Source organism: Citrobacter sp. CK198 (assembly GCF_030333295.1).
Taxonomy (GTDB): Bacteria; Pseudomonadota; Gammaproteobacteria; order Enterobacterales; family Enterobacteriaceae; genus Citrobacter_B; species Citrobacter_B koseri.
This window is the reverse complement of record NZ_JAOWGE010000030.1, coordinates 626,246-682,838: the sequence shown is the minus strand read 5'-3', so window position 1 is coordinate 682,838 and position 56,593 is coordinate 626,246. Positions and strand designations below refer to the sequence as shown.

57 protein-coding genes and 3 tRNA genes (2 of these 60 cut by a window edge) are annotated in these 56,593 nt (G+C 53.3%); 24 read left to right on the top strand and 36 right to left on the bottom strand.

Going from position 1 to position 56,593, the window contains the following annotated elements:
* Positions 1-852, bottom strand: partial view of an AMP nucleosidase gene (locus OGY62_RS12300; protein ID WP_286459979.1) — the 5' portion only. Its footprint begins 603 nt before the window's first position; the window shows 852 of its 1,455 coding nt (coding positions 1-852); it begins with the start codon at positions 850-852; its stop codon lies beyond the left edge, outside the window.
* Positions 853-969: 117 nt separating this feature from the next.
* A complete protein-coding gene (shiA, locus tag OGY62_RS12295; RefSeq protein WP_286459978.1) occupies positions 970-2,286 on the bottom strand; it encodes a shikimate transporter in 1,317 nt (438 codons plus the stop codon).
* A 229-nt stretch (positions 2,287-2,515) separates the two neighbouring features.
* Between shiA and OGY62_RS12290 the strand changes: the two genes are divergently transcribed.
* The 3 genes from OGY62_RS12290 to OGY62_RS12280 are packed head-to-tail and all read left to right on the top strand — an operon-like array spanning position 2,516 to position 5,332.
* Positions 2,516-3,349, top strand: coding sequence for an ABC transporter ATP-binding protein (locus OGY62_RS12290; RefSeq protein WP_286459976.1), 834 nt, complete (start codon positions 2,516-2,518; stop codon positions 3,347-3,349).
* Positions 3,350-3,368: 19 nt separating this feature from the next.
* Positions 3,369-4,325 (top strand): ABC transporter substrate-binding protein, encoded by a 957-nt coding sequence (locus OGY62_RS12285; protein WP_286459974.1) that lies wholly within the window; start codon positions 3,369-3,371, stop codon positions 4,323-4,325.
* Positions 4,322-5,332 carry a FecCD family ABC transporter permease gene (locus OGY62_RS12280; protein ID WP_286459973.1) on the top strand — a complete coding sequence of 337 codons (1,011 nt, stop codon included), beginning with the start codon at positions 4,322-4,324 and terminating at the stop codon, positions 5,330-5,332. Before OGY62_RS12285 ends, OGY62_RS12280 begins: the two co-directional genes overlap by 4 nt.
* A gap of 98 nt (positions 5,333-5,430) precedes the next feature.
* Here the strand turns inward: OGY62_RS12280 and OGY62_RS12275 are convergent.
* Positions 5,431-5,506 (bottom strand) — tRNA-Asn (locus OGY62_RS12275).
* A gap of 327 nt (positions 5,507-5,833) precedes the next feature.
* Here OGY62_RS12275 and nac point away from each other — a divergent pair.
* Both nac and cbl read left to right on the top strand, forming a co-directional pair.
* Complete coding sequence (nac, locus tag OGY62_RS12270) at positions 5,834-6,751, top strand: nitrogen assimilation transcriptional regulator NAC (protein ID WP_047462844.1); 918 nt, start codon at positions 5,834-5,836, stop codon at positions 6,749-6,751.
* 101 nt (positions 6,752-6,852) lie between these two features.
* On the top strand, positions 6,853-7,803 hold the full coding sequence (gene cbl / locus OGY62_RS12265) for an HTH-type transcriptional regulator Cbl (RefSeq protein ID WP_024130225.1): 951 nt from the start codon (positions 6,853-6,855) through the stop codon (positions 7,801-7,803).
* Between the two features lie 37 nt (positions 7,804-7,840).
* On the opposite strand, the gene OGY62_RS12260 is transcribed toward cbl, so the two are convergent.
* A tRNA-Asn gene (locus OGY62_RS12260) sits at positions 7,841-7,916 on the bottom strand.
* Positions 7,917-8,016: 100 nt separating this feature from the next.
* A complete protein-coding gene (gene mtfA, locus OGY62_RS12255; RefSeq protein WP_012131863.1) occupies positions 8,017-8,814 on the bottom strand; it encodes a DgsA anti-repressor MtfA in 798 nt (265 codons plus the stop codon).
* 93 nt (positions 8,815-8,907) lie between these two features.
* Here mtfA and OGY62_RS12250 point away from each other — a divergent pair.
* From OGY62_RS12250 to OGY62_RS12225, 6 genes are all read left to right on the top strand, one after another.
* A tRNA-Ser gene (locus tag OGY62_RS12250) sits at positions 8,908-8,997 on the top strand.
* A 609-nt stretch (positions 8,998-9,606) separates the two neighbouring features.
* On the top strand, positions 9,607-10,215 hold the full coding sequence (locus tag OGY62_RS12245) for a fimbrial protein (RefSeq protein ID WP_153257679.1): 609 nt from the start codon (positions 9,607-9,609) through the stop codon (positions 10,213-10,215).
* Positions 10,216-10,311: 96 nt separating this feature from the next.
* Positions 10,312-11,013 (top strand): fimbrial biogenesis chaperone, encoded by a 702-nt coding sequence (locus OGY62_RS12240; protein ID WP_012131866.1) that lies wholly within the window; start codon positions 10,312-10,314, stop codon positions 11,011-11,013.
* An 11-nt stretch (positions 11,014-11,024) separates the two neighbouring features.
* Positions 11,025-13,511, top strand: a complete 2,487-nt coding sequence (locus tag OGY62_RS12235; RefSeq protein WP_200073664.1) for a fimbria/pilus outer membrane usher protein — start codon at positions 11,025-11,027, stop codon at positions 13,509-13,511.
* Entirely contained in the window at positions 13,502-14,497 is a 996-nt protein-coding gene (locus tag OGY62_RS12230; protein ID WP_114848159.1) for a fimbrial protein, read from the top strand. The genes OGY62_RS12235 and OGY62_RS12230 overlap by 10 nt, the downstream gene beginning before the upstream one ends.
* Positions 14,498-14,511: 14 nt before the next feature.
* Positions 14,512-15,162 carry a fimbrial protein gene (locus OGY62_RS12225; protein WP_052194470.1) on the top strand — a complete coding sequence of 217 codons (651 nt, stop codon included), beginning with the start codon at positions 14,512-14,514 and terminating at the stop codon, positions 15,160-15,162.
* Between the two features lie 59 nt (positions 15,163-15,221).
* Here the strand turns inward: OGY62_RS12225 and mrkJ are convergent, their stop codons facing one another.
* From mrkJ to iucA, 8 genes are all read right to left on the bottom strand, one after another.
* Positions 15,222-15,938 carry a cyclic-di-GMP phosphodiesterase MrkJ gene (gene mrkJ, locus OGY62_RS12220; protein ID WP_286459969.1) on the bottom strand — a complete coding sequence of 239 codons (717 nt, stop codon included), beginning with the start codon at positions 15,936-15,938 and terminating at the stop codon, positions 15,222-15,224.
* A gap of 143 nt (positions 15,939-16,081) precedes the next feature.
* The gene (locus tag OGY62_RS12215) at positions 16,082-16,666 is read right to left on the bottom strand and encodes a helix-turn-helix domain-containing protein (protein ID WP_024130227.1); all 585 of its coding nucleotides are present in this window, start codon (positions 16,664-16,666) and stop codon (positions 16,082-16,084) included.
* A gap of 15 nt (positions 16,667-16,681) precedes the next feature.
* A complete protein-coding gene (locus tag OGY62_RS12210) occupies positions 16,682-17,395 on the bottom strand; it encodes a flagellar brake protein (RefSeq protein WP_214318784.1) in 714 nt (237 codons plus the stop codon).
* A 176-nt stretch (positions 17,396-17,571) separates the two neighbouring features.
* Positions 17,572-19,773 (bottom strand): ferric aerobactin receptor IutA, encoded by a 2,202-nt coding sequence (gene iutA, locus OGY62_RS12205; protein ID WP_115609205.1) that lies wholly within the window; start codon positions 19,771-19,773, stop codon positions 17,572-17,574.
* A 25-nt stretch (positions 19,774-19,798) separates the two neighbouring features.
* Positions 19,799-21,133: an NADPH-dependent L-lysine N(6)-monooxygenase gene (gene iucD / locus OGY62_RS12200; protein ID WP_275147081.1), complete on the bottom strand. Its 1,335-nt coding sequence runs from the start codon at positions 21,131-21,133 to the stop codon at positions 19,799-19,801.
* Between the two features lie 3 nt (positions 21,134-21,136).
* Positions 21,137-22,870, bottom strand: coding sequence for an NIS family aerobactin synthetase IucC (iucC, locus tag OGY62_RS12195; RefSeq protein WP_286459965.1), 1,734 nt, complete (start codon positions 22,868-22,870; stop codon positions 21,137-21,139).
* On the bottom strand, positions 22,870-23,802 hold the full coding sequence (iucB, locus tag OGY62_RS12190; protein ID WP_286459962.1) for a N(6)-hydroxylysine O-acetyltransferase: 933 nt from the start codon (positions 23,800-23,802) through the stop codon (positions 22,870-22,872). Before iucB ends, iucC begins: the two co-directional genes overlap by 1 nt.
* Positions 23,803-25,527: an aerobactin synthase IucA gene (gene iucA, locus OGY62_RS12185; protein WP_286459961.1), complete on the bottom strand. Its 1,725-nt coding sequence runs from the start codon at positions 25,525-25,527 to the stop codon at positions 23,803-23,805.
* Positions 25,528-25,659: 132 nt separating this feature from the next.
* On the opposite strand from iucA, the gene OGY62_RS12180 reads away from it, so the two are divergent.
* A complete protein-coding gene (locus OGY62_RS12180) occupies positions 25,660-26,871 on the top strand; it encodes an MFS transporter (protein ID WP_012131880.1) in 1,212 nt (403 codons plus the stop codon).
* A 15-nt stretch (positions 26,872-26,886) separates the two neighbouring features.
* A complete protein-coding gene (locus OGY62_RS12175) occupies positions 26,887-27,783 on the top strand; it encodes a siderophore-interacting protein (RefSeq protein WP_286459959.1) in 897 nt (298 codons plus the stop codon).
* A 64-nt stretch (positions 27,784-27,847) separates the two neighbouring features.
* On the opposite strand, the gene ompC is transcribed toward OGY62_RS12175, so the two are convergent.
* A complete protein-coding gene (gene ompC, locus OGY62_RS12170; protein WP_286459957.1) occupies positions 27,848-29,026 on the bottom strand; it encodes a porin OmpC in 1,179 nt (392 codons plus the stop codon).
* A gap of 408 nt (positions 29,027-29,434) precedes the next feature.
* On the opposite strand from ompC, the gene OGY62_RS12165 reads away from it, so the two are divergent.
* The 3 genes from OGY62_RS12165 (at position 29,435) to OGY62_RS12155 (ending at position 32,087) form a co-directional block, all read left to right on the top strand.
* Entirely contained in the window at positions 29,435-30,130 is a 696-nt protein-coding gene (locus OGY62_RS12165) for a phosphohydrolase (protein ID WP_115614224.1), read from the top strand.
* Between the two features lie 72 nt (positions 30,131-30,202).
* Complete coding sequence (locus OGY62_RS12160) at positions 30,203-31,636, top strand: DNA cytosine methyltransferase (RefSeq protein WP_071258789.1); 1,434 nt, start codon at positions 30,203-30,205, stop codon at positions 31,634-31,636.
* The gene (locus tag OGY62_RS12155; RefSeq protein ID WP_071258786.1) at positions 31,617-32,087 is read left to right on the top strand and encodes a very short patch repair endonuclease; all 471 of its coding nucleotides are present in this window, start codon (positions 31,617-31,619) and stop codon (positions 32,085-32,087) included. The genes OGY62_RS12160 and OGY62_RS12155 overlap by 20 nt, the downstream gene beginning before the upstream one ends.
* Here the strand turns inward: OGY62_RS12155 and yedA are convergent.
* A complete protein-coding gene (yedA, locus tag OGY62_RS12150; RefSeq protein ID WP_286459955.1) occupies positions 32,072-32,995 on the bottom strand; it encodes a drug/metabolite exporter YedA in 924 nt (307 codons plus the stop codon). The two genes, OGY62_RS12155 and yedA, sit on opposite strands and share 16 nt — an antisense overlap.
* Positions 32,996-33,172: 177 nt before the next feature.
* On the opposite strand from yedA, the gene OGY62_RS12145 reads away from it, so the two are divergent.
* From OGY62_RS12145 to dgcQ, 3 genes are all read left to right on the top strand, one after another.
* On the top strand, positions 33,173-34,084 hold the full coding sequence (locus OGY62_RS12145; protein WP_071259069.1) for a DUF808 domain-containing protein: 912 nt from the start codon (positions 33,173-33,175) through the stop codon (positions 34,082-34,084).
* Positions 34,085-34,162: 78 nt separating this feature from the next.
* A complete protein-coding gene (locus OGY62_RS12140; RefSeq protein ID WP_024130230.1) occupies positions 34,163-34,345 on the top strand; it encodes a YodC family protein in 183 nt (60 codons plus the stop codon).
* Positions 34,346-34,443: 98 nt separating this feature from the next.
* Positions 34,444-36,159: a cellulose biosynthesis regulator diguanylate cyclase DgcQ gene (gene dgcQ, locus OGY62_RS12135; RefSeq protein WP_286459953.1), complete on the top strand. Its 1,716-nt coding sequence runs from the start codon at positions 34,444-34,446 to the stop codon at positions 36,157-36,159.
* 170 nt (positions 36,160-36,329) lie between these two features.
* On the opposite strand, the gene yodD is transcribed toward dgcQ, so the two are convergent.
* Positions 36,330-36,557: a YodD family peroxide/acid resistance protein gene (gene yodD, locus OGY62_RS12130; RefSeq protein ID WP_024130232.1), complete on the bottom strand. Its 228-nt coding sequence runs from the start codon at positions 36,555-36,557 to the stop codon at positions 36,330-36,332.
* 130 nt (positions 36,558-36,687) lie between these two features.
* Between yodD and dsrB the strand changes: the two genes are divergently transcribed.
* Positions 36,688-36,876, top strand: a complete 189-nt coding sequence (gene dsrB, locus OGY62_RS12125; RefSeq protein WP_012131894.1) for a protein DsrB — start codon at positions 36,688-36,690, stop codon at positions 36,874-36,876.
* 55 nt (positions 36,877-36,931) lie between these two features.
* On the opposite strand, the gene rcsA is transcribed toward dsrB, so the two are convergent.
* The 14 genes from rcsA to fliF form a co-directional block, all read right to left on the bottom strand.
* Positions 36,932-37,555 carry a transcriptional regulator RcsA gene (gene rcsA, locus OGY62_RS12120; protein ID WP_047462896.1) on the bottom strand — a complete coding sequence of 208 codons (624 nt, stop codon included), beginning with the start codon at positions 37,553-37,555 and terminating at the stop codon, positions 36,932-36,934.
* A gap of 280 nt (positions 37,556-37,835) precedes the next feature.
* Positions 37,836-38,630: a flagellar biosynthetic protein FliR gene (gene fliR / locus OGY62_RS12115; protein WP_012131896.1), complete on the bottom strand. Its 795-nt coding sequence runs from the start codon at positions 38,628-38,630 to the stop codon at positions 37,836-37,838.
* A 6-nt stretch (positions 38,631-38,636) separates the two neighbouring features.
* Entirely contained in the window at positions 38,637-38,906 is a 270-nt protein-coding gene (gene fliQ / locus OGY62_RS12110; RefSeq protein ID WP_012131897.1) for a flagellar biosynthesis protein FliQ, read from the bottom strand.
* Positions 38,907-38,915: 9 nt separating this feature from the next.
* Positions 38,916-39,653: a flagellar type III secretion system pore protein FliP gene (fliP, locus tag OGY62_RS12105; protein WP_012131898.1), complete on the bottom strand. Its 738-nt coding sequence runs from the start codon at positions 39,651-39,653 to the stop codon at positions 38,916-38,918.
* Complete coding sequence (gene fliO, locus OGY62_RS12100) at positions 39,653-40,027, bottom strand: flagellar biosynthetic protein FliO (protein WP_012131899.1); 375 nt, start codon at positions 40,025-40,027, stop codon at positions 39,653-39,655. The genes fliP and fliO overlap by 1 nt, the downstream gene beginning before the upstream one ends.
* Before the next feature lie 2 nt (positions 40,028-40,029).
* Complete coding sequence (gene fliN, locus OGY62_RS12095) at positions 40,030-40,443, bottom strand: flagellar motor switch protein FliN (protein WP_012131900.1); 414 nt, start codon at positions 40,441-40,443, stop codon at positions 40,030-40,032.
* Positions 40,440-41,444 carry a flagellar motor switch protein FliM gene (gene fliM / locus OGY62_RS12090; RefSeq protein ID WP_012131901.1) on the bottom strand — a complete coding sequence of 335 codons (1,005 nt, stop codon included), beginning with the start codon at positions 41,442-41,444 and terminating at the stop codon, positions 40,440-40,442. Before fliM ends, fliN begins: the two co-directional genes overlap by 4 nt.
* A 4-nt stretch (positions 41,445-41,448) precedes the next feature.
* Complete coding sequence (gene fliL / locus OGY62_RS12085) at positions 41,449-41,916, bottom strand: flagellar basal body-associated protein FliL (protein ID WP_047462901.1); 468 nt, start codon at positions 41,914-41,916, stop codon at positions 41,449-41,451.
* 104 nt (positions 41,917-42,020) lie between these two features.
* Positions 42,021-43,235 (bottom strand): flagellar hook length control protein FliK, encoded by a 1,215-nt coding sequence (gene fliK, locus OGY62_RS12080; protein WP_058669299.1) that lies wholly within the window; start codon positions 43,233-43,235, stop codon positions 42,021-42,023.
* A complete protein-coding gene (gene fliJ / locus OGY62_RS12075; RefSeq protein ID WP_012131904.1) occupies positions 43,232-43,675 on the bottom strand; it encodes a flagellar export protein FliJ in 444 nt (147 codons plus the stop codon). The genes fliK and fliJ overlap by 4 nt, the downstream gene beginning before the upstream one ends.
* Before the next feature lie 21 nt (positions 43,676-43,696).
* Positions 43,697-45,067, bottom strand: a complete 1,371-nt coding sequence (fliI, locus tag OGY62_RS12070; RefSeq protein WP_012131905.1) for a flagellar protein export ATPase FliI — start codon at positions 45,065-45,067, stop codon at positions 43,697-43,699.
* Positions 45,067-45,771: a flagellar assembly protein FliH gene (gene fliH, locus OGY62_RS12065; protein WP_071258771.1), complete on the bottom strand. Its 705-nt coding sequence runs from the start codon at positions 45,769-45,771 to the stop codon at positions 45,067-45,069. Before fliH ends, fliI begins: the two co-directional genes overlap by 1 nt.
* On the bottom strand, positions 45,764-46,762 hold the full coding sequence (gene fliG / locus OGY62_RS12060) for a flagellar motor switch protein FliG (protein ID WP_012131907.1): 999 nt from the start codon (positions 46,760-46,762) through the stop codon (positions 45,764-45,766). The genes fliH and fliG overlap by 8 nt, the downstream gene beginning before the upstream one ends.
* On the bottom strand, positions 46,752-48,428 hold the full coding sequence (gene fliF, locus OGY62_RS12055) for a flagellar basal-body MS-ring/collar protein FliF (protein WP_286459952.1): 1,677 nt from the start codon (positions 48,426-48,428) through the stop codon (positions 46,752-46,754). Before fliF ends, fliG begins: the two co-directional genes overlap by 11 nt.
* A 216-nt stretch (positions 48,429-48,644) precedes the next feature.
* Here fliF and fliE point away from each other — a divergent pair, with 216 nt between their 5' ends.
* A complete protein-coding gene (fliE, locus tag OGY62_RS12050) occupies positions 48,645-48,959 on the top strand; it encodes a flagellar hook-basal body complex protein FliE (RefSeq protein WP_012131910.1) in 315 nt (104 codons plus the stop codon).
* Positions 48,960-49,022: 63 nt separating this feature from the next.
* On the opposite strand, the gene yedF is transcribed toward fliE, so the two are convergent.
* Positions 49,023-49,256, bottom strand: coding sequence for a sulfurtransferase-like selenium metabolism protein YedF (yedF, locus tag OGY62_RS12045; protein ID WP_000790504.1), 234 nt, complete (start codon positions 49,254-49,256; stop codon positions 49,023-49,025).
* Complete coding sequence (gene yedE / locus OGY62_RS12040) at positions 49,253-50,458, bottom strand: selenium metabolism membrane protein YedE/FdhT (protein WP_115614228.1); 1,206 nt, start codon at positions 50,456-50,458, stop codon at positions 49,253-49,255. Before yedE ends, yedF begins: the two co-directional genes overlap by 4 nt.
* A 186-nt stretch (positions 50,459-50,644) precedes the next feature.
* Here yedE and yedD point away from each other — a divergent pair, with 186 nt between their 5' ends.
* The gene (gene yedD, locus OGY62_RS12035) at positions 50,645-51,058 is read left to right on the top strand and encodes a lipoprotein YedD (protein WP_047463076.1); all 414 of its coding nucleotides are present in this window, start codon (positions 50,645-50,647) and stop codon (positions 51,056-51,058) included.
* Between the two features lie 81 nt (positions 51,059-51,139).
* On the opposite strand, the gene amyA is transcribed toward yedD, so the two are convergent.
* The 4 genes from amyA to fliD form a co-directional block, all read right to left on the bottom strand.
* The gene (gene amyA / locus OGY62_RS12030; RefSeq protein WP_286459949.1) at positions 51,140-52,627 is read right to left on the bottom strand and encodes an alpha-amylase; all 1,488 of its coding nucleotides are present in this window, start codon (positions 52,625-52,627) and stop codon (positions 51,140-51,142) included.
* A 67-nt stretch (positions 52,628-52,694) separates the two neighbouring features.
* Entirely contained in the window at positions 52,695-53,057 is a 363-nt protein-coding gene (fliT, locus tag OGY62_RS12025) for a flagella biosynthesis regulatory protein FliT (RefSeq protein ID WP_286459947.1), read from the bottom strand.
* Entirely contained in the window at positions 53,057-53,467 is a 411-nt protein-coding gene (gene fliS / locus OGY62_RS12020; protein ID WP_115625631.1) for a flagellar export chaperone FliS, read from the bottom strand. Before fliS ends, fliT begins: the two co-directional genes overlap by 1 nt.
* Positions 53,468-53,476: 9 nt before the next feature.
* Complete coding sequence (gene fliD / locus OGY62_RS12015; protein WP_286449267.1) at positions 53,477-54,907, bottom strand: flagellar filament capping protein FliD; 1,431 nt, start codon at positions 54,905-54,907, stop codon at positions 53,477-53,479.
* A 336-nt stretch (positions 54,908-55,243) separates the two neighbouring features.
* Here fliD and OGY62_RS12010 point away from each other — a divergent pair, with 336 nt between their 5' ends.
* Positions 55,244-56,068, top strand: a complete 825-nt coding sequence (locus tag OGY62_RS12010) for a flagellin N-terminal helical domain-containing protein (RefSeq protein WP_275155644.1) — start codon at positions 55,244-55,246, stop codon at positions 56,066-56,068.
* A gap of 63 nt (positions 56,069-56,131) precedes the next feature.
* On the top strand, positions 56,132-56,593 hold the beginning of the coding sequence (gene fliB, locus OGY62_RS12005) for a flagellin lysine-N-methylase (protein ID WP_286459944.1). It continues 744 nt past the right edge of the window; 462 of the gene's 1,206 nt are visible here — the first part of the coding sequence; it begins with the start codon at positions 56,132-56,134; the stop codon falls past the right edge of the window.

The window sequence follows — 56,593 nt, the reverse complement described above, 5'->3', positions numbered from 1 at the left end:
GTTTGACGGCCCGACGCCAATATTCACCAGCGTAATCCCCTGGCCGTCAGCCGTAATCAGGTGCCAGGCTGGCATCTGGTGTTTTTTCCACGCCAGGTCGGAGATGGCTTCTTCGGGAGCCTCGGTTTCTGCGGTGATCCAGATCCCGCCAGCACAGGAAAGTGCGATATAGGGACTGTCCGGGTCCAGAATCTGGCTGCATCCCCAGCGCACAAATTCGTCTACATAGCGGGTGTAGTTGGTAAACAGAACAAAGGGCTGAAAATGTTCAACCGGCGTCCCCGTGTAGTGGCGCAGTCGCGCCAGCGAGAAATCGACACGGCGCGCGTCGAAGTGAGAAAGCGGATAAAACTCACCGGGGTGGAACAAACCGTCTGCGGTCTCGTCGCCAATCTGCGCCAGTTCAGTGGTGGGGAAAAAGCGCGTCAATCCGGCGCTCATGGAGCGGTCAAGCGACAGCTCGGAACCGTCAATGACATAAGGATACGGAATTTCATGATGGGACGGTTCAACCGCGATATGCGCGCCATAATCCTGATACAGCAGCGTTAATTGCTCTTCAAGGTAAGGGCGAAACAGCGCAGGACGGGTGATGGTTGTGGTGTAGCAGCCAGCATGGGTAAATCGGCCATAGGCGCGGGTCTTGGGGGGATTCGTCGCATTGCCGCTCCAGGAGACGGAAAGCGATGGGTAAACAAAAAGGCCATTATTTCGGGCTGTAATGTCTGGAAGTTCCCCGTTTTCAACATACTTGCCAATTGCGTTACGCAGAGCCTGAACCGATTGCTCGTAGAGTTCGTCCAGTTTATCCAGCGCCTGAGACGGGGTCAGGCCGGCGCCCTTATTATTCATGTCTGTCTCCTTGTTCCACAGGTGTACTGCTCTCCCGATAGTATGTCACAGGAATGTGAAACAAAAGTCAGACATTGCGTAAGAACAGACGGAGGCCAGACGGCCCCCGTACAGGGATTAGACGTGTGGTTTATTTTTCATCAACAGCGCCGTAACGGCAGAGATCAGGCAGCCTGCCAGCAGGTAAATGGCAACGCTGTGCCAGTTCCCATCGGAGAAGGTGACCAGTGCGGCGGCGATAAAGGGAGTGAACCCGCCGCCCACGACGCTGGCGACCTGGTAACCGACTCCGGCACCGCTGTAGCGATAACCTGCACCGAACATGCCGGTAAACATCGGCTGCTGTACGCAGACCACCATATCATGAGCAATATTGGCCAGCATGATGGAGAAGAACACAATCCAGAAGATTGACTGGGCTTCAAGCGCCATAAAAAACGGGAATGCGCTGAGCGTACCGATTAAGGCACCTGTAATATAGACGCGCCGACGACCGAAGCGGTCCGCAAGCCAGGCAAAGCAGGGGATCGTCAGGCAGCTTAGTCCCCCCACCAGCAGACCGATATTCAGAAAAAGCTCACGCGGAAGGCCCAGATTTTGGGTGGAGTAGTTCAGGGCGAACGCGGTGACGATATACATCGTCAGCAGCTCGCACAGGCGCAGGCCGATGATTTTCAGAAATGCGCCAGGGTGACGGCTCAACGCCTCCATGACCGGCAAGCGTTTTTTCGCCGGTGGTGTTTCCTGTTTTTGCTGTTCAAATTCGGCGGACTCTTCCATGCCATTGCGCACCCATAAGGCGCCAAGCACCAGAATAATGCTAAACAAGAATGGGATGCGCCAGCCCCAACTCAGAAACTGTTCATCGGTCGTCAGCGTGCTGATCAGCGAGACCAGACCGGTCGAGAGCAGCAGCCCTACGCCATAACCCACCTGAACGCCGCTGCTGTAAAACGCTTTTTTGTTCTCCGGCGCGCTTTCAACCGACAGCAATGCCGCGCCACCCCATTCGCCACCGACGGCAAAACCCTGAACAGCCCGTAATATCACCAGTAATACCGGCGCCCACCAGCCTATAGTGGCGAAAGAAGGGAGGATGCCAATCAGTGCGGTAGCGATACCCATCATCCATACGGTCAGCATCAGCATACGCTTGCGGCCCAGACGATCGCCGAAGTGGCCGAAGATCACACCCCCCAGCGGGCGAAACAGAAAGCCAACGCCGAAGGTGGCAAACGCCGCGAGTGTGCCCATCGCCGGGCTGATTTGCGGGAAGAATTCACGATTAAACACCAGGGCTGCGGTGATGCCATAGAGCAGAAAATCGTACCAGTCGACGACTGCGCCAGCGAAGCTTCCTAATGCGGCGCGGCGCGCGCGATTAAGCGAAGGCGTCTCATCCTGGGGACGCGTGGAGATGAGGGTGGAATCCATAGTTATCCTGTCTGTGCTGTTTTTTTAGTTATTAGTATGGAGAAATGATGACTCATATTGCTGCCGACATATTAACGGCCTTTATGAGACTACCGCGACAGACGGAAAGAGAAAATGATTTTATCCGTCACGCGCAGACAAGATGAAAAATAGTACGGAGCCCCGGTTGAAATCGCCTTGTATCTCAGGGTTGTTAACGTCAATTGTTATGATATAACATATCCAATTAATGATTCAATCATGGAAGAGGTTAAGTATTGTGCAATTCGTCGCATCCAGTGATAACCCGGCGAGTGCTCTAAGCGTCAATATTGCGTCGCTACAGCGACCCGGAGGCGGAGAACTGCTTTGTGCAATTCGCTTTGAGGTTGAGGAAGGGAAATGCCTGGCTGTTATTGGGCCTAACGGCAGCGGTAAAACGTCTTTACTGAGGGCAATAAGTCAGGAACTCCCCCTTCAGAAGGGCGATATTCAACTACTGGGCCGGTCTGTTTCGGCGCTGTCGCGGCAGCAGCGGGCAAAGCAGATCGCCGTTCTGGCGCAAAATGATACGCCCGATCTGAGGCTGGCTCTTGAGGATTATGTGGCGCTGGGGCGTATCCCGCACGCCCAGGATGCACTACGCGACAGGCATGATGCCATCGTGACGAAGGCCATTAAAGAGACGGGATTACTGGCGTTGCGAAAGCGGTCGCTGTCTGCGCTTTCTGGCGGAGAAAGGCAGCGGGCGGCGCTGGCGCGGGTGTTAGCTCAGATGCCGAGCCTGGTGCTGCTTGATGAGCCAACCAACCATCTGGATCCCTCCGGTCGGGTGGAACTGCTTTCGTTGGTGAAAAACAAGGGGATAACGGTGGTGGCGGTATTGCACGATCTGTCGCTGATTGAATCTTTTGCTGACCGCGTTCTTCTTCTGTCGCAGGGAAGAATGGTGCTCTGCGACACACCGGAGCGTGTGCTGGTGTCTGAAAACCTTTATCCCGTTTTTGGGTTGACCTGCTTTACCGTACCACACCCTGATACGGGGAAAGCGCTGCGTATTTTTGAAGTTCCTGGCTATGCATAATAAATATCTGAGGATTGTGATGAAAAAATTGCTTGCAGGCATGGTTGCTATTTTGTCGGTATCGGCAGTAGAGGCTGCGGATTTTCCTGTCACCATAGAGAGTTGTGGAACACCCGTGACGTTCACGGAAGCGCCAAAGCGAGCGATTATTAATGACCTTAATATGTCTGAAATGGCGTTCGCTCTGAATTTACAGGATCGTATCGTCGGTCTGACCGGTATCAGCGGGTGGTACAAAATGACGCCGGAATTTAAAAAAGCAATGGGGTCGATCCCTGAACTGGCACCGAAATATCCCTCTCTGGAAACATTGCTGGCGGTTAATCCAGATTTCTTTTTCGCAGGCTGGAATTATGGCATGAAAGTAGGGGGGGAAGTGACGCCTTCTTCACTCAATAAATATGGCATCAAGACTTTTGTTCTGAGCGAAAGTTGCGTCTTTACTGCCGCGCATAAGCGTAAAGCCAGTATGGATCTACTTTATAATGACGTACTGACGCTGGGGAAGATTTTTGGTAAGCAAGATGACGCTCGGGCGCTGGTTAATCGCTGGAAAAAGACGCTGGAGGCGCTGCCCAAACCGCCGAAAGGAACCCGACCATTAAGCGTGTTTGTTTATGATTCGGGAGAGGATAAACCTTTTACCAGCGGGAAATACGCGATGCCTGACGCCATTATCGAAGCGGCTGGTGGTAAAAATGCGATGGAGGCGCTGGATATCAGTTGGGGCACAACTTCCTGGGAAAGTGTGGCTGCCACTGAGCCGGACTTTATCATTCTGCTGGATTATCAAACGGGAAGTGGGGCTGATGAGCTTCGTCACTTCCTGGAAAATCACCCGTTGATGAAACTCACGCCAGCGGTGAAACACCAACGTTATCTGAAGCTGCAATATGCTGAACTGACGCCAGGCCCTGCGAATGTCAAAGCAGTAGAAAAACTGGCTCGGGCCATGTATCAGACGGCTGCACAATGAGTTTCACTTCGTACCGTTACCACTGGGCGATGTGGAGCGCGGTGGTGGTACTGGCAGGATTAATGTTACTCAGTATTGCCAAAGGCGCTGTTTCGTTATCGCTGTTGCAGGTGCTGGGGGCGATAGGGATTGCAGATGTGCCGGTATCGGATATGGTCAGCAGAATTGTGATTGACTTACGCGTGCCGAGGACGCTGCTCTCTGTACTTACAGGGGCAGGGCTGGCGATAGTGGGCGCATTGTTGCAGACCACCACACGTAATGATCTTGCCGATCCGTTTTTATTCGGGTTGTCATCGGGCGCATCGGCGGGCGCGGTACTGGTCATTACCCGATTCGGCAATCAGCTTGGCACGCTGACGCTCCCCGTATCGGCATTTGTTGGTGGGATCTGCTCCGCTATGGCAGTGATGTTACTGTTCCACTTCAAAAAGCAACGCGGGGCTGAGCAGTTAATTATCAGTGGGCTTGCTATCTCCTTTCTGTTTGGCGCGTTAACCAGCTATTTCATTTTTTCTGGCGATCAACGTGCCGCCAGTTCCGTGCTGTTCTGGTCACTGGGCGGCCTGGGATTAGCCAGTTGGGGCAATCTGCCTTTCGCCTTACTGAGCCTGATATTACTGAGCGCTTTTATTCTGCTGCGATGGCGTGCGCTGGATGGCATGCTGGCCGGTGAGCAGACGGCGTTATCGCTGGGGATTAACGTCAGCCGCCTGCGGATGGAAATTTTCCTGTGCTGCGCGCTGGCGACCTCTTTCTTAGTGGCACTGACGGGAGTGATCGGCTTTGTTGGGCTGATGGTGCCACATCTGTGTCGGTACTTTTCTGGCGTTAAGCATCTGCTGTTGCTGCCTCTTTGTGGTGTCTGGGGAGCAGTGCTGTTGTGCGGCGGCGATATTGTCAGCCGAACGTTGCTGACCTCGCAGGAACTGCCTGTCGGCATTATTACGGCGGGTATTGGCGGTTTGTTTATTATTGTGTTGCTCGCCAGAACGTCGTCAATATGACGGCCAGAAACGGTAAGCGGCTGGAACGTATACCTGATTGTGGTTGTTCGGAGTACAGAAAAGCAAAAAGCCCGCTAAAAAGCGGGCTTCTCTAAATCTGGCTCCTCTGACTGGACTCGAACCAGTGACATACGGATTAACAGTCCGCCGTTCTACCGACTGAACTACAGAGGAATCGTGTGAACGGGGCGCATATTAACGACGCCCACGAGCATTGTCAAAGGGTGAAATGCGATTGCGCGTTCATTTGCTGACAAAATCAACAAAGCGATGATCTTTCATTCTGCCGCTATTTTGCGCCATTCTGGTGCAAACGTACCTCTTATGGGGCAGATCGGAAACTGTTGTTAACGTTAAAAACGTTGTCTTGTAATCACATTCTCTTATTTGACAGCAGGTTAGCATAAAAATTAGCGTCGGCCAGAAACTGGCAAGCCTTTTGCAAAATCCTCCATAACATGACAGCCAGTATCATGACTGGTATTCCTGACAGGAGGCAAAATGAACTTCAGACGACTGAAATACTTTGTGAAAATCGTCGACATCGGTAGCCTGACGCAGGCCGCGGAAGTATTACACATTGCGCAACCCGCACTCAGCCAGCAGGTCGCTACGCTGGAAGGGGAACTGGATCAGCAATTGTTGATTCGGACAAAGCGCGGCGTGACGCCGACTGAAGCAGGAAAAATCCTGTATACCCATGCGCGAACGATTTTGCGTCAGTGTGAACAGGCACAGCTGGCGGTTAATAACGTCGGGCAAACGCTGAGGGGGCAGGTGTCTATTGGTCTGGCGCCGGGAACGGCTGCCTCGTCGGTGACGATGCCGCTGCTACAGGCCGTGCGGGCGGAATTGCCAGAGGTGTTGGTCTACCTGCATGAAAACAGCGGGGTGGTACTGAATGATAAATTACTCAGTGGCCAACTTGATATGGCGGTTCTTTACGAGCGTTCTCCGGTGGCCGGTATTACCAGCCAGCCGCTGCTGAAAGAAGATCTTTTTCTGGTGGGAACCCGGGATTGCCCTGGGCCGAGCGTGGATTTAACGGCGGTTGCGGAGATGAATCTTTTCCTTCCTCGCGACTATAGCGCCGTTCGTTCGCGCGTGGATGAGGCCTTTTCCTTACGCCGATTGACCGCAAAAGTGATTGGTGAAATCGAATCCATCGCGACATTAACAGCGGCTATCGCCAGTGGGATGGGGGTGACGGTGTTACCGGAGTCGGCAGCCCGATCGTTAAGCGGCGCGGCAAATGGCTGGATGGCGCGTATCACCACGCCGTCGATGAGTTTACCGCTGTCGCTGAATATGTCGGCGAGGGGGAGTCTGACGCCGCAGGCACAGGCAGTGAAAGAGATCCTGATGTCGCTGGTGAGCCGCCCTATGCTGGAAAACCGTGAGCTTCTGCTGGTGAGCTAAGCGTTATTCCATCGCGGTATAAGATGCAGGTTTTTATTATTTGTTATGCCGGGCTTCAGACTTTAACAATAGCGTCATGTCTGATGTCTTCGGAGCGAAGCGTGAATTTCCAGCAACTTAAAATCATCCGCGAGGCGGCCCGTCAGGATTACAACCTGACTGAAGTCGCCAATATGCTTTATACCTCTCAGTCGGGAGTGAGTCGGCATATTCGCGAGCTTGAAGATGAGCTCGGTATTGAAATTTTTATCCGGCGCGGCAAGCGCCTGCTCGGGATGACAGAACCGGGTAAGGCGCTGCTGGTCATTGCCGAGCGCATCCTGAATGAGGCCAGCAATGTTCGCAGACTGGCCGACCTGTTCACCAATGATACATCTGGCGTACTGACCATTGCCACGACGCACACCCAGGCGCGATATAGTTTACCGGAAGTGATCAAAGCCTTTCGCGAGATTTTCCCGGAAGTCCGACTGGAGCTTATTCAGGGCACGCCGCAGGAGATAGAGGGGCTGTTGCAAAACGGTGGCGCGGATATCGGCATTGCCAGTGAGCGTCTGAGTAATGATCCGTTGCTGGTGGCCTTTCCCTGGTTTCGCTGGCACCACAGTTTATTAGTACCTCGCGATCATCCCCTGGTGCAGACCTCGCCACTGACGCTGGAAGCGATCGCGCACTGGCCGCTAATCACTTATCGCCAGGGCATTACAGGGCGCTCCCGTATTGATGAAGCCTTCTCCCGCAAAGGGTTGTTGCCGGATATTGTCCTGAGCGCTCAGGATTCTGATGTGATCAAAACGTACGTTGCTCTGGGGCTGGGGATTGGATTGGTCGCCGAGCAATCCAGCGGCGAGCAGGAAGAGGGGGCGCTGACGCGTCTTGATACCCGACATTTATTTGATGCCAATACCGTCTGGCTGGGGCTGAAGCGCGGACAGTTACAGCGCAACTACGTCTGGCGGTTTATTGAGTTGTGTAATGCGGGGCTGTCTGTCGAAGATATTAAGCGGCAGGTGATGGAGTCGGATGAGGCGGTCATTGATTATCAGATATAAAGCAAAAAGCCCGCTAAAAAGCGGGCTTTTCTAAATTTGGCTCCTCTGACTGGACTCGAACCAGTGACATACGGATTAACAGTCCGCCGTTCTACCGACTGAACTACAGAGGAATCGTGTGAACGAGGCGAATAATACTGACCGCGCTGTAACGTGTCAACAGTAAAATTCGCACGTCATTTCAATTGGTTAATTAATCTTCAAAACCGCGATTTAATGGACGTGTGATGTCGGTATATTGTCCTCTTCTGGGTTATCACGCAGTCGCAGTAAGGGGTCCTGGCGATAAAACTGACAAAAACGTTGCCACAATGCCGGGAAACGCGGGGCGAACAGTTCCGGGGCGCTGAAGAAGTATTCTGACAGAACCGCAAAGCATTCAGCAGGGTCGGTTGCTGCGTAAGCATCAATGCTGGATGCGGTTTCGCCCACAAGATCAATTTCATCCTGAATATTGTTCATGGCCGCGTGGAGATCGTGCTCCCAACTGGCCACTTCGCGCAGAGGAATCAACGGGATGCCGCTGGCCCGGTCGCCATTGCGCATATCAAGTTTATGCGCCACTTCATGGATAATCAGATTGAAGCCGGACGCATCGAAGGAGTCCTGGATATCAAGCCAGTTCAGAATTATTGGGCCTTGCTGCCAGCTTTGCCCGGACTGGACAACGCGCTGGTTATGCACCAGACCAATATCATCTTCCCATTCATCATCCACAACAAAAGGCACAGGGTAGATCAGCACTTCATGGAAGCCATCGAGCCATTCGATGCCCAGCTCCAGCACCGGGAGACAAAAAAGCAGCGCAATACGCGCGCTTTTCAACGCATCCAGTTCAAATCCCTGAAGAGCGACCAACCTTTTTTGCTGTAAAAAACGCTCGGCCAGCGCAATTAATCTGGCTTGCTCTTGCGCGGTCAGGTTGACCAGAAGGGGAATTGCCAGGGCGTCATCCCACGGCAAGGCTGCATTCTGGTCTGTTTCGTGTACTTTCCAGGGCCACTTAATCATCGTTTTGCTCGCAAACTCGTCACTTGAACAAAATTGCAGGAACAGGGTCTGTTAAAATGCCAAATTACCTGGCATCATGGCAACCACCAGAACGGAGAGATGCCGGAGCGGCTGAACGGACCGGTCTCGAAAACCGGAGTAGGGGCAACTCTACCGGGGGTTCAAATCCCCCTCTCTCCGCCACTATTCAAGCACTTAGTTCACTCCCTTTCAACGACCCCCGTCACACTTGGTATAGTGTTGGTATATTCACCGGGTATGCTTCTCGCCATCATCCTCCTCCGATTTTTCCAGAACAGGACAATTCAGCGTCGTGGAACACTTACGCTTTGCGATCGGCAACAAACCTCTGGCTTTCCGTTCTATGATCGGAGAATAACGGCTTCTCTTTGCCGGGTTCGCCGCAAATTTAACCGGTGATCTTATTTGGCAATATTGGTGAAGCACTGACAGGCAGTACAGAGAGAAATTGTAGAAGTTTTAAGATAGCAATATGCCATTGAGTGGATTTTTCTATTTTTCAGGTGAGGATTAATAGGTGTAATCCTGTTAAACGGCCTCAATCAAGATATGAAAAAATGTATATTTGACTCCGAAATAGCATTCTTTGACGCCGACAGCATCAACGAGTTTTTATCGAGTTCGTTTTTGATACCTTAAATATAGCAGCTTCCGGTCAGTCGAAGTTTCTATTAACAGTCGCACAAGTAAGAATCGCATATCGCTTCTGATTTTTGTGTGAACTCACTGTTTGCTCATTGATACTTAATTCACTCTGACAAGGAAATGGCAATGAAAAAGGTTCTTCTCTCTGCTGCAATCGCGACTGCATTTTTTGGCATGGCTGCGGCAAATGCTGCTGATACTAATGTCGGCGGCGGTCAGGTTAATTTCTTCGGTAAAGTTACCGACGTATCTTGTACTGTTTCCGTAAACGGCCAGGGCAGCGATGCTAATGTTTATCTGTCTCCGGTAACGTTAACGGAAGTTAAAGCTGCGACTGCGGATACCTATCTGAAACCAAAATCTTTCACCATCGATGTTTCTAACTGCCAGGCGACGAATGGTGATCCACAAGATGACGTGAGCAAACTGGGTGTGAACTGGACCGGCGGCAACCTGCTGGCGGGCGCTTCCGACAAACAACAGGGCTACCTGGCCAATACGGAAGCGGCTGGCGCGAAGAATATCCAGCTGGTTCTGTCTACCGACAACGCCACCGCGCTGACCAAGAAAATCATCCCGGGCGACGCCGCTCAACCGAAAGCGACTGGCGACGCGACTGCCGTTCAGGATGGCGCGCGTTTCACTTACTATGTTGGTTATGCCACCAGCACGCCTGACAGCGTGACAACCGGTGTGGTCAATAGCTATGCGACTTACGAAATTACCTACCAGTAATATCGACTGAGAGATAAAACCGCCTCGCGCCGGGGCGGTATAAAACAATAATAAAGCGGCCGCTGCTGCCGCTTATTTTTTTATTCAGAGGTCAGCATGAAGCTTATTGCCCTTTTTTTCTGTTTCATTTTTAGTTTTGCGGCTAATGCTAATAACATTATTGTTAATGGCACCCGCTTTATTTATCCAGGAAATGAAAAAGAAATAACGGTGCAGCTCTCTAATACCGCAGATCGTCCGGCACTGGCACAAGCCTGGCTGGATAACGGTAATGCCGATGCAACGCCGGATACGATTACTACGCCATTTATTATTACACCACCTATTTCCCGCGTTGACGCTAAAAGCGGTCAGACTTTGCGTATTAAGCTCGGCAGCAATGCAGGGCTCGCTAAAGATAAAGAGACATTATGGTGGCTGAACCTTCTGGAAATTCCGCCGGTAGAGGCTAACCAGAAAAATGAAGGGCAGAATATTCTGCAACTGGCGATTCGTTCTCGCTTTAAGTTTATCTATCGTCCGAATGGATTAGGCAACCGTGATGCGGCGGCGGAAAAGTTGGTGCTTTCCGCCAACGGCAGCAGCCTGTCCGTCAACAATCCCACGCCTTTTTATATCACCGTAAGCCGTATCTCTCGTGACGGCGGCAAAGCGCTGAACAGCAAAACGGTGATGTTTGCCCCACAGTCCAGTCAGACTATCGCGCTCTCCTCGACAGTGAACAAAGGCGAGACCCTGACTGTTAACAACATTAATGACTATGGCGCAGATGTCGCAGTGAAAGTTGCCGTTAAATAAGGGAAACGATCATGAAGCAGAGGTCAATCCGCCCGGAAAGATTAAGTACGGCAATTGCGATTGCACTGTACTGCTTTCCGCCATTTTCAAGCGGCCAGGAAAACCCAGGAACGGTTTATCAGTTTAACGATGGCTTTATTGTCGGCAGTCGCGAAAAGGTCGATCTGTCGCGCTTTTCCACGAGCGCTATCTCCGAGGGCGTTTACTCACTTGATGTGTATACCAATGGTGAGTGGAAAGGCCGCTACGACCTGAATATCACCCGTGGAAAAGACGGCAAAATGGGCGTCTGCTACACCAAAGCGATGCTGATGCAATACGGTATCTCGCCAGAAAAATTTAACCCACAGCTTAGCGCGAAAGAGGGCTATTGCGGACGACTGCAAGAGTGGCGTAACGAAGAAAATGTCAGCGACAACCTGATTCAGTCCTCTCTGAGGCTGGATATTTCCGTACCGCAAATCTACGAAGATCAGCGCTTTAAGAATTTTGTCAGCCCGGAGTTCTGGGATAAAGGCGTTGCGGCGCTGAATTTAGGCTGGATGGCTAACGCCTGGAACAGCCACACGTCATCGGCCAACGGGTCAGATAACAGCAGCGCCTATCTTGGCGTTAACGCGGGTCTTTCCTGGGACGGCTGGCTGCTCAAACACATTGGTAACCTGAACTGGCAACAGCAGCAGGGGAAGGCGCACTGGAACAGCAACCAGACCTACCTGCAACGTCCGATTCCGCAAATTAACTCGATTGTCAGCGGTGGGCAGATTTTTACCAACGGTGAGTTTTTCGACACCATCGGCCTGCGAGGGGTAAATCTGGCGACCGATGACAATATGTTCCCGGACGGTATGCGTTCCTACGCCCCGGAAATTCGCGGCGTGGCGCAAAGTAACGCGCTGGTGACGGTACGTCAGGGCAACAATATTATCTATCAGACCACCGTGCCGCCGGGACCGTTTACGTTACAGGATGTTTACCCTTCCGGCTATGGCAGCGACCTTGAGGTTTCAGTAAAAGAAGCCGATGGCTCGGTACAGGTGTTCAGCGTGCCTTATGCCTCGGTAGCGCAATTACTGCGTCCGGGGATGACCCGCTATGCGCTCTCTGCCGGTAAGGTTGATGATAGTTCGCTGCGCAATAAGCCGATGCTCTACCAGGCGACCTGGCAACAGGGCTTAAATAACCTGTTCACCGGCTATGCTGGCGTGACCGGTTTTGATGACTATCAGGCATTCCTGCTGGGAACCGGGATGAATACCGGCGTCGGCGCCTTGTCATTCGATGTCACCCATTCGCGGTTGAAGAGCGATACCCTTGACGAGCATGGTCAGAGCTACCGCGCCACCTTTAACCGCATGTTCACCGAAACGCAGACCAGTATTGTCCTGGCGGCGTATCGTTACTCCACCAAAGGCTACTACAACCTGAACGACGCGCTGTACGCCGTCGATCAGGAAAAGAACCACAACAGCAACTACACCGTGTGGCGACAGAAAAACAGCATGACCTTTACCGTAAACCAGAACCTGCCGGACGGCTGGGGCGGTTTCTACTTAAGCGGTCGGGTTTCGGATTACTGGAACCGTTCAGGCACGGAGAAGCAGTATCAGCTCAGCTATAACAATATGTTCGGTCGTCTCTCATGGTCGGTCAGCGCTCAGCGCGTCTATACGCCGGACAGCTCCGGTCATCGTCGCGACGATCGCGTTTCGCTCAACTTTAGCTACCCGCTGTGGTTCGGCGAGAATCGCACCGCGAATCTGACGTCAAATACCTCGTTCAACAACTCGCACTTCGCCATCTCGCAGATTGGCGTCAACGGCTCGCTGGACAGTGAAAACAACCTCAACTACGGCGTATCGACCACCACCGCGACCGGAGGTCAGCACGATGTGGCGCTGAACGGCAGCTATCGTACCCCGTGGACCACGCTGAACGGCAGTTATAGTCAGGGCGCAGGGTATCGTCAGAGCGGTCTGGGCGCCAGCGGGACGCTGATTGCCCATCAGCACGGCGTGGTGTTCTCGCCGGAAAGCGGCACCACGATGGCGCTGATCGAAGCGAAAGATGCCGCAGGCGCCATGTTGCCAGGTTCGCCGGGAACCCGCATTGACAGCAACGGCTACGCCATTCTGCCGTATCTGCGACCTTACCGGATTAACGCCGTTGAAATTGACCCGAAAGGCAGTAATGACGATATCGCTTTCGATCGTACCGTGGCGCAGGTTGTGCCGTGGGAGGGGAGCGTAGTCAAAGTTGCCTTCAATACCACGGTGCAAAACAACATCACGGTGCAGGCGCGCCAGGCGAATGGCCTGCCGTTACCGTTCGCCGCCACGATTTTTGACCCGAGCGGAAAAGAGATCGGTGTTGTGGGGCAGGGCAGCATGATGTTTATCAGCGACGCCAGCGCGTCAAAGGCCACGGTTAAGTGGAATGGCGGGCAATGTACGGTGGATCTGAGTCAGGCAAAAACAAAGGAAACGCTATGTCGCTGAGTAAAAGACTGACGCTTTTTATTGGATTAATGGCGCTGGGGACAACGTCGGCATGGGCTTTCTGCTCGCGCCTTTCACAGCCGACGGTGACATTAGACATGGCCATCGGGCGAGTGGTTGTTCCGCCGGATCTGCCGGTGGGCTCAGTGATTGTGTCCCGTGACTGGACAATGTCGGCGTCGGGTGGCGCAAGCTATAGCTGTTCAGCCGGTACTAACCGTTTTGCGGCGAAAATTGTCGTGCCCGGAGCCACCGACCTGGGGAATAAAATTTATTCGACAAACGTAGACGGCATCGGCTTGCGTTTTAGTCGCGGTGGCGCAACGGTCAATATTGTCTACCCGGATGTCTACTCCTCCTATGCCAACAGGCAGACCAGTTATTCACTGGAAGGTTCCCGTTTTACGCTGGAAGTGATTAAAACTGCGAGCGTGACCGGCAGTGGCACCCTGGCGGCGGGGAAATATACCTCTTATGACTGGGAAAACGGCAGTAACCCGATCCTTGAAACGTTCCTCAGCGCCAATGCCATCACCGTCGTCTCGCCCTCCTGTACCGTGTTAAGCGGTAAGAATATGAACGTTGATATCGGTACGATTAAGCGCAGCGATCTGAATGGCGTTGGCACCACGGCGGGAGGTAAAGATTTTAATATCCAGTTGCAGTGCAGCGGCGGCGTAAGTGAATCCGGTTTCGCCAATATCCATACGACATTTTCCGGCAACCTGGCGACAAGCACCACTGCCGCTCAGGGCGTGCTCATCAACGAAAAAAGCGGAAACGCTGCGGCGAAAGGGATTGGCGTCCAGGTACTGAAAGATGGCACCCCGCTGGAATTTAGCAAGAAATATAATATCGGCACCTTGCAGACCCAGGAAACCCGTTACATTACATTGCCTTATCGTGCACGCTTCTATCAATACGCATCGACCACAAGTACCGGTGAGGTGGAGTCGCACATGATCTTTAACCTGACGTACGATTAATTCGGGAGGTGGGTATGCGTGATTCAGCACAGTATAAAAATATCAGACGACTCACTCAGTTGACCCTGATAAGCGGAATGCTTGTCGCCTCTTCAGCGTGGGGATTTGAAACCAATTACGATAGCGGACGGGTGGACTTCGCAGGGCGAGTGACGGATATTTCCTGTAGCGTGGCGCTCAACGGGGGCAACAATGCGGGCAGCGGTAGCGTCTGGCTGGCTCCGGTAAGCCTGGCGGAAGTACATGCCCGTGGCGCGGGCGCATTTATGAAACCGCAATCCTTCACCCTGGAATTGTCGAACTGTCAGTTACGTCATGATGGTGGCGCTGCGAATAACGATGAGATCAGCACGGTAAGTGTGCGCTGGATTGATGGATTCACAGTCAATACCGTCGGCAACGAAAATGCCGGTTATCTGGCGAATACACGAGCGGATGGGGCCAGCCATATTTTTCTGGCGCTGTCGACCAACGACAATAATACGCTGGATAAAAGCAATAAAATTGTTCCGGCTGACCCGCAGCAAAACCGGGTGCCTTTGGTGGAAAAAGCGGTAAGCGGCGGTGTGTTTACTTATTACATCGGTTACGTTACGCCAGCGCCGGAGAAAGCGACTAGTGGCCCGTTGACCAGTTGGGCAACCTGGGAGTTAGTGTATAACTGATTTCTTGCGTGTGAAGGTTGGTTTTGATGCCGGAGTCTTCCGGCATTTTTTTCTCTTTTTTAAACCGTAATCTCTTCTTTGACCAGTTGTTCAATACTGACTTCTTTCCAGTAATGCCCCTGAATGGCAAACCACTCCATACCCTGCAACCATTTCTTATGCGCTTCGCTTTCGACGCCTTCAATAATCACATTATGCTGGTTACGGGAAAGGAAGGTGACCAGCGCATCCATCAATGGCCGACCAGACTCTTTTTGCATTAAATGCCAGAAGAAGTTTCTGTCGATTTTGACATAATCAAAATGATAGCCGCGAATCGCGTTAATTCCCGCGTAGCCAGCGCCAAAGTCATCGAGCCAGAGTAAGGAGCTGTGGGAATCAGACCAGGCGGCGAGAGAGTTATTCAACAGTTCGTTAGAGTTTTCCGTGAGTTCAAAGTGAACGCAGCCCAGTGCTTTGACTTTCGCTTTCACTTCTGGCCGTAGCAGGACGCTGAGTATATGGTCGTCAACGTTAATCGTGGCAGAAACATTGTTTTTTATAAACCACGCTTTATGTTTTTCTATTAACGCCAGTTGTTCCATAAAGATACTTTCCCGTAAGTCCGCATTGGCATAACGAAATAACTCTTCTGGAGAAACAGGGATATGGTCAAAGCGGCTCAGGCACTCAACGGCGACAAGCGCCCCGAGAGGTGAAAACATTTTTTGGAAGACATATCGAACGGATATATCGCTACGTGACAAATTATGATTGAAAAACATAAGTGCGTCCATTATATCTCGTCAGAAATCAGGTCAACGGTGAGAGGGAGGTGGTATTAATATAAGTGATATTTTTGCCGGTGAAAATGATTGACAGGGGGCTGGTTAACAATTAATTATCGGTTTTTGATTGGTCATCTGCACATTTAATATGTTTAGCACCGAAACATATTGACGATTCTTTTGTTCATCACTTGCGAGTTATTCATGCCTAACTTTCTCATAATACTCGCCCTGTGAGTGTGGGCTGTTTTATAGTCAATGTTGAGAAGCTCTGCTATTTGTTTATTGTTATGGTTGGCAATCATTAGCGCCAGCACCTGCTGCTCCCTGGTAGTGAGTTTTCGCCGGGTGTATAAGCGCTGATATTCGCGGGCCGTTAAAGGATGTTTGAAGATGGCCGAGAGATCGGAGCAAGACGCGTTTTCCGTCAGAATCAATACATTTTCAAGATCGAGAAGTTCACGGCATAAGCTGGCGAGGTCGCTTTTTACAATCAGAACGAGCAGCGTGCAGTGCGTGAGATACATTCGTAATCTATTGAGCAAGGCGACCGTCCTGGCCGCAGAGATATCCTTATGAATGACATTGATAATAATCGTACCCGACTGAGGGGCACAGGTTCTCCCGGCGATCTCCTGATAGCCCAGCGTGGTAATATTTATCTCATTGTCCACCATGTAATGCAGGATTGATTGCCCAATGAGATTATCATCAGTGTAAAATAATAAATTACTCAATGTTTTCCCGGTCCGTTAAACTAAAAAAATCTTATTTTTAATTTTATTGTCAATAATTAATTTGACGATAACATTCTCTATGTAATGTTTATAATCGTCACTTTTATGCTGAAACATACAAGAGATGCGGAAATCTGCTTCTTCATACGATTTTTCGCTATGGAGTTCTGTTACGCTGATGATTTTTAAGTTAGTCATTACGCTGCCATATTCACCAAAACTCATCTCAACATTTTCTAACACATTATCTTTACGCATAAATTTAAGTTGAGATTGGGTGGATATGAAAGAACACCCGCCGTCAGAGACATCATTTAACGTATGTTTAAAAGTAACGCCATTTTTATAACGACCAGAACAACAGAATTGATAACTCTCTCTTGTCTTAAGTCGGGGGGACGATCGCCGTTGCAGTATGTTTATGCTCTCAGGAATGGCAAAGCGGAAAATATTATCCGGGCTATTGTGCTCAGTGTTTATCTGCGCGGTGGCAAACTCAATCCTGCCAAGTTTACTGTGGATCTGAAAACAGACATCGTCGTTTTCAGATAACGAAGGCTGAAAAGAGGGAGGGAGATCGATATAAAAAGATGAACTGTCAACTTTTCGTAAATCTGATTGCCAGCTCAGATCGTTAAAACTAAAATCCAGTTTAGACTTAACCCTGAATTCTTCTCTCAGGATAGCAATAATTTCATATCTGGATTTTTTCGAAACTCCTTCTGACATACCATCTCTCTAAAATACAATGTCCTTTCAGATTATTATCCCATGTTGCGATCGCCTGTTTATTAAAAATAAAAGGATGCGGCCTATTGTTGAATTTTCAAAAATAGTTCAATGCTATTGATTGCGTATTGACATTCGGTGAATTTGCCCGGCATGTGCCGGGCAAGGAGGGCAGTTTAGAACAGAACTGAGTAGTTCAGACCAAAGGTGCGGCCACGTCCTTTGTAGTCATACAGGGAAGCGGGGCCGTAACCTGGGCTGTAATACAGCGGCGCGCGCTGCCCCCAGACGGTGGTGTAGTCACGGTCGAAGAGGTTTTCAACGCTGAAGCTGAGTTTACCCACCGGAAGCTGATAGCTGCCGAGCAAATCGACGGTGGTATAGCCATCAATGCTGTAGCCTTCTGCATCGCTCACATCGAAGGAGGTGGTGCTCTGTACGCGCAGGCTCCACGGGTCCGGCGCCCAGCCAATGTAAGCTGTCGCTTTCGATGGACTTGCCACCTTCACGTCATATTTCTGCCAGCTACCGTTCACTTTCGACTCGGTTTTCAGCACGTTGAAGTTCGCACCGGTACTCCAGTCGGTATCTGGAATCAGGTAGTCCACCGCGCCTTCCACGCCGTAAATGCGGCGTTTGTCGTCCACCACGCTGATGGTCAGATCTTTATTCGCCACCACGCTCTTATCGGAAATCGAGTAGTAGGCCGCGATTTGGGTGCGCAGGTTGTCGCCGGTAAAGCGCCAGCCCAGCTCATAAGAATCGACCTTCACGCCTTCCAGCTTGCTGTCGCCAACGTTCACGCTGTTGGTCAGGGGAAGGTGACCGTTCACCGCTGCGCCATAGGTGCCGCGACCGTAGTATTTACCCGGGTCCGGCAGCTCCACGCCCTGGGAGAAGTTGAGCCATGCCTGCTGGCGTTCGGTGATGTGCATCAGCAGACCGGCGTTGAACAGGAAGTTGTCGTAATCGACCGAGCCGCCTGGAATGGCGTCGGCGGATGTCGCCTTCCCGGCGGCAATCTGCTGTTGTTGCGCGTAGCCGATGAAATCATCAATCTTGTTCTCAGTGTACTGATAGCGTACGCCGCCGCTGAGGGTAAAGATATCATTGATGTCATAGCTTGATTGCAGGAAGGCCGCCAGGTTGGTGATGTCATACGACGGATAGCGCCCGGTGGTGTAAATCTTCTGGTTGTTCAGCCCCCCGGAAGCGCTTGCCTGGGCCAGATCGAAGAACATCTGGTTGGAGGTAAAGCGCTCGTGGTCGGCATCCAGCCCGTAGGTGATTTGCCAGCCGTCCAGTGGTTTGCTGTTCAGGGTCAGTTTCATGCCGTACTGGTCGGTGTCCTGCTGTGACGAGGAGAAAGCCGTCGCCTGTTTGTTCGCATTTACGGTCGGGAACGGGTAGAACAGCAGTGACTCATCGCGGTAGTAAACCTGGCCGACCAGCTCCTGACCAAAGAAATCGCTGTTGGAGTACTGTAGGCTGATCAGATGACGCTCGGTGCCGGGAATACGGTCGGAATTCAGCCCCTTACTGACGTATGGTGTGCTGGCCCCGCTAATGGCGGAGAAATCTTTCCCAAGATTCAGCCCGTAATCGTCGTCGCCCTGGCTTTTATAGTACTGCGTGATCAACTGAAGCTGCTGGGTTTCATCGATGTTCAGCGTACCGGTGCCCATGATGTCCAGGCGATCGGAATACTGTAGGCCGGTCTGGGTGTTATCGAGCAGGGTGGCATCGCCGTTACCGTCAAACCAGCCGCCAAACTTCTGGTACGCCACTGAAACACGCCCGGAGACATGGTCATTGCCGCCGGAGATGGCGCTGGCAATGCGCTCATCGTGATCTTTACTGCTGTTAAAGCCGCTTTTGGTGCCAGCCTCAAACTCCATCTGGGTTTCCGGCTGGCCTTTTTTGGTCACGATGTTGATCAGACCACCGGTACTGCCGCCGCCGTACAGGGCCGTCGCGCCGGAGATCACTTCAATATGGTCGATATTGAAAGGATCGATAGAGTCCAGCTGTCGGCTGTCGGTGCGTGAAGAGTTGAGACGCACGCCGTCAACCAGCACGACCAGCGGGCGGCCACGCACGTTCATACCGTAGTTGGTGCGGCTCTGGCTGCTGACGTCAAGGCCAGGGATCAGCTGAGCCAGCGCGTCTTTCAGCTCTTTGCCGCCCTGAATCTGCTGTTCCAGTTCGGCGTTTTCGATAACCCAGGTGGTTTGCGCCATCTCCGCTACGGTGCGATTGCTGCGGTTGGCAGACACCACGAGCGTTTCATCATCGGTTTGTTGAGCGACTGCTGGCGCCATCATGGCGAGAAGCAGTGGGTTGAGAGCCCAAAGCGTATACTTTTTGCTTATCATCATTATTCCTTCACACGGGCGGAAAAAATCAGCCCAAAGATGCTGTGTAGCGAGTTAAAGAAGCAGCCTCCGGCTGCGGTTTTTCCCGGCTGCCGCTGCGCCATTGAATCAGGGCGGGCGGCATACTGAGATCGAATAAATCACGCCCCAGCGCGCGATTAAGAATACGGGCGGAGCGCCAGGCCATCAGGCTGAGCTGTGGTTCGGCGATGCCGTGGGTTTGCATACTGGCGTTGACCGCGAAGATGTTGTTCTCTTTCGGGCCGTTCCACTCCAGGGTGAAGTCGTCGCGTACTTTGAAATTGCACTCATCGCGCATGGCGATTCGCGACATCAGCGGTGAAAGTATCTGCGGCAGCGCGGGACGGTAGCCGGTGGCGAAAATCACCACGTCGCTTTCCAGAGTGTCATAGCCGTTATCCAGATGATGCTCCAGCAGCAGTTGCCAGCTCTGGCCGCGACTTTCCAGCCCGCTGACCGAGCGGCTTGGCAGCAGACGGGCGTTACGCGGTTGCCTCAGTACCTCGAAGCGGTGATACAACTCGCGATAGATGGTCAGTAGCGAGTCGGCTGTGATGCCGTCGGAGGTCATTTTCTGCTCGTCGAGCATCTTCTGGCGCGCGCTTTCATTCAGACCGACGAAGCCTGAAACGTACTCAGGCGTGAAGTATTCGTTGGCGAACGCCGCCTCATCCAGCGCGTTAAAGTTATTGCGGCGCGAGACCCAACTGATCTCTGCAACGTCGCCCCATTCTCCGCGCAGCGCATTGAGGAACAGGTCGGCGCCGCTTTGCCCGCCGCCAACCACGGTGACTCGCTTGCCGCCGAGGTCTGGCTGGCGCAGGCTCATTTCACTGGCGTGGAAGCAGGTTTGCGTCGCCGTTTTTACGCAAGGCGGCAGGTGCGGTTGCTTGCCAATGCCAAGGCAGATATTGCGGGCAACGCTTTCGCCCTGGCTGGTCTGCACCACAAACCGCTGGCGTCTCTCGTCGAAATCAATACTTTCAACGGTATGATTGAAATGCAGATTGTTCATCCCTTCGGCGGCCCAGCGCAGGTAGTCGGAAAACTCATCGCGGGACACGGTACGCAGTTCGGTGGTCAGGAAGCGGTAGAATTTTTTGCGCTTCACCAGATAGTTAACAAAGCTGTACGGGCTTGTGGGAGCCACAGCGCTAACCAGATCTTTCAGGAACATGGTCTGCATATGGCAGTCCGGCACCAGCATGCCGGGATGCCAGGCAAAATGCGGGCGGCCGTCAAAGAAGCGGCTGCTTAATCCTTCGGCCTGATGAGACAGCGCCGCGATGCTCAGGTTGAACGGGCCGATGCCTACGCCAATAAAATCTACAGTGTTTGTCATGATTCAGTCCCTGGTTGCCAGCCACAGCGGGTTTTGCAGATCCTCAAGGTAATTCGGCAACATGCGGCTGCCGCCGTCCTGGTCGGGCCAGGTCAGTTTTACCGGGTTCAGCACTACGCGAATAATTTGTGGCTTGAAGAGTGAGAAAAGCGCAAAGCGCGCTGACATTTGTGGATGTTCCTGCATGTAATCACTCAACACTGCTGCCAGCAGTTGATAAAAACGCCTCTCCGGTACGCCAAGGCGAGCCATCAGCGGCGAAACAAAGCGCAGAACCGTCACGAAGTGGCCGGTCTGCAAATCATGAATTAAGTAGTCGGCGCTCAGGCGAGCGGTGACGTCACGCACCTCCTGAGGCAGGGAGTCCATCTCCGGGAACGCATCTTTCACCAGCCGCATATCGCCCTGGAAGTCTTTCAACAGCACGCGCTGCGGTACGCCCTCTTTCATGGCGAGCGTTATATTTTGTCCGTGGGCGATAAGCGCGACGCCGTAGCGGCAGAGCAGGTGATACAGCGGAACTACTACCACCCGGAACAGCTGCGTAAGCCAGGTTTCAGCGTCCAGCCCGGAGCGGTCGATATATGCGCCTATCAGCGGCTGATTGTTTTCATCGCACTCCATCAGTGTCGCCATCAGAATCGGACTTTCGTCCGGCTTCAGCCAGCGACACGGATTCTCACGCCAGATAACGCCGAGCATCTCCTGGTAGCGGTAGGGGGCCTGGGCAAGCGCGGCATAGCCTTCATGGGACACATAGCCCGCCGCCGGTTCACCGAGGATCACCGCGCCGCTTTGCTTAAGCGTGGCGTCGGTCGCAAAAACCTGTTGCAGCCAGCGTGAGGCCAGCGGCCCGGCGGCGATGTATTTGCCCGGAATCCCCCGGTAGCAGGAGGTGTTGTAGATGGTCAGCGGCAGCTTGATATCCAGCCCGCCCTGGCGACTGGCGTTGGTCAGGGTGCGCAGCGACTGCTGGGCGAGCCACAAGTCGCCAAACTCGCCGAGAGAAACCATCCTGCCTTCGGCAAGATCGGCGATGAAGTCGAGGGCGATTTTTTGCTGCCACTGCCACGGATGTACCGGCAGTGGCAGCCAGTCGTTATCCAGCCCGTTTTCCTGCCAGACCTGATTGAAGCGGGCAAACTCCTGCGGGTCCATCGCGGCCGCCAACAACTGCTGAATATCCAGCTCGCTGTCGCAGCGCCAGACCATATGCTCACGTTTTACCGCCAGCCAGTGCAGTCTGAAGGTGTTGGCGTACTCTGGCGCATATCGCTCCAGCGCCTCTTTGCCCCAGCCCCGGCGGCCTTTATTAAAAGCGAATTTAGGATGGCCGCTTAGCAGGCATTGCAGGCGGTCGGCATTAAGATCAATCAGGTCACTGGCGCTCAGCCCGCGACGAGCCTTCAGCAGTTGCAGGTCGCCCAGCAGCGTGGCATACAAATCCTGCATATGCTCAGCAACGGTGGCATCGCTCATCGATAGCACCGGTTTTAGCTGCATCAGTAGCGTTTGCGCCAGAACGGGCTCGTCCGCACAGCGCAGCGTTTGAGCATCAATCCACAGCCAGCCCCAGATGCCGCGTTCAGCGCTGAAGCGCCATTGCGCACCCGGCAGGTTAATGCAGTAGCGGCCATCGCCCTGAGATTCCGCGTGGAAAACCTGCTCATACTCCAGCTCGGCCAGCATTTTTGCCACCAGCTGGCGGTTAACAAAATCCCAATCCTTGTGATTCATTACAGACCGACCTCCGTGAAGAAATGATGGCGATCCGCCATCACCATGCGCGAGCGCTTGTGCGGGAAGTCGAACTCTTTAATTGTCCGGTATCCCGCAGGCTCAAGGTGGCGGAACAGGCGCTGGTTATCGGCGCGTGGCTCAAGTACGGTACGCTGCGTGCGGGGCTCATCCAGCAGCAGGTAATGCGTCAGCCCGCGCAGCCAGCTTTGTACGTAGTGGGCTCCGCGCCATTGCTGTTCACCAACCAGCAGATGCAGGCCACGGTCAAAGGGTTGCCATGAATAGTGGCGGCCAATGCGGTCTTCCGCCGCCCAGTAGATTTCGAAATAGCTAAACGGCCGATCGTCGAAGCAGCCGATCAGCGGGAACGCATGTTTACTGGTGAGTTGGCGCTCCAGATAGGCGGTCTGTACCTCCAGCGAGCCGCTTTGCTCCCAGAAATACTCAACGCGCGGATCGTTCATCCAGCGGGTGAAACGTTCTGCATCAAGAACGGGATCGGCAACGCGGAAACTCAGCGTCTTGCGAACGCGTGGATCGTAACGGCGATAAACCTCGCCCTGCGGACGGGGCGGGCGCAGCGGGAAATAAATCTCACGCTCTGCATCAAAAACCATTTCGCCGGAGGCCCGGTTTGCCGGAGAACTCAGCCATAGCGGTAACTGCCAGAAGGCGGCGCGATGGATGATGTCGCTTTTTACCTGCCCGAAAAGCGTCAGCGCCTGTGGCTCCTCGCGCCATTCGGCCCAGGGGAGAACCACCGCTGAAAGTTGCGGTGCGGCGATAAATATCTGATCCAGCGCGTCGCGCAGCCACCCCGGCCAGCGCAGCACCGCGCTATTGTCCAGCCCCCAGCTAAGATTCAGAGGCTTGTCGAGTTTTTCACAGCGCAGTCCATATCCGCTGTGAACGATGTTTGCCTTAGACATTTAGCCCTCCTGAGCCAGCAGCGGGTTGGCGAAATCGAAGTAGATCACCGAGGGATCGACGATGGTGTTCTCGTTGTGGTCGTTCAGATAACAGAAAAAGTTACCTTTTACGTTCCAGTACGGATTTTCCAGCACGTAGTTGAGACAGGTTTTATGAGTCACCTGATCACGCACTTCAGCCAGCAACGTTCGTACGCGAGCCATCAGATTCGCTTCACTGTCCAGCCCGGCGGCGCCCAGCGCGGCGGTCACGGCAAAAGTGGAGTTAACCAGCAGGTAATAAGGGAAGTAGCGCAGCAACTGCTCACGGGTGAAGACGTTTTCCGCCTGCGCCTCGCCAATGGTGTCGAGCCAGCCTGCTGCGTGAGGCATAAACGCGCTGCCTTGGCAGTCACGGTAGATAAGCCCGACTGGCAGATCCCCAAGCATCTGAACCAGAATATTTTGCTGATGCGCCAGCAGCACCAGGCCGTAATCCGCTTCAGCCGTAAACAGCGGCTTCAGCACCTGCTGACAGTAAGCATCGACCCATGCGTGGGCGGCCTGTTGCGCAGTGATGCCGAGGCGATCGCTCAGACGTTTTACCGCCGCAACCAGCAGCGAATCACCGCCATCCGGCGCAGCCTGAGTCAGGGAGACCAGTACGTTAGTCTGGCTTTGCGGCTGATCCACCAGCAGGTTTTCACGCAGGGCAAACAGGCTTTCCTGCATGATGTTGCCGTGGAGATCGCGCAGCCCGGCCCAGCCGTCTTCCTGCATCACCCGGAAAGTCGGGAAGCGGGCCTGTAGCATCTGCCAGTCGTCGGTTTGCGCCAGGCGCGCCAGGCGCATTCCACGCTTCACTTCTTTCACTGACAGGGTACGGACGGAGTTGGTCAGGCGCACGCTCAGGGAGAATTTGATCATGTCGCGGCTGGTGGCGCAGTAGAGCGAGCGGGAAGAGGTGGTCGGTAGCCACGGCGCGCCGGCTTCGCCTAAATCTTTAATCAGCCCTTTAGCGACAAGCTCCTGGCACCACTCCTGCTGCAACAGATACTCCCCCTGCCACGGGTGCAGCGGGAATAGCCATTGATTGTCGCTTAATTCATTGAGTAACTGCGGCGCATTCTCTGCGGCAAATCGCGTCAACCGCTGTTGCAGGTTGAGATGCAGGCTTTCACCGGCGATCTGCGTTTTGTCCACCGCAAACCACCGTAGCGGGAAGTGGGGCGCGAAGTCCGGCAGGTAGCGTTCGGCCTCCTGCTGGTTAAACGGTTCATGAGACTTAGGCGCCGGGTGGAAGGCGTGCCCGACCAGCAGAGCCTGCTCCGCCTCGCCAAAGTTCAACGCCTTTTCACGCAGGGCTGCCCAGTCATGGCGGGCATCAATCGCCTGCTGCGTATGGGCGTGGCTTTCCATCACTCGCTGGTGGAAGGTTTCGCAACTGGTCGCGGGCAGCAAGAGTTGGTGCTGGAGCTTATCAACAATAAGCCGGGAGAGGGTGGCGAAATCGACGGGGTGACTGCCGGAGGCCGTGACCAGACGCGCCGGAAATTCAAAGCGGTGATGCTGGGTGGGGGAAAAATAAGCCACTCTGAAATGGAGCGCCTGCTGTTCGCCCAGCGGGATGATCAATTCGGTTGGCTGGTATTCCGTCAGCCGCCAGTCTTTGGTTTCACGAACCAGGGAATTCAGGAAGCACTGCGCAGCCACATCCAGGGCTGACGTTTTAGTTGGCAAAGTCATAATCAAACAGATCCCACTCGTTATGATAATGCGAATTTTGCCGATAAGGTTTCTCATTATCAATAACAATTGTTAGAATCGGTAAAATTAATTTTACAAATAAACACAATTAATACATGGAATTGCAACATCGTGACGTCTCTTGAGAGCGCGGAAACGCCGCAAAAACCATTGTCCTGCTGGCCGCTTGCGTTCAGTGCGGGGTTACTCGGTGTCGGGCAAAACGGCCTGCTGGTCGCGATCCCTGTACTGGTGATTCAGACAAACCTGAGCCTGTCGATTTGGGCGGCTTTGCTGATGCTTGGCTCAATGCTGTTCCTGCCGTCTTCCCCGTGGTGGGGAAAGCAAATTGCCCGTGTGGGCAGTAAGCCTGTGGTGCTGTGGGCACTGGGGGGATACGGCGCAAGCTTTACTCTGCTTGGGCTGGGAAGCATGCTGATGGCGACCGGCGCCGTAACAACAGCGGTGGGGCTGGGAATATTAATCATCGCGCGGATCGCCTACGGGCTTACCGTGTCGGCGATGGTGCCAGCCTGTCAGGTCTGGGCATTGCAGAGAGCGGGGGAAGGGAATCGCATGGTCGCTCTGGCAACCATTAGCTCCGGCTTGAGCTGCGGCAGACTATTCGGGCCGTTGTGCGCGGCGGCGATGCTGGCAATTCACCCTCTGGCGCCGATGGGGCTGCTGATGGCAGCGCCACTGCTGGCGCTGGTGATGCTGCTGCGGTTGCCTGGCACGCCACCGCAGCCCGCAGCGGAGCGCAAGAGCGCCAGCCTGAGGCTGGATTGCCTGCCTTATCTGCTTTGCGCGCTGTTATTAGCCGCGGCGGTGAGCATGATGCAGCTTGGTCTTTCGCCCGCCCTTACTCGCCAGTTCGCCACGGATACCGCCGCCATTAGCCACCAGGTGGCGTGGCTGTTGGGGCTGGCCGCGGTCGCCGCGCTTATCGCACAGTTCGGGGTGCTCCGCCCGCAGCGCCTGACGCCGATGGCGCTGCTCTTGAGTGCCGGAGCGCTGATGATTTGTGGCCTGGCGATAATGCTCGCCGAACAGCTATGGTTGTTTTACCTCGGCTGTGCGGTGCTGTCGTTTGGGGCTGCTCTGGCAACACCCGCTTATCAGCTTTTACTGAATGATAAGCTGACAGACGGCGCAGGCGCGGGCTGGATCGCGACCAGCCACACGCTTGGCTATGGGCTTTGCGCATTGCTGGTGCCGCTGGTGTCGAAAACCGGCGCCGCAGCGGCGCTGATTGTGGCGGCTTTTTTCGTCGCTGTGTTATTTACCGTGGTGTCTGGCTTTATCTGGCGCAGCCGCTACCGTTCACGTCATTCCGCGATTTAAGCGTAAGGAAAAGTTATGGCTGGAGTTCAGGGCTACCGCCTGTTCAACGTTCAACTGGCGCGTAAGACGGAGGTTTCCCCTTCGCTGCTGAGCCTGGTTTTCAGCGGGCAGGAGGTGGCGCAGATGAAATGCGACTCGCCGGATCAGCGCATTAAGATGTTGTTTCCGTCTGAAGACGGGACGCCGCCGTCGTTGCCTGCCGAAGGGCACTGGTATCAGCTTGTACTGGGGATGCCAAAAGAGAAGCGCCCGGTTATCCGTACCTATACGCTGCGACATGTCGATCCTGCTCGCCAGGAGGTCACCGTGGAATTTATCAATCATGGTACAGAAGGACCGGCTTCGGCATGGGCGATTAACGCCAGACCCGGCGACGCCATTCAGATGGTGGCGCCTGACGCGGCGTATGCTGAAGACAGCGGTGGCTATGAATGGACGCCTCCCCAGGGACTGCGGAATGCGTTAATCATCGCTGATGAGACGGCACTCCCCGCCGCGCGCGGTATCCTTGAGATGCTGGCGAGACAGACCAACCCGCCACAGGTTCAGGCGTTCTTTGAAGTTCCTGAACAGGGCGACTGCGCGAATTTAAGCGAGTTTAAGTTCGCCGACATTTTTTGGTTGCCGCGTAACCCCACAGCGGCGAAGCACGGTGAATGCCTGATTCAGGCCGTAAAAACGCATGCCAGAGTACCCGAAAGTCGCCATCCCGATACGGTGGATACGGTGAAAGAAGAAGCCGAAGGGGAGCTTCTCTGGGATAAGGCCACGACCAGCAGCACGGCGTTTTATGGGTGGGTGGCCGCAGAGTCCACCGTCGTCAAACTGCTGCGCCGCCATTTAATTGGCGAGCGTGGCGTTGAGCACAAAGCGATTAACTTTATGGCATATTGGTCTAAAGGGCGCGCGTGATAATAAAAAGCCCGCATCATGAAATTATTCCATTATGCGGGCTTAGTGCAGTGTCTAATGAATATTAGAACTGGTAAACCAGACCGACGGCTACGATATCATCGGTTGCGATACCGTTGTCTGCGTAGAAGCTATCGTCTTCATCCAGCAGGTTGATTTTATAATCAACATAGGTGGACATATTTTTGTTGAAGTAATAGGTCATACCCACATCAACATATTTCACCAGATCTTTATCGGTGTAACGCCAGTTGCCACGGCTATCGGTATCCTGACCACCTAAATCTTTGCCTTTAGATTGCAGGTAGGCAATAGACGGGCGCAGACCGAAGTCAAACTGATACTGTGCAACAACTTCAAAGTTCTGCGTTTTGTTGGCGATACCGCCTCCTGTATTATCACCTGCACCATAGTAAGTCATATTACGGGTTTCAGCGTACATGGCGGCGAGGTAAACATTGTAGGCGTCGTATTTTGCACCAACGGTCCAGGCTTCGGCGGTTTCACCACCCGCCATTTTATTGCCATGAGCACTGTCACCCAGACCATGACCTACCTGAGCATCGGTACGATCGGAATTGGCGTATGCCGCACCCAGGCTTAAACCGAAGTCGAAGTCGTAGGAGGTGGACATACCGAAGCCGTCGCCGTTTTCTTTGGCCAGCTTGCGATTAGTACTGTTGCCGGAACCTTCCTGACCAAAATCGGTGCCTTCATTATTACCCTGATACTGGAGCGCAAAGTTCAGACCATCAACCAGACCAAAGAAGCCGTTATTACGGTAGGTTGCTACGCCGTTAGTACGGCCTAACATATAAACGTCAGTCTGAGTGTAAGTATCGCCGCCGAATTCTGGCAGCATATCGGTCCAGGCTTCTACGTCGTAAACCACGCCGTAGTTACGACCGTAATCGAAAGTACCGTTTTGACCAAAACCTAAACCAGCGAAGCCGAGACGAGTCCAGGAGTCACCTTTATCACCTTCAGTACCGTTGGCCTGAATGTTGTATTCCCACTGACCGTAACCGGTTAACTGCTCGGCAATTTGCGTTTCGCCTTTAAAACCCAGACGGGCATAGGACATGTCGCCGTCGCTGCCTGCATCGTCAGAGAAATAACGCAGGCCATCAACTTTACCGTACAGGTCCAGTTTATTGCCGTCTTTATTATACACTTCAGCCGCATTTGCAGCGCCTGCAATTAATAAAGCAGGGACAAGCATCGCCAGAACTTTTCTTTTCATTATGTATTCCCTATAATAATAATTGATATGAATAAGTGATCGAATCCTGAAGATCACTGTTGAATACTATTCCAGGAAGTTCATTCTTTTTTAAATATTACATGTAACAAATGTATTTAAAATATTTCTAATTGTTTCTTTGGGTGTGATTATAAATAATTTAATATGTATTTATTGCTTTATATTTAACTGTGTTATGTTTTTCTTTTAATAAATTATGATTTGCGTTTTTGGAATTTATTTTGTGAATATTTTATCGTAATTAGCGCTATTTTAACGTCGTTCGGATTTTCTTTTTATTCCATTTATTGCCTTCGTTAACTTGTCTGATACCTCCTCCCGTAATCATTGAGCGTGAAGACTAGGCGGAATATTGCTAATGTTGCTTTCTGATTCAGAGGAGGCAGCGTGGATTTACACTACTGGCAATCGCAGTTCGAAGCGTGGTTGGGCAAAAATCACCACGAGCAGGATAGCGCCCATGACATTTTTCATTTTCGTCGCGTCTGGGGAACGGCACAAAAGCTGTCGACGGATGAGGATGTTGACTGGCTTGTTGTGCTGACCGCGTGTTATTTCCACGATATCGTCAGCCTGCCGAAAAATCATCCCGATCGCCATCGTTCATCCGTGCTGGCCGCTGACGCGGCACGTCGCATATTAATGAACGATTTCCCTGCGTATCCTGAAGAGAAATTAGCGGCAGTCAGTCATGCGATTGAGGCGCACAGTTTTAGCGCCCACATTGCGCCAATGACCAGCGAGGCGAAGATTGTGCAGGATGCCGACCGGCTTGAAGCACTGGGCGCAATCGGTCTGGCGCGCGTGTTTGCCGTTTCCGGCGGGCTGGGCGTTTCGCTATTTGATGCTGAAGATCCCTTCGCGCAACGTCGCCCGCTTAACGATAAGCAATTCGCCCTCGACCATTTTCAGACAAAACTTCTGACCTTGCCGCAAACCATGCAAACCGCGCGGGGAAAGCTGCTGGCAGAGCATAACGCCGACTTCCTGGTAACCTGGATGGCGAAGCTAAGCGCGGAGCTAAGGGGGGAGTACGACTCGTTGGATCAGACGGTAATTCAGGCTTTTAGCTGCGATAAGTAGCAACCATACCCAAAACGTAAACGCGTTCATTTTGTGTTAACCTGTCGAATATCAATTTCGCCGGTTAAATGTATGCAGGAAAATCTTTCAGTAACAGGTTTCCAGGATCTGATGACGGACAATGCCGGGGCTGCCGTACAGGCGCTGCTGGGCAAACTGCTGGAAATCTATGATGTGAAAACGCTGGTGGCGCATCTGAATGGCGTTGGGGAGAACCACTGGAGCCCGGCTATTTTTAAACGCGTCGTGGCGAACGCAACGGCGTGGCATCGTCTGAGCGAGAGCGAATATACGCACCTCAGGACATTGTTGCCAACGCCTCCGGCACACCATCCGCATTATGCCTTTCGTTTTGTCGATCTCTTCGCCGGGATCGGCGGAATTCGCCGTGGCTTTGAAGCGATAGGCGGGCAGTGCGTGTTTACCAGCGAATGGAATAAACACGCGGTACGCACCTATAAAGCCAATTATTACTGCGATCCGCAACGGCATCATTTCAATGAAGATATTCGCGATATTACGCTGAGCCACCGCGACGGCGTGAGCGATAGCGAAGCGGCGGAGCATATTCGCCAGCACATACCGGAGCACGATGTTCTACTGGCCGGTTTTCCCTGCCAGCCATTCTCTCTGGCAGGGGTATCAAAGAAAAACGCGATGGGACGGGCGCATGGTTTCGCCTGCGATACGCAGGGGACGCTCTTTTTCGATGTCGTGCGGGTTATTGACGCCCGACGCCCGGCGATTTTTGTGCTCGAAAACGTCAAAAACCTGAAAAGCCACGACCAGGGAAAAACGTTTCGCATCATTATGCAAACGCTTGACGAACTGGGGTATGACGTCGCCGATGCTGCGGATAATGGGCCGGACGACCCGAAAATTATTGATGGCCGCCATTTTTTACCCCAGCATCGGGAGAGGATTGTGCTGGTGGGATTCCGCCGCGATCTTAATCTGAAAACCGATTTTACGCTGCGGGATATTGCCACCCGCTATCCGCAGCAGCGCATCACGCTGGCGGAACTGCTTGAACCGGCGGTTGAAGCGAAATATGTGCTGACGCCGGTATTGTGGAAGTATTTGTACCGCTACGCGAAAAAGCATCAGGCCCGGGGTAACGGTTTCGGCTATGGGATGGTCTATCCTGCGAATCCCGGCAGCGTAACGCGCACATTGTCGGCGCGTTACTATAAAGATGGCGCGGAGATACTGATTGACCGTGGCTGGGATATGGCCGCAGGAGAGGCGAATTTCGACGATCCGGTGAATCAGCAGCACCGTCCACGCCGGTTAACGCCCAGAGAGTGCGCGCGGTTAATGGGATTTGAATCGCCGCAGGGATATCAGTTCCGCATTCCCGTTTCAGACACCCAGGCCTACCGTCAGTTTGGTAACTCCGTCGTGGTTCCGGCATTTGCCGCAGTAGCAAAACTGCTGGAGTCGAGAATTAAACAGGCCGTTACATTGCGCCAGAAAGAGAGCCAGCATGGCGGACGTACACGATAAGGCGACGCGCAGCAAGAATATGCGGGCGATAGCCACGCGCGATACGGCGATAGAAAAACGCCTTGCCGGTCTGTTGCAGGAGCAGGGGATGGCGTTTCATGTGCAGGACGCCACGTTGCCCGGACGCCCGGATTTTGTCGTGGATGAGTATCGTTGCGTTATCTTCACGCACGGCTGTTTCTGGCATCATCATGACTGCTACCTGTTCAAAGTTCCCGCCACGCGTACCGAGTTCTGGCTGAACAAAATCGGTAAAAATGTGGAGCGCGATCGGCGAGACATGCTGAGGCTTCGCGAGCTTGGCTGGCGTGTGCTGATTGTCTGGGAGTGTGCTTTGCGTGGCCGGTTGAAACTCAGCGACGCCGCACTGGCGGAACGGCTTGAAGAGTGGATCTGCGGCGGTGGCCCCACCGCGCAGATCGACACGCAGGGTATTCATTTACTGGAGTGATTTTCCGATTCGCTCGCTGCGGTCGCGGGTCTGGCGGGAAACAAATATTTCCCCAGCGTCACCAGGACGACAGCGAAAACAATTACCCCTAATGCCAGCCACTCGACGGAAGAAAGGCTTTCTCCCCCCAGACCTGTTCCCAGCAACACCGCCACTACCGGGTTGACGTAGGCGTAACTGGTTGCCAGCGCCGGGCTGACATTACGGATCAAATACATATAGGCGTTAATGGCGATAATGGAACCGAATAGCGCCAGATAACCTACCGCCATGAAGCCGGAGAGCGTCGGCATCGTCGTCAGCTTTTCCCCGGCGATAAAGGAAGCGAACATCAGCACAACACCGGCAGCCAGCATTTCAATCGCTCCGGCCATCATCCCTGTCGGCAACGCGATGCGGGCGCCGAACACGGAGCCGAATGCCCAGCTCATCGAGCCAATCAGGATCAACAGCGCGCCCCAGGGGTTGCCGCTCAAATTTCCGCCGCTATTGAGCATGATGATCCCCGCCAGGCCGATGGCGATGCCTGTCCACTCCAGTTTTCGCGTTTTAATGCCAAAGAAATGGCTGAAGCACAGCGTGAAGAGTGGGACCGTCGCGACCACCACGGCGGCGATGCCGGACGGTACATCCTGATGTTCCGCTACGGTAACCAGACCGTTCCCCACCGCCAGCAGCAGAATGCCAATCAGCGCGGCATTGAGTAATTGACGCAAAGGGGGCAGTTTATGCCCACGAAGAAGTAAGAATGTTGTTAACAAAATCCCCGCAGACAGAAAACGGACGCCCGCCATCATCAGCGGCGGCCAACTCTCAACGCCAATACGAATAACGAAGTACGTGGAACCCCAAATGATATACAGCGCGAAGAGTGCGCTAAAAAGTGGTAGTAACTGCCTGAAACGCATAATCCCTCACGGCGGAAATAAAAAGGTGCAACATAGTAAACGTCAAAACTATCGCGCTGGCGAGCGTTATAATTGCACTCTTTTGTTAAATTTTTGTTGACGATTGCTACCCGTTTCGGCATTACGTTTTTTACTTCATACTTACCTCTTCAAAAGAAAAATATTGAGGGATTTATTTTGGCAGGAAGTAGTTTGCTGACGTTGCTCGATGATATCGCCACGCTGTTGGATGATATCTCGATGATGGGAAAACTGGCCGCGAAAAAAACGGCAGGCGTATTGGGTGATGATCTGTCGCTAAACGCGCAGCAGGTGACGGGCGTGCGGGCGAACCGCGAACTGCCGGTCGTCTGGAGCGTGGCGAAAGGGTCGTTGATCAACAAGGTCATCCTGGTGCCTCTGGCGCTGCTGATCAGCGCTTTTATCCCGTGGGCGATTACACCGTTGTTGATGATTGGGGGCGCTTTTCTCTGTTTTGAAGGCGTAGAGAAAGTTTTACACACGCTTGAGGCCCGAAAGCACAAAGAGAGCCCGGAGGCGCGTCAGCAGCGTCTGGCTGCGATCGCCGCACAAGATCCTCTCACGTTTGAGAAGGAGAAAGTGAAAGGGGCTGTGCGCACCGACTTTATCCTTTCTGCGGAGATCGTCGCGATTACGCTGGGAATTGTCGCGGATGCGCCGTTGCTCAATCAGGTTCTGGTGTTGTCCGGTATCGCGCTGGTGGTGACGATTGGCGTTTATGGTCTGGTGGGACTCATCGTAAAACTGGACGACATGGGGTACTGGCTGGCGGAAAAACGCAGCGTACTGGCTCAGGCGGTGGGCAAAGGGCTACTGGTTACGGCGCCCTGGCTTATGAAGGCGCTGTCCATTGTCGGCACACTCGCGATGTTCCTGGTGGGGGGCGGGATCGTGGTGCACGGCATCGCGCCATTACACCACGCGATCGAACATTTTGCTCAGCAGCAGAATGGTCTTATTGCGCTCACGCTTCCCATGTTGATTAATCTGGTGCTCGGTTTCATCATCGGCAGCGTGGTGGTGGGGCTGGTAAAAACTGTTGCCAACGTTCGCGGTGGTTCGCACTAATTTATGCCTCGCCGGATTATGCAAAAAAGCCCATCGTCGTCTAAGGTGAAAAAGTTTCACTGGATACAGGAGGCAGGTATGGTCTTTTTTGTCAGTGAGGAAGTTATCGCAAAAGAAGGTGGTCCACGCATGATCGTAACCGGTTATTCCAGCGGCATGGTGGAGTGCCGTTGGTATGACGGTTTTGGCGTCAAACGGGAAGCATTCCACGAGAATGAACTTATGCCCGGTGATGGCAGGCGGTTGCGGGAAGATGTCTGATAAAGGAACGCCCGGTTAATGCCGGGCGTTTTGTTACCCCAGAAAATAGCCGTTGAGTCGCGACACATAGTCCAGGAATAAAAGTAGGGAGCCGTCAGGTGCCGCATGAAACAACGCCAGGAAACTGGAGCCGGCTGAGAACGTTAGCACGACGCTTTGGGCCAGGCCATGTCGTAAATATCTGTTTTCTGGTTGTGATGATTTGTTCAACATTGCTGACCTGGCGTGAAGTGGTCGTGCTGGAGTCGGCATACCGGGCCAGTCAACGTAACCATCTTGAAAACGTCGCTAATGTGCTGGACAGGCAGCTGCAATTCAGCGTGGATAAACTCTTGTTTCTGCGCAACGGTATGTACGAAGCGCTGGTCACGCCGCTCGATTTTGCCGACCTGCACGATGCGGTGGCGCAATTTGCGCAACTGCGCGGCAAAAGTTTCTGGCAACTGGAGCTCGACAGACGGCGAACGTTACCGCTTAACGGCGTCTCTGACGCGTTTGTTAACCGTACAACGCTTCTCACGCGGGATAACGATGCGCTGGCAAACGAGTTAAGCGCCGCGCTGGAACTGGGGTATTTGTTACGGCTGGCGCATTCTTCTACCATGCTGGCGCAGCGGACAATGTATGTTTCGCGTTCAGGCTTTTATGTCTCAACTGAACCCACAACCAATGGCGGCGACATTATGTCCCGCTATTACCAGTATGTGATCCAACCCTGGTTCAGCGGGCAATCCCAACGACAAAATTCAGCGCGCGGCGTGCGCTGGTTTAGCTCGCCGGTGCCGGGCGGCGAAGTGCAACAAAAAGTCACCGTGAGCCTGTCGCTGGATAACGAAAGACACTGGTATGGCGTGCTGGCAATGGATATTCCCGTGTCATCCATGAAGCGTTTCCTGGAGGATGCGGTCGAAAAAGATTCTGAAGGGGAGTACCAGCTCTACGACTATCAGCTCAGGCTACTGGCGACCTCAACGCCGGAAAAGCGTCAGGTTAATACCTTTGATGACCTTGAACTGGCGTTGCTCGCGAATGACATCGAACATGATACGCATGGCGGTATCCGTATGGGCAGCCGCTATATCAGTTGGGAAAGGCTGGATCATTTCGATGGCGTGCTTTTGCGTGTTCATACCCTGAGAGAAGGCGTGCAGGGGGCTTTTGGCAGTATCAGTATTGCGCTTGGTCTCCTGTGGGCGCTTTTCACGATGATGTTGCTCATCTCATGGGTTGTTATCCGCAAGATGGTCAGCAATATGTTTGTGCTGCAAAGTTCCCTGCAATGGCAGGCCTGGCACGATCCTTTGACGCGGCTGTATAATCGTGGCGCATTGTTTGAGAGGGCGCGCGTACTGATACAGCGCTGCCATGAGCAGCGACAGCCGTTTTCCGTTATTCAGATCGATTTGGATCACTTTAAGAGCGTCAATGACCGTTTCGGCCATCAGGCGGGAGATCGGGTGCTCTCCCATGCCGCCGGGCTTATTAGCGGCACAATACGTTCGCATGACCTTGCCGGGCGCGTAGGCGGCGAAGAGTTCTGTATTGTCTTACCGGGGACGACGCTGGTGCAGGCAGCACAGATCGCAGAGCGGATACGCCAGCGCGTGAACGACAAAGAAATCCTGATCGCAAAAGGCACGACCCTGCGCATTAGCGCATCGCTGGGCGTAAGCGGGGCGCAGGAGAACGGAGACTACGATTTTGAACAGTTGCAGTCGCTGGCGGATCGTCGGTTGTATCTGGCAAAACAGGCCGGGCGCAATCAGGTTTGTGTCCGTGACGACCATCCCGCGCCGTCGCCTGATACACGCTGAACCATTAGCTGTATTAATCATTTCTGCGAGAAATATTTGCTTGTCATACAAAAAAATTGCAGATAAGGTAAAACGCACATCAGATTTTCTGGTGTAACGAATTTTCAAGTGCTTCTTGCATAAGCAAGTTTGATCCCGGCTCTGCGAGCCGGGATTTTTTTCACCCCAGATCAGCGATTGATTTCCGTGACGCTAAAATCATGAATATCGAGTTCAAACGCATCCGCTAATTCATGCCATGTATGATAATCGCGGCCATCCACACTGACTTTCTCAGGATCATCAGCGCTGCGATGAATTTCGCTCTCGCTGATTTCATTGATCGCCGCGAGCAGGGCGTCAACATCAACGCTGACTTCGCGCTTGGCCGTTTCGCTGTACTCTTTCGCGGTTTTCATCTTCAGTACCTCATTTAACCGTGGCATCTGTAAGTATAGACCGTTGAGAAAACCAGCAATCACGCGCGGCAGACGCTGCCAGAAAAAGGAATTTGTTCTACACTGGCACAAAGCCACAGGAGGATAATTGATGAAGGTGAATGATCGGGTAACAGTCAAAACAGACGGCGGCCCTCGTCGGCCAGGCGTTGTATTGGCGGTTGAAGAGTTTAGTGAAGGTACGATGTACCTGGTTTCGCTGGAAGACTACCCGCTCGGTATCTGGTTCTTCAATGAGTCAGGCCATCAGGATGGGATCTTTGTGGAAAAAACAGAGTAATGTGATTTTCGTCGCTTTTATCCTGACTGGTGGAATATCCACCAGTCAGGGGGGCTCATCGCATGTTAACAAAAATTCCGTTTGTCACGTTATCCGTCAGCCGCACGACATGATAGATAACCTGTTTATTATGCGTTTTTATCTTCCGTTTAATATTCCCTTTGTGGGATGACACCGTCTTTGCCTTGATATTCATTTGATCTGAAATCTGTATTGTTCCCTGTCCATCCATCCACATTCGCAACATACTGGATTCAGTACGGCTTAAAGATAACGTAGGTAAATTTACTACTCCTACAATATCCGTCTCTTTTTTCAGAATATCTCCAAGAATATCATCCAGAGAATCGGGTTTAATTGATTTTGAACTAATCAATAAGTTTTTTCTTACTAATAAGTATTCATCAAAATGCACATTAGCAATTGCCATAAAAACAATAAATAACGTGTTGGGATGCTGATTAATGATCTGCTTTATTTGCTGACTGTTAGATGGATCATGGATGAAACAGTCCTCATTAATAAACACCACAGAAGGCTGCTGTGAGTCACAAGCGATGGCGAGTTCGTCAACGGTCTCAATGTCGTTGATTTCCCTTTTTTTCACCCCTCTGCTTACCAGATACCCGGTCAAACCTAGCCGGGTGTAACTGCATAAATCCATAATAATCGTTGACATGGCATACCCTCACTCAATGCGTAACGATAATTCCCCTTACCTGAATATCTCATCACAACCCAACGGAACAATAATAGTGACCTAAGATGACGCTTTCGCTGTTTTCAGGCGAACTTACTATCCCGTAAAGTTACGTATAATTTGCCAGGAATCTTCTCAAAGTAAAGTAAATGTTATGTTATGTGAGTAAGGTAAAAACAAATAAAGCGCAGCAGATATATCCTGGTAGATGTTTTTAGATTTTAAATTTAGGAAAATCCTTAGTAAGGCAGGATAAAAATTATGGGTTATTGGTTGTCGGCATTTCGCTAACGATATCAGCAAGCAAATTGAAAATTTCACCGAATAAGTGCTCACAGAAAGGGGCAATTAATGGCATGAGCGCGGTTATTAACAAAATGCCGACGGATAAGGTTAACGGGAAGCCAATAACAAATACGGATAACTGCGGAGCCATACGGTTTAATAGCCCGAGCGACAGGTTGAGTGTGAGCAGTAACGTAATGACCGGCAAGGCTAACATGAGTCCGTTGAGGAAGATCAGCCCACCTGCCCGGGCAAGCGCCAGAAACGCATTGCTGTTGACCGGGTCGCCGCCGATAGGCAGCGTATGGAAGGTGTCTACCAGCAGCGAGATCAGCCACAGATGGCCGTTAAACGTAAGAAACAGCAGCATGGCGAGCATGTCGAGGATTCTGGCGAGTACCGGCATATTGAGGCGGCTGCCCGGGTCAACAAACGTGGCGAAAGAGAGACCCATTTGCAGACCGATGAATTCCCCCGCCGTACGCACCGCAGCAAAGGCAAACTGCATGGTAAACCCTAGCGCAATGCCGATCATGATTTGCTGCATGGCGAGCCATAAGGCTTCGGTGGAAAAAACAGGCACATTATTCGCCGGGAGTGAAGGGGCGATAATGAGAGTGATCATAAACCCCAGCCCCAGCTTTACCCGTTTGGGAACCGTGCGTTCACTGAGGATCGGTGCGGTAGAGATCAGCGCCAGTACACGTAACAGCGGCCAGAAGTAGAGGTTAAGCCAGTATAACCATTGATCGCTTGTGACCTGCAACATCGCGTCTTATCCGATGATATACGGCAAGTTACTGAACAGCGTACGCACGTAATCCAGCAGCAGGTTAAGCATCCAGGGGCCCGCCACAATAATCGCCGTAAATACCGCCACAATTTTCGGGATAAATGACAGCGTCATTTCGTTGATCTGGGTGGCGGCCTGTAAAATACTGATGATAAGGCCGGTAAACAGCGCAACCAGCAGAAGAGGCGCGGCAAGCGCAAGCGCGACCTTCATTGCCTCCGTGCCTATCATCATGACCGATTCGGGTGTCATTTCGCGCCTCTAACTGTAAAAACTTTGGGCAAGAGAGCCAACGAGCAACTGCCAGCCGTCGACCAGGACAAAAAGCATAAGCTTAAACGGCAGCGCAATGGTGGCCGGCGGCACCATCATCATCCCGAGCGCCATCAACACGCTGGCGATAACCAGATCGATAATCAGGAAGGGGATGAAAATCGTAAAACCGATCTGAAAAGCGGTTTTTAACTCGCTGGTGACGTAGGCCGGGAGCAAAATTCGCATCGGCACGGCTTCCGGCCCCTGTAGCGGGCCGCTGTTTGCCAGACGCGCGAACAGGCCCAGGTCAGCCTCACGGGTCTGCCGCAGCATAAACTCCCGCAGCGGCTGAGCGCCTTTTTCCAGCGCTTCCTGCATGGAAATCTTCTCTTCGCTGAAAGGCTGCCAGGCATCCACGTAAATTTTGTCGATAACCGGCGACATAATAAAAAACGTCAAGAACAGCGCCAGCCCGAGAAGCACCTGGTTTGGCGGCGCAGAGGGCGTTCCCAGCGCGTTTCGCAGCAAGCCGAAGACGATAATGATGCGGGTAAAGCTGGTCATCATCAGCAAAATGGCGGGCAGGAACGTCAGTGACGTAATAAAGACCAGCGTCTGTACCGGCAGGGACCAGCTTTGCCCGCCGCCGGGTAGCGGTTGGCTGACCAGTCCGGGTAATTGTGCGAACGCGGCAGGGCTGATAAACCACAAAGCCATCAGCGTGAGGGATAACAAACGGCGCATCAGGATCTCCCGGAACGCTTCAACAAACTCTTCATCATGGCCTGGAAATCCGCAGGGGCGGCCGGTTTTTCTTCTGCAACGACAGGCGCAGGGGGGAGGGTATGCAGCACATTGACTTGCGTGGCCGTGACGCCCAGTACCAGCCGAGCGTCTTCAACATCGACAATGACCACGCGCTCACGCGGGCCCAGCGAGGTGCTGGCTGACACTTTCAACCCTCGCGTACCGGCGCCTTTGGGCGCAAACCCCAGGCGTTTAATGACCCAGGCTGCGACCAGAATCAACACGATGATCCCAAACAGCGCGCCGCTCACCTGAACTAACGGCGAGCCTGATACGGCAGAGGGCTGTGAAACGGTAGCCTGGGTTTTCATGCTTAACGGCTCAGACGACGCATACGTTCAGACGGCGTGATGATATCCGTGATGCGCACGCCGTATTTATCGGCGACCACCACGACTTCACCCTGGGCAATCAGGTAGCCGTTAATCAGAATATCCAACGGCTCGCCTGCCAGTCCGTCCAGCGCGACCACTGAACCCTGCGTCAGGCGCAGCAGCTCTTTGATGGTCATGCGCGTGCGACCCAGCTCCACGGTCAGCTTGACCGGAATATCCATGATTAAATCGATATCCTGTAGGTTTCCACTGACGTCGCCGCCGCCCAACTGCTGGAAGACGGCATCGGCCGCGCTTTTGCTGGTCGTTGTTTTTTGCTCGTTTAACGCGTCAGCCCACAGATCGTCCAATGCGCCGGTATTCTCATCGGACGGATTATTCATGTCACTCATTTGGGCTGTTCCTCATTCAGCGAATTCAAAATCGGGTTGATCAAATGCTCTACGCGCAACGCATACTGACCGTTCACGGTGCCATACTGGCTGGTCAGTACAGGTACGCCGTCCACATGAGCAATAATGCGGTCGGGTTTTTCAATCGGCAGCACGTCGCCGGGTTTCAGCTTTAATATCTGGGAAAGGCGCAGCGGGATGTCCGCAAAGTTCGCCACCAGCTCCAGCTCTGAATGCTGAACCTGACGCACCAGATTGTCGCGCCAGTTCTGATCTTCATGACGCGAGTTTTCCAGCGGCGGGTTCACCAACAGCTCCCGCAGCGGCTCAATCATGCTGAAAGGCAGGCAGATGTTGAACTCGCCTGTCAGGTTGCCAATTTCGACGTGGAACGGCGTGTTCACCACAATGTCGTTCGGAGAGGTGGTGATATTGGTGAATTTCACCTGCATCTCAGAGCGAACGTACTCCACTTCCAGCGGGTTAATCGCTTTCCACGCGTCGCTGTAGCTTTCAAGCGCCAGCTTCAGCATGCGGTTGATAACGCGCTGTTCGGTATGCGTAAACTCACGACCTTCCACTTTGGTCGGAAAACGCCCGTCGCCGCCAAACAGGTTATCCACGGCGATAAACACCAGACTCGGCGAAAACACCACCAGACCCGTACCGCGCAGTGGCTTCAGATGGATCAGGTTCAGGTTGGTCGGTACGGGTAAATTACGCGCAAATTCGTGATATGGCTGAATGCGGATCGCGCCTACGGTAATATCCGGGCTGCGACGCAGCAGGTTAAACAGTCCCATACGGAATTGACGCGCGAAACGTTCGTTAATGATCTCCAGCGCCTGCAAGCGCTCGCGCACCACGCGACGCTGTGTATTGGGATCATAAGGACGAATATCATTGTCGCCCACGCCGCCAGGGGTGGGTTCGTCTTTGGCCTCGCTGTCGCCGTTGAGCAGCGCATCGATTTCAGCCTGAGAAAGAATACTATCGCCCATGTCTTTACCGCAGAATGAAAGCTGTATAAAGAACGTCGGTGACTTCCTGTTTCGGTTGTCCAGCAACGAGCGGAGTAGAGAGCGTTTCTTTGATTGCCGCGATCAGCGTCTGCTTCCCGGCTTCCGTCGAAAGCGCAGTGGCATCCTGACGCGAAAACAGCAGCAACAGACGGCTGCGCACTTCTGGCAGATATTCGCTCAGACGCGCGCGCGTCACTTCGTCCTTCAGGCGCAGCGTAATCCCGATATACAGCACGCGATCGGCATCGCCCAGATTGACGGTAAACGTATCCAGCGCGAAAAATACGGGCGCTGGCGGCGGTGGCGGGGCCGCGCTAGCGCTGGCGGTCGGGTGCTCCTGCATCCGCCAGTAGCTATAGCCGGCGGTTGCGCAGGCGGCAAGAGTAATCAACACCAGCAAAGGGATCCAAATTGAGCGTTTGCTCTTTCTGTTAATCGCGGAGTCAGTCATCAGATACGGGCTTCCTGTTTCGGTACAGCTTATTGGCTGATTATCCCGTGTCCTGTCCACGGCAAAGCGTGGAAAAGACGCGGATAATCATGCTACCTCTGGCGTTAGGCGAAGATATCCACCGCGCCATCGCCGCGAGCGGCAGCCTGGAGTGAGCCCGGCGTCGTCAGTGCGATGTCATCTTCGGCGGCAAAAGCCTCTTGTCCCTGTGCGCGGGAAGCGTGCTGCTGCTGGGATGACGACTGCTGCTGTCCGGCGAAACTTTCACTGCTGATACTGCTTTGTCCCAGCTGGATGCCGTTTTCCGCCAGTTGGGTACGCAGTACGGGTAACGCGGCTTCCAGCGCGGCGCGAACGTGGCTATGCGCTGACACCATTTGCAGTTGCGCCTGGTTATCATCCATTTTGAGGGAGATTTGAATCTGCCCCAGTTCCTCCGGGTGCAGACGCAGTTCCGCGCTCTGCTGCCCCTGGCGGGTAAACAGCGTCACATGCTGGCTTAATGACTGCTGCCACTCATGGCTGCCCAGCGGCGCGCTGAGCACCGGGGCGGCTGCGACAGGCGCGGGTTGCGTCTGCGTCGTCATACCGCCAGGCGTGGTCATGGCGCCAATGGTCGTGACCGGAGAAGGCGTGCTTTCCATGTCGGCTTTAGCGGCAGCGGCGGCGACCAGCGGCGTTACCGGCTGGTTGCTTGCTGAGTTTGCGGTGACGTCAGGCGCGGCATCGACTTTCCCTTTTTTCAGCTCGCCCGTCGTCAGCCCGGCAACCGCATCCTGCATAGCGGCGCGTGTATCGCCACGCAGCGATGCCGGGGCGGAGAGTGCGCCTTCAGCCGACGCGGTTCGCGTGGTTGGCGTCAGCGCCGGCTGGCCCGGTAACATGGCGAAGAGCGCGCTCAGATTCGCGAGATCCTCATCGCTCAGCGCCGGTGCGTTGTCGTCCTGCCGGGCAGTCTTACTTAACGCGTTCAGGGCGTTGCTTTTCAGCGAAGGCGTCAGCGTGGACAGCAACTGCTGTGCCTCGGTCAGGTCTGCTGTGGCGTCATCCGTCAGCAGATCCTGGCGCGCCAGAAGATCGGCCAGCGCTGTCGTCTGCGGCGTATCGCCATTTTTTTGCAGCAATCCTTTTTGCAGTTTGCCGCCTGCCGCCTGGAGATCGGCAAGCGAAAGCGGGGCATCTTTACCCTGTGCGTCGCCCGCGCCCAAAGCACCGGCTAACAGCGCCAGAAAATCCTGGGCTGAATCGGCTGTTTTACCGGCCTGAAGGCCTGTCGTTACGTCTGTGTCGGTCGTGATCAGTTGGGGCAAGGTGATCATTCGGTTTTCCTCATTGCAGCACGCTGAGCAAATTCATCCATTTTTTTCTGATCCAGGCGGTTTTCAGCCAATAACGCTGCCGCACTTTGTCTGTCCTGTAAGGTCTGCCAGGCCTGAAGCCGTTGTTTCTTTTCACGCCAGCTGTTCAGCGCCACGTCCACTTTTTGTGTCCACTGCGTCAGCTGCTGGCGATGCTGCTCAATGGCCTTCTCCAGCGTCTGAATAAATTGCTGATAGTTAATCCAGCGGTTGCTGGCAATCCCCTGGCCCATATCGGCATTGAGATTGTTGCGATACTCATGCTGATAATCGATCAGCATTTTCAGTTGTTCTTCCGCCTGCTGGAATCCGCGTCGCATTTCCCCTAATAAGAGAGCGGCATCATCCACTTCTTTCTCGGCCAGATCTTTTAATGTTGCCAGCGCACCATGTTGTGCCATGACCTATGCCCTCCTGCTTCATCACACCGTCGGGAAAATCAGTTCCAGCGCCTGGAGAGAATCTTCCCAGTCGGCTCGTTCGAAAATACCTTGTTGCAAAAACGCCTCCAGCTGCGGCCACAGCGCGATGGCTTTATCCAGCATGGGATCGCTGCCTTTGGCATACGCGCCGACGCTCACCAAATCGCGGTTACGCTGGAAACTGGACAGCAACTGTTTGAAATTCCGTACGCGTGCATAGTGTTGCTCGGTGATCAGCGACGTCATCGCACGGCTGATCGACGCTTCAATATCAATGGCCGGGTAGTGACCGGCTTCGGCCAGACGACGGGATAACACAATGTGTCCATCCAGGATCGCACGCGCCGAGTCGGCGATTGGGTCCTGCTGATCGTCGCCTTCGGTCAATACCGTATAAAACGCGGTGATGGAGCCGCCGCCGTGAATGCCGTTCCCCGCACGTTCCACCAGCGCAGGTAATTTTGCGAAGACCGAAGGCGGATACCCCTTGGTCGCAGGCGGTTCGCCGATCGCCAGCGCAATCTCACGCTGCGCCATCGCGTAGCGGGTCAGGGAGTCCATGATCAGCAGTACATGCTGCCCGCGATCGCGGAAATCCTCGGCAATACGCGTGGCATAGGCCGCTCCCTGCATTCGCAGCAGTGGCGAGACATCCGCAGGCGCGGCAATCACCACCGAACGCGCGCGCCCGTCAGCGCCCAGAATGTTTTCGATAAAATCTTTAACTTCGCGGCCACGTTCGCCAATCAGCCCGACGACGATAACGTCCGCGCGGGTATAGCGCGCCATCATGCCGAGCAGAACGCTTTTACCCACGCCGGAACCGGCAAACAGCCCCATACGCTGTCCGCGTCCGACGGTAAGCAGCGCGTTGATGGGGCGGACGCCGGTATCCAGCACATGCTCAATAGGCGTTCGCTGCAAGGGGTTGAATGGTTGAGTGATTAACGCGCCGGTTTCCGTGGTGTCTGGCGCGGGAAGACCATCCAGCGGCTTGCCGCCGCCGTCCAGCACGCGCCCCAGCAGGGCAGGGCCGAGCGGCAGCTGTTTTCCGCTTTGCAGACCTTCCCCGGCAATATTTTTTGCGTAAACGCGTGCGCCGGGAAGAATGCCTTCGACCTCTTCCAGCGGCATTAAAAACAGCCGCTGGCCATTAAAGCCGACGACTTCGCTTTCCACTTCGCGTGTTTCCGTCCCGTCCTGCCGTTCAATGACGCAGGTCGCGCCGAGCGGCAGCTGCAAGCCAGTGGCTTCCAGCACCAGACCGGTGGCGCGGGTCAGCCGCCCGTAGCGACGTACCGCCGGGAGCTGCGCCATTTTGGCTTCGAAGTTATCCAGCGTATTCAGCCAGCGGGTCAGGCGCGTAGTCATCAGACGACTCCGGGAGCCGCCAGGCGGCAGAGTTCTTGCCAACGCGTGGCGACGCTGGCGTCCAGATCGCCTTCATCGGCGGACACTTTACAGCCGCCATGATGCAGCGTGGGATCGCCGCGCAAACGCCAGCCGTGCAGGCTGAGCGTGGCCCCGAGCATCTCTTCGACGCGCTGTAAATCATCCGGGTGAACGCGTAATTGCGGTTTCCCGCTGAACAACGGTTCCTGTTGCAACAATTGCTGGATCTGTTTAATGAGCGCGGAGTTGTCCACCGCTGGCGTCTGGCCGATCACCTGACGAGCGGCTTCCAGCGCCATTTGCATCAGGCGCGAGGCAATCACGCTGTCCAGCGCGTCCAGCGTATTCTGAAACTCGCTGACCAGTTGCTGCATTCGGGCATTCAGCGGCGCCTGTTGAGCGCGCGCCTGCGTCTGGCCTTGCTCCAGCCCTTGCGCTAATCCTTCCTGATAGCCCTGTTCGTGGCCTTTCTGGCGACCTTCGGCGAGGCCCGCGTTATACCCTTGCTCGTGCGCCTGCATTTTCAGCTGCGCCAGTTGCTGCTCAAGCTGCTGTTCGGCACTCAGCTCCGGTTCGTCATCGATGGCTATCGGTTCGTCGCGGTGCTCCATTGGCACAAACTCGGCCAGGGGAGGGACGAGATCGTCCGGTGTCCAGATCTGCCACGGCAATTCGTTAGACATAGGTATCCTCGCCGCTGCCGATTACCATTTCGCCGGTTTCCGCCAGACGACGCACAATAAGCAGAATGGCTTTCTGTTCGTTCTCCACCTGAGACAGACGTACCGGGCCACGGTTGGCGAGGTCGTCGCGCAGAATATCGGCAGCACGCTGCGACATGTTGCGCAGGAATTTCTCGCGTAGCGGCGGCTCGGCGCCTTTCAGGGCGATCAGCAACGACTCGGAATCCACTTCCTGCAACAGACGCTGGATGCTGCGATCGTCGACTTCCACCAGATTTTCGAACAGGAACATTTCGTCGATAATTTTCTGCGCCAGCTCGCCGTCGAATTCGCGTACGGCGCTGATAACCGCCTCTTCCTGCTGGGTTTTCATCAGGTTGATGATTTCTGCCGCGGTTCTCACGCCGCCCATTTTGCTGCGCTTGAGGTTCTGACCGTCGAGCAGACCATTCAACACTTCGGTCAGTTCCGCCAGTGCGGCTGGCTGTACGCCGCCGAAGGTCGCGATACGCAGCATGACATCGTGGCGCAGACGTTCGTCGAACAGCGCCAGAATATCGGCGGCCTGGCCGCGTTTGAGATGCACCAGGATGGTGGCGATAATCTGCGGGTGTTCGTCGCGGATAAGGTCGGCGGCGCTTTGCGGCTCCATAAAGTTGAGCGTTTCAATGCCGCTGGCGGTATCCCGCGTTTCGAGGATATCTTCCAGCAGACTGGCGGCACGTTCTTCACCCAGCGCTTTAACCAGCACGGAACGCAGGTATTCGTTGGCGTTGATGTTGAGTGCGGCAAACTGTTCGGCTTCTTGCTCAAATTCCGCCAGCACATCGGTCAGCTGTTTGTTGGAAATCTGGCGCACGTTCGCCATTGCCGAACTCAGGGTTTGCACTTCGCGCGTGGAGAGGTGCTTAAACACCTCTGCCGCACGGTCTTCGCCAATGGTCATCAGCAGGATGACGCTTTTATCGGTGCCGGTAAGTTTATTGCTCATGATCGTTATTCATCCACTGGCGAATGACCAGCGCCACGACGCGCGGATCGTTATCTGACATTTCGCGAATACGCTGGCTCATCACTTCTGCGCCCAGACGCTGGTTCGCCCGGCGCTGCTGGGTCTGTTCGTCTTTGCTGAGGCGAACTTCTACCGCTTCTTCGGTTTCCTGACGAACCTGCGCCTGTTCCTGCGCGACTTTCGTCTCTTCAGCGCGGCGAGCAAGCTGCGGTCGAACCGCTTTGCGCCACAGAATCCAGGCAACCAGCAGAACCAGGAGCCAGCGACCTGCGGAGATCAACTGCTCAATAAAGGCTTGCTGTTTCCAGAATGGCAGCTCGCCGCCCTGGTCGTCCGTTGCGGTAAACGGTGAGTTCACCACGTTAAGGGTATCGCCGCGTTTGTCGGAGAAGCCCATTGCTTCGCGGGTCAGATCTTCGATCTGCTTCATCTGTTCCGTGGTTAACGGCAGCGGTTTGCCGTCCGGCAGGGCGCGGTAGTTCACCACGACCGCCACGGAGAGTCGCTGCACATCGCCCACGTTCAGTTTGGTGTGGCGAATGGTGCGATCCACTTCATAGTTACTGGTTTCGTTGCGCTGCGTATTGCGCGGCACATTGCTGTTCGCATTGTTGGTCGTCTGCGTGTTCTGCGCGTTTTGCTGATTAGCAGGCGGTGTGCTGATCGGCGCAGCATTCGCTGGCGCAGGCTGATTCGACAGCGCACCCGGTACGCCGCCTGGATAGCCGGAGCCGATTTGCTCGCTTTCATTAAGCTGGCGTGAGCGCAGCACAGCCTGCGATGCGTCGCCGTTCGGACGGTATTGCTCTTCCGTCTGCTCTTTGTTGGCAAAATCCAGCTGCGCAGTAACCTGAGCATGGACGTTGCCATTGCCGACGATTGGCGAAAGGATCGATTCGATACGGCGCTGAATGCGTCCTTCCACATCGCTGGCGTATTTCAACTGCGCGTCGTTCAGATCGCGGCTGCTGGTATTGGACTGAGTCAACAGATGACCGCCCTGATCGACCAGCGTGACGTTACCTGGCGGCAGACCCGCAACGGCGCTGGATACCAGATGCACCACCGCGCTGATTTGCCCTTCATCCAGCGCGCGGCCTGGTTCAAGATTGACCGTCACGGAAGCGGAAGGGGATTTCTGCTCGCGCACGAACAGAGAAGGTTTTGGCATCGCCAGGTGGACACGGGCGCGTTTTACCGGCCCCAGGGTTTCGATAGTGCGGGCCAGCTCGCCTTCCAGCGCGCGCTGGTAATTGACCTGCTCGCTGAACTGGCTGATGCCGAATTTTTCCTGATCTAACAACTCGAAGCCGACAGCGCCGCCTTTTGGCAATCCCTGTTGCGCCAGGCGCAGGCGAAGCTCATGCACTTTATCGGCAGGCACTTCAATCGCACCGCTTCCTTCGGTGAAGCGGTAAGGGATGTTCATCTGGGTCAGCTGCGTGACAATGGCCCCGCCATCCTGATCGGAAAGGTTGCTGAACAGCGTGCGATAATCTGGCGCTTTCGCCCACAAAACCATAGCAACGATGATGGCAACGGCGGCTGATCCCGCCACAATCAGAGGAATTCTGGGATTCGCGCGCAGGCGATTAAGCCACTCGAGAGGTTTAGGTTGGGTTGCAGTCGATGCAGTCGCACTCATCTCGCACCTCGTGACTGATCGTGGACGGCGTTTTTTGCAAAGTGGAACAAGACTCACTCCCGGGTCAGCAAACTCGAAAAATTGACGGTCTCATTATTTGCGGTTTCGAATTTTTCTATGCGCCAAAAACCGAGGTTTTTTATCGCTATTTAGCGCCTTTATCTTATTGACAAACTGGTAATCTCTGCTGTGTAAAAAATCATCCAGGGGATTAGCATGTCAGCAATACAGGGGATTGAAGGGGTCATCAGCCAGCTACAGGCAACGGCGATGTCCGCACGGGCGCAAGACGCGCTGCCGCAACCAACCGTAAGTTTTGCCGGTCAACTGCATGCGGCACTGAATCGCATCAGTGACACGCAAACCACCGCGCGCGTACAGGCAGAAAAATTTACTCTGGGTGAGCCAGGCATTGCGCTTAATGATGTGATGACCGATATGCAAAAAGCGTCTGTCTCAATGCAGATGGGTATTCAGGTACGCAACAAACTGATGTCGGCGTACCAGGAAGTGATGTCGATGCAGGTGTAGCCAGACCTGCTGAATGCATCATACAGGCCGGATAAGGCGCTTGCGCCGTCATCCGGCAAATGATTACTTCTGAATCAGATAGCGAATCGTTGGGCCATCCTGCTGAATATCCAGCACCGTATAGCCGTGATTGCGCGCATCCAGCGGAATATTATTGATGGATTGCGGGCAGTCGCTCACCACTTCCAGAATTTCTCCCTTTTTTAACTGCGGCATCGCTTCCAGCGTGGCGACGGCCGGGTAAGGGCAGGGCTCGCCGACCATATCAAGACGGTAATCAGGAACGATATTTTTCATGCGGATTCCTTAGCAGGGGTTAACCCGGAGCGACGGAAGAAACGTTTTTCCCAGCCGATTATCAGCATCAGCGCGGTAAACAACAGCAGATAAGTGACCAGCAGGCCGCCCAGCGGACCGAAGGTGTCGAGCAGATTCACTTTGTCCCAACGGGTTGCCAGCGCCGGGGCAAAATCATCCCAGTAATATGCCAGAATAGTGGAGCCGATAACGTTGCCGAGACCTACCCACCAGTAGTGCACCTGACCTTCCACGGCGCGGTACATCCAGCCGGTTTCACACCCGCCCGCCAGCACGATGCCAAAACCAAACAGCAGACCGCCGATAACGGCGTTCGGGCCAGCCCACATAATCTTCGCTTCCACGCCTAACTGTACGTAGCTGAAAATTCCGATAGCGCTCACCGCCATCCCGAAGATGATGGCTTTCGCCATATGGGTGCGACCGGTGATCCACAGGTCACGGAAGGCCGAGGTGAAACAAATTTGCGCACGTTCAATCAGCAGACCAAAACCCACGCCGAACAGCATGGCCAGCCCCAGTTTTGGCTGGTTCATCGCCGTCAGCAGCGCCCAGCCGATCATGCCGATAAAGACCAGCATCCCCAGACGGAAACGGCGGCGTGCCTGATCCGGCTTCTGCGTCAGCGGCGAGGCAGCGGAGACTTTCTGCATTTTGACCGGGATACGGAATATGGGCAGTAGCGTGAAGCGCGCGCCGAACCAGGAACCGATGGCGGTTGCCAGCGCAAAGAACCAGGCATGAAGAGAAAACTGCGGAATACCGGTGAAGAAGGCCGCCAGATTGCAACCCATCGCCATGCGCGCGCCAAAACCGGCAATCATCCCGCCGATAATCGCCTGCATAATGCGGATACGGCTGCGCGGCATACGTAATTTAACGTTGTTGGCCCACAGTGCCGCGGCAAAGCAGCCGCCGAACATGCCGAGGATCATCATCCCGTCGATGCGGGTAAGAGGGGAACCTTCCAGATGGATCAGCTTGTAGTAACCCCACTCTTCAGCATGAACGCCAAACAGCTGGAGGATTTGTCCACCCCAGCGGGTGAATTCGCCCGTAACAGCCCAGAACGTACCGGTGATACCGAAATAATAAGTGGAGAGAATACCTGCTGCGATGACCGCAGGAACAGGCGCCCAGAATTTAACTAACCAGGCTTGTTTGAATTGTTGCCATGACATGCTTTCTTAGCCTCTGAACTCAGAAGGAAAATAAAAGAAGAGCGGATAGTACACCGATCAGATTTTTTGCCTACTACTAATAAGAAGTAATATCGACTGGATCAATATTACTTGTTGGCCCTGAAAGGCTGGCGACATCAGGGCTTTAATGCCACAATCCTGTTTTCTTCGCATGCAGGATGAATGATGAAAAAAATAGCGATCGTTGGCGCATTTCTGGTCCTTACCGGGTGTGCAGAGGTACAGAATTATAACGATGTGGTGAAGACGCCAGCGCCAGCCGGTCTGGAAGGGTACTGGCAGTCAAAAGGCCCTCAGCGCAAACTGGTGAGCCCCGAGGCGATAGCCAGTCTGGTGGTGACCAAAGAAGGAGATACCCTGGATTGCCGTCAGTGGCAGCGGGTGATTGCCCTGCCGGGTAAACTGACGCTGCTTTCCGGTGATTTAACCAACGTTACGGTGAAGCGCGAACTCTATGAGATTGAGCGTGAAGGGAACACGCTGGAATATGATGGTATGACGCTGCAACGCGTGGACCGACCCACGACCGAATGCGCCGACTATTTATCGAAACATCCGCTCGCGAGTCAGTTACCGTAAACATTTTCGGTAAACGCTGGCGGTAATCATGTTGTTGCCGGGTGGCGCTAACGCTTACCCGGCCGGTGTTCTCTCCTGTACTTACAGCACATCTTCAATGATCCATACGCTGACGCAGCCACCGTTGCAGGTAAACGTGGCCTCACCCTGTTCATCGGTGGTTACGCGCTCTTCCCGATTGCCTAAAAAATCACGCCAGGTCTTGTTGGCGTAATTTTCACCTAGCGTAATGGTCTTCTCGCCGTCATCGCCGTTGGAAAGTACGACCACGCAGCCAGGATCGTCGTCTGTACCGCTACGGCTAAAGGCAACGCAGTTGGGGTGGTCGAAAAAGAGCGTCTGGATGCCGTGGGCAAAACGCTGGCGCGCGAGAATCAGTTGATCGAGCTGTTCGATAACGGGCATATCAATGGTGTAGGTTTCGCCGTCGCCACCCGTATCTTCGTAATGTGCGCCGTAGAGATCAGGGTAGAACACTGACGGTACGCCGTTCTCCCGCAACAGGATCAACGCATAGGCCAGCGGCTTAAACCAGGCTTCAACGGGCGCTTCAAGCGCCTGTAACGGTTGGGTATCGTGATTTGCCACGAGCGTTACGGCATGGAAAGGATCGGCTTCCACCAGCGTGTCGGTGAAAATCTGGCTCATATCGTAATCACGCCCCTGACGAGAGGCTTCGTGGAAGTTCATCTGTAGCGGCGCGTCGAACAGCATGGTTTTTCCATCCACCTGATCGATATAGGCTTGTAGCTTGTCCACTTCATGAGACCAGTACTCCGCCACAATGAACAGCGGCTTTGGCGCAACCTCCTGGACGTGTTCTATCCACTCTTTATAAAACCAGGCCGGAATGTGTTTGACCGCATCCAGGCGGAAGCCGTCGCAATGGGTTTGCGCCATTACCCAACGCGCCCAGTATTTGATCTCCTCGGTGACCGCATGGTTGCGAAAGTCGATGTTTTCGCCCATCAGATAGTCGAAATTACCCATTTCATCATCGACCTGGTCGTTCCAGCCGTCGCCAGTGTAGTCGTTGACGATCTTAAAGATGCCGTCTTCGTCCGGGTTTTCGATGTGATCAATACCGCTGAAACATTTGAAATCCCAGATAAACTGCGAATATTGACCGGCGCGGGCAGGGAAGGTGTAACGCGTCCAGCCTTCACATTCGATGATCTCGTCATCGATTTGCGTGCGATCATCTTCATTGACCCGCTGTACGCGAATGGCCTCTTTTTCATCCGCGCCCATTTTGTGGTTGACGACCACGTCGAGCAAAACCGCAATGTCATTTTGCTTTAGCGCCTCAATGGCGGCCAGCAGCTGCGCTTTGTCGCCATATTTTGTGGCGACAGATCCTTTCTGATCAAACTCACCCAGATCAAACAGGTCATACGAGTCATAACCTACGGAATACCCGCCGGACGCGCCTTTATAGGCGGGCGGTAACCAGACCATATTAATGCCGATATCATTGAGGCCGCCAGCGCGCTCAGCCAGTTCTGGCCAGAGCTTGCCGCCGTCAGGGTAATACCAGTGGAAGTACTGCAATAGCGTGGGGTTTTTCATCTTCCGTGCTCCAGAAGCCGTCAGGCTAACTTCTGGAGTATGGATGAGAATTGCAGATTGGGAAAAATTATTGATTCAGGTTACTGGGGAACAGAATATTTCCCGCCAGGTTCCCGTATGTCGTGGAGACGGACTGCTGTTTTCCAGTCTGGTCTATAAGCTGACGTAGTTCTTCCATACGGTGCTGCAACAGCGTTTTTAACTCAGCCTCGTTACGGAGTACGGCATTCAGGATCTCTTTTGCCTGGTTTATCAGAAACGTATCGTCGGGAGTGATGGGGTTACCAGCGATACTCTCCACCAGTTGCACATAATTCATCTCCTGCTCAATCAGTTCATCCCATTTTCCTGAATGAGCAAGATTCAGCATTGTGATACTAAGGGCATGCAGGGCATGCCAGTTGGTAAGCGACGAGATGCAGTTAGTCATCAAAGGGTATCCTGAACGGGTGAAACCGATGAACCGATCTGTTTCCAGGCATCAGCGATATTGGTTAGCAATCCCTCTACTTCAATGATAGCTTCAACGTCGTTATGTAAGTTGGCCAGTAACAAACGGCGTACCATGTAATCGTAAAGTGATGCCAGATTGCGGGAAAGCTCTCCTTCAACTTCCATGTTGAGTCCCGCCTTGAGGCCGTTATCAATAATATTGATCGCTTTTGACAGCGCCTCACCTTTTGATAACAGTTCTCCCTGCTCCAGGAATAGTCGTGCCCTGACGAGAGCACTCAGTGCCCCGTCAAAAAGCATAACAACCAGTTGGTGTGGGTCGGCACTCATCACCGCACTTTCCACCCCAACTTTCTGGTAGGAAAGGACACCACTTTTACTATACATATCAATTCCTTAACTGCTTGATGAGCTAAACTGCTGAGTCAGGTAGTTTGCAGTATTGTTCATCTGACTGATCAACTTATCCAGCGAGGTGAACTGTGCTTTGTAGCGCGCCATAGTTGCTTCTATGGAGGCTTCCATCGCGTCATAGCGCTGTTCTAATGTCTTGAGCGTTTTGTTAATGCCATCCTGCGCATTTTTAATTACCCCAGTGCTACCAGAAGTGGTATCCAGCATTTTGGTCAGGGTGTTGTTCATCTGAGTGGCGAAACCGGTCGTTTTGCCATCACCGATAAAGTATTCCTGCACAGCTTGAGGATTATCTGTCAAGGCTTTGGTTAATTTAGTTGTATCAATCTTCAGGTTGCCGGTGGAGCCGTCAGAGCCGACAGTTGGATCCTGAGTAATACCTAACTGCGCCATAATGGCGTAAGTTCCACCTTGTACATCCGTAAGCAGGCTACGCAACTGGGACTGAATAGAGCGAACATTAGTATCGCCTAAAAGCGCGCCATTGTTGCTGGACTGACTAGAGGAACCTGTGTCTGTTTTGACGTATTTTGTCACGCTAGCGATAGTAGACTGTAATGCATTATAAGCCGTCACCCAGTCGCTGATAGCCTTATTGTTCTCCTCCGTAGCGCGGGTAATCTCTAGCGTCTCATCGGCTGTGCTTTTTGCTTTCAGTGTCAGTGTGAGCCCTGTCACTGCATCTGAAATGGTATTACTGGAGCGAACGATTTTTACGCCATTAACCGTTACTTCGGCATTTTGCGAAGCTGTCTGTACGTTCAAACCCGATGATGTCGCATCGTGTCCGATTTTTTGCTGTAGCGTGTCATCCCCGGTAACGGTAACAGTCATATCATAATCTGTACCCGTTGATTTCGAGGTAAGCATCAAACGGTAATCTCCGTCTTCTGCCTTAATCACTGTCGCGGTGACATTACCGTTTGCTTTATTGATCGCGCTGGCAATGCCATTCAAACTGGTATCAGAATCTGACAGTGTGATTTCCAGCGGATCTTCGGTTCCCGGCTGGGTAATCGTAATGGTGCGTGTTCCGTCAGTCGTTGTCCCTCCCAGCTTTTCAGTGCCGCTGGTAAAGCTATCGGACATTAATACCTGTGCTTTTGCTACCTGGCCGACATTAATACTATAACTGCCTACGGCTGCATCACTGGTAGTTGTGGCGCTGAACGATGTATTAGTGCTACCAACTGTCGTTGAGTTCCAGGTCGCTGTTTTGCCAAGTGCTGCTGTTGCAGTTTGTAGATTAGTTAACGCACTTTGTAGTTTTCCGTATGCGCTTAACTGGGCGTTGTAGGTGGTCTGCTGAGTTGTAATTGCTGTAAGCTTCGTTCTTTCAGCTGTCTCCAACTGGTTATACAACGTCGTTAAATCCAGATTAGAGCCAACCCCCAGGTTACTAATAGTAGCCATGTTTATTTTCCTTGAGTCTTGGGTATGTCTGGATTTGTTATCGGACAGAATACAAAAAAGTTTACACATCAGGATTAAAAATAATCGCCAGAAAAGGGGGGGCTGTTACTTTCATATAGAGGGATTGTTTGAAAGAAAACTTATTGTTCAGAGGGTAAATATCAGAGGTTTAGCTATGGTTAACGAGATTATTTCCTTTAAAAATAATAAGTTGAAAGTTTTTATTGTTTATTTCTAAAGTCCTTTGAAGAAGCGCCGATACCCTTGTTGACGGTGAGAGACGCTGTGAGTGTTAGGCACCGGACCTAAAATCCAATTTTTGAAGGAAAGAAAATTATGGCAGTTATCAATACTAACCTGATGTCCCTGACTACTCAGAACAACCTGAACAAATCTCAGTCTGCACTGGGTACGGCTATTGAGCGTCTGTCCTCTGGTCTGCGTATCAACAGCGCGAAAGATGATGCGGCTGGTCAGGCAATTGCAAACCGTATGACCTCTCAGATCAAAGGTATGAACCAGGCCGCCCGTAACGCGAACGATGGCATCTCCATGGCGCAGACTGCTGAAGGTTCTCTGAACGAAATCAACAACAACTTGCAGCGTATCCGTGAACTGGCTGTTCAGGCAAGCAACGGTACTAACAGCGAGAGCGATCTGCAGTCCCTGCAGGATGAAGTTACTGCTCGCCTGGCTGAAATCGACCGTGTTGCAGGTAAAACCGACTTCAACGGCATCAAACTGCTGGATGGTAGTGCGGGTGCTGCTGGGGTTGTTAAAATTCAGGTTGGTGTGAACGACGGCGATACCATCGAGCTGGATCTGAATGGGGCTAAAGCGGATAGCGCTGAACTGGGTGTGAAAACCATTGATCTTAAAGCTCTGACTGGAAACGAACTGGAAACTATCGATGATGCTATTGCTAAGGTTGATAGCGCACGTAGTGGCCTGGGTGCGGTGCAGAACCGTTTCGAGTCCGCTATTAATAACCTGAACAACACTTCTACCAACCTGTCTGCGGCACAGTCTCGTATTCAGGATGCTGACTACGCAACTGAAGTTTCCAACATGAGCCGTGCGCAGATCCTGCAGCAGGCTGGCACTTCCGTACTGTCTCAGGCGAACCAGGTTCCGCAGACTGTTCTGTCTCTGCTGCGTTAATCCTCTCGTTTATAACCCCGCTACGGCGGGGTTTTTTTATCTCTTACTTTTGAGAATCAGCTTATGAAACAGATCATTGTCACCCAACCGAAACTGGTCGCAGACTTTTCCTGCGTGGGCGGGGAATGTCGTGAGCATTGTTGTCAGGGCTGGACAATTGTATTTGATAAGTCTTCTGTTAATCGCTATGTGAACAGCAGAGATAGTTCTATCCGCCGTATTGCGAAAACAGGGATTAAAATTACAAAAAAACACTATCAACACTGGGGGGAAGTTATCTTTCAGACGGAAAGCAAAGGTTGTCCGTTTATGGATGCTGAAAGGCTTTGCTCTATTCATAGCACAATGGGGGCCCAGGCATTAAGTCCTACCTGCTCGACATTCCCTCGTACGAGCAGAATCTATAAAAATGAAGTTGAAAAATCACTCAACCTTTCATGTCCCGAAGTCACGAGGCTTCTTCTGAGTGATAAAGATTCGATGTCTATGATGGAGTCAACAGGCGTTCAGCAGGATTATAATAAC

What these genes read in the sequence shown, in the direction of transcription:
- shiA (WP_286459978.1), bottom strand. Translation starts at nt 2,286, where the DNA reads ATGGATTCCACCCTCATCTCCACGCGTCCCCAGGATGAGACGCCTTCG.
- OGY62_RS12290 (WP_286459976.1), top strand. Translation starts at nt 2,516, where the DNA reads ATGATTCAATCATGGAAGAGGTTAAGTATTGTGCAATTCGTCGCATCC.
- OGY62_RS12285 (WP_286459974.1), top strand. Translation starts at nt 3,369, where the DNA reads ATGAAAAAATTGCTTGCAGGCATGGTTGCTATTTTGTCGGTATCGGCA.
- OGY62_RS12280 (WP_286459973.1), top strand. Translation starts at nt 4,322, where the DNA reads ATGAGTTTCACTTCGTACCGTTACCACTGGGCGATGTGGAGCGCGGTG.
- nac (WP_047462844.1), top strand. Translation starts at nt 5,834, where the DNA reads ATGAACTTCAGACGACTGAAATACTTTGTGAAAATCGTCGACATCGGT.
- mtfA (WP_012131863.1), bottom strand. Translation starts at nt 8,814, where the DNA reads ATGATTAAGTGGCCCTGGAAAGTACACGAAACAGACCAGAATGCAGCC.
- OGY62_RS12245 (WP_153257679.1), top strand. Translation starts at nt 9,607, where the DNA reads ATGAAAAAGGTTCTTCTCTCTGCTGCAATCGCGACTGCATTTTTTGGC.
- OGY62_RS12240 (WP_012131866.1), top strand. Translation starts at nt 10,312, where the DNA reads ATGAAGCTTATTGCCCTTTTTTTCTGTTTCATTTTTAGTTTTGCGGCT.
- OGY62_RS12235 (WP_200073664.1), top strand. Translation starts at nt 11,025, where the DNA reads ATGAAGCAGAGGTCAATCCGCCCGGAAAGATTAAGTACGGCAATTGCG.
- OGY62_RS12230 (WP_114848159.1), top strand. Translation starts at nt 13,502, where the DNA reads ATGTCGCTGAGTAAAAGACTGACGCTTTTTATTGGATTAATGGCGCTG.
- OGY62_RS12225 (WP_052194470.1), top strand. Translation starts at nt 14,512, where the DNA reads ATGCGTGATTCAGCACAGTATAAAAATATCAGACGACTCACTCAGTTG.
- mrkJ (WP_286459969.1), bottom strand. Translation starts at nt 15,938, where the DNA reads ATGGACGCACTTATGTTTTTCAATCATAATTTGTCACGTAGCGATATA.
- OGY62_RS12210 (WP_214318784.1), bottom strand. Translation starts at nt 17,395, where the DNA reads ATGTCAGAAGGAGTTTCGAAAAAATCCAGATATGAAATTATTGCTATC.
- iutA (WP_115609205.1), bottom strand. Translation starts at nt 19,773, where the DNA reads ATGATGATAAGCAAAAAGTATACGCTTTGGGCTCTCAACCCACTGCTT.
- iucD (WP_275147081.1), bottom strand. Translation starts at nt 21,133, where the DNA reads ATGACAAACACTGTAGATTTTATTGGCGTAGGCATCGGCCCGTTCAAC.
- iucC (WP_286459965.1), bottom strand. Translation starts at nt 22,870, where the DNA reads ATGAATCACAAGGATTGGGATTTTGTTAACCGCCAGCTGGTGGCAAAA.
- iucB (WP_286459962.1), bottom strand. Translation starts at nt 23,802, where the DNA reads ATGTCTAAGGCAAACATCGTTCACAGCGGATATGGACTGCGCTGTGAA.
- iucA (WP_286459961.1), bottom strand. Translation starts at nt 25,527, where the DNA reads ATGACTTTGCCAACTAAAACGTCAGCCCTGGATGTGGCTGCGCAGTGC.
- OGY62_RS12175 (WP_286459959.1), top strand. Translation starts at nt 26,887, where the DNA reads ATGGCTGGAGTTCAGGGCTACCGCCTGTTCAACGTTCAACTGGCGCGT.
- ompC (WP_286459957.1), bottom strand. Translation starts at nt 29,026, where the DNA reads ATGAAAAGAAAAGTTCTGGCGATGCTTGTCCCTGCTTTATTAATTGCA.
- OGY62_RS12160 (WP_071258789.1), top strand. Translation starts at nt 30,203, where the DNA reads ATGCAGGAAAATCTTTCAGTAACAGGTTTCCAGGATCTGATGACGGAC.
- OGY62_RS12155 (WP_071258786.1), top strand. Translation starts at nt 31,617, where the DNA reads ATGGCGGACGTACACGATAAGGCGACGCGCAGCAAGAATATGCGGGCG.
- yedA (WP_286459955.1), bottom strand. Translation starts at nt 32,995, where the DNA reads ATGCGTTTCAGGCAGTTACTACCACTTTTTAGCGCACTCTTCGCGCTG.
- OGY62_RS12140 (WP_024130230.1), top strand. Translation starts at nt 34,163, where the DNA reads ATGGTCTTTTTTGTCAGTGAGGAAGTTATCGCAAAAGAAGGTGGTCCA.
- yodD (WP_024130232.1), bottom strand. Translation starts at nt 36,557, where the DNA reads ATGAAAACCGCGAAAGAGTACAGCGAAACGGCCAAGCGCGAAGTCAGC.
- dsrB (WP_012131894.1), top strand. Translation starts at nt 36,688, where the DNA reads ATGAAGGTGAATGATCGGGTAACAGTCAAAACAGACGGCGGCCCTCGT.
- rcsA (WP_047462896.1), bottom strand. Translation starts at nt 37,555, where the DNA reads ATGTCAACGATTATTATGGATTTATGCAGTTACACCCGGCTAGGTTTG.
- fliR (WP_012131896.1), bottom strand. Translation starts at nt 38,630, where the DNA reads ATGTTGCAGGTCACAAGCGATCAATGGTTATACTGGCTTAACCTCTAC.
- fliQ (WP_012131897.1), bottom strand. Translation starts at nt 38,906, where the DNA reads ATGACACCCGAATCGGTCATGATGATAGGCACGGAGGCAATGAAGGTC.
- fliP (WP_012131898.1), bottom strand. Translation starts at nt 39,653, where the DNA reads ATGCGCCGTTTGTTATCCCTCACGCTGATGGCTTTGTGGTTTATCAGC.
- fliO (WP_012131899.1), bottom strand. Translation starts at nt 40,027, where the DNA reads ATGAAAACCCAGGCTACCGTTTCACAGCCCTCTGCCGTATCAGGCTCG.
- fliN (WP_012131900.1), bottom strand. Translation starts at nt 40,443, where the DNA reads ATGAGTGACATGAATAATCCGTCCGATGAGAATACCGGCGCATTGGAC.
- fliM (WP_012131901.1), bottom strand. Translation starts at nt 41,444, where the DNA reads ATGGGCGATAGTATTCTTTCTCAGGCTGAAATCGATGCGCTGCTCAAC.
- fliL (WP_047462901.1), bottom strand. Translation starts at nt 41,916, where the DNA reads ATGACTGACTCCGCGATTAACAGAAAGAGCAAACGCTCAATTTGGATC.
- fliK (WP_058669299.1), bottom strand. Translation starts at nt 43,235, where the DNA reads ATGATCACCTTGCCCCAACTGATCACGACCGACACAGACGTAACGACA.
- fliJ (WP_012131904.1), bottom strand. Translation starts at nt 43,675, where the DNA reads ATGGCACAACATGGTGCGCTGGCAACATTAAAAGATCTGGCCGAGAAA.
- fliI (WP_012131905.1), bottom strand. Translation starts at nt 45,067, where the DNA reads ATGACTACGCGCCTGACCCGCTGGCTGAATACGCTGGATAACTTCGAA.
- fliH (WP_071258771.1), bottom strand. Translation starts at nt 45,771, where the DNA reads ATGTCTAACGAATTGCCGTGGCAGATCTGGACACCGGACGATCTCGTC.
- fliG (WP_012131907.1), bottom strand. Translation starts at nt 46,762, where the DNA reads ATGAGCAATAAACTTACCGGCACCGATAAAAGCGTCATCCTGCTGATG.
- fliF (WP_286459952.1), bottom strand. Translation starts at nt 48,428, where the DNA reads ATGAGTGCGACTGCATCGACTGCAACCCAACCTAAACCTCTCGAGTGG.
- fliE (WP_012131910.1), top strand. Translation starts at nt 48,645, where the DNA reads ATGTCAGCAATACAGGGGATTGAAGGGGTCATCAGCCAGCTACAGGCA.
- yedF (WP_000790504.1), bottom strand. Translation starts at nt 49,256, where the DNA reads ATGAAAAATATCGTTCCTGATTACCGTCTTGATATGGTCGGCGAGCCC.
- yedE (WP_115614228.1), bottom strand. Translation starts at nt 50,458, where the DNA reads ATGTCATGGCAACAATTCAAACAAGCCTGGTTAGTTAAATTCTGGGCG.
- yedD (WP_047463076.1), top strand. Translation starts at nt 50,645, where the DNA reads ATGAAAAAAATAGCGATCGTTGGCGCATTTCTGGTCCTTACCGGGTGT.
- amyA (WP_286459949.1), bottom strand. Translation starts at nt 52,627, where the DNA reads ATGAAAAACCCCACGCTATTGCAGTACTTCCACTGGTATTACCCTGAC.
- fliT (WP_286459947.1), bottom strand. Translation starts at nt 53,057, where the DNA reads ATGACTAACTGCATCTCGTCGCTTACCAACTGGCATGCCCTGCATGCC.
- fliS (WP_115625631.1), bottom strand. Translation starts at nt 53,467, where the DNA reads ATGTATAGTAAAAGTGGTGTCCTTTCCTACCAGAAAGTTGGGGTGGAA.
- fliD (WP_286449267.1), bottom strand. Translation starts at nt 54,907, where the DNA reads ATGGCTACTATTAGTAACCTGGGGGTTGGCTCTAATCTGGATTTAACG.
- OGY62_RS12010 (WP_275155644.1), top strand. Translation starts at nt 55,244, where the DNA reads ATGGCAGTTATCAATACTAACCTGATGTCCCTGACTACTCAGAACAAC.